Source organism: Streptomyces vulcanius (assembly GCF_042653945.1).
GTDB lineage: Bacteria > Actinomycetota > Actinomycetes > Streptomycetales > Streptomycetaceae > Streptomyces > Streptomyces mangrovi.
This window is the reverse complement of the sequence record NZ_JBHSFK010000064.1, coordinates 1-54,411: the sequence shown is the minus strand read 5'-3', so window position 1 is coordinate 54,411 and position 54,411 is coordinate 1. Positions and strand designations below refer to the sequence as shown.

The window sequence follows — 54,411 nt, the reverse complement described above, 5'->3', positions numbered from 1 at the left end:
GGCGGGGCAGGGGGACCAGCGGCCTGAGCCATCGAGGGCAGCCAGCATGAAAGCCATCCCTGCCCCACCCGCGCAGTCCCAGAGTCGCGAACTCTCGGGACGCACTCAAGAAGGTAGGGCCGCGTGACCTCCGAGACCCTCTGGTACGCCAACCGTGCCACCGGCGCCGTCTGCCTGGTCCTCTTCACGGTCGTCGTCCTGCTCGGCATCGCCGTACGGCTGCGCGCCCGCATCCCCGGTCTGCCCCGGTTCGGCACGATGAGCTTGCACCGCACGCTCTCCCTCTCCGCCACCGCCTTCCTGGCCCTGCACATCACCACGGCGATCGTCGACAGCTACGTGAACATCACGCCGGTGGACGCGGTGATCCCCTTCGTCTCCGACTACCAGCCCCTCTGGCTCGGCCTCGGCACGGTCGCCCTCGACCTGATGCTCGCCGTCCTCGTCACCAGCCTGCTGCGCGAGCGCCTCGGCCACCGCGCCTGGCGGGCCGTCCACTGGCTGGCGTACGCCTCCTGGCCGGTCGCCCTTCTGCACGGCATCGGCATCGGCACGGACACCGGCGCCGACTGGATGACCTGGCTGACCGTCGCCTGTGTGGCCACGGTGATCGCCGCCTTCGCCGCCCGCCTCGCCCACGCGGCCCGCGCCGCCCGCCACACCCCCGCCGCCCTCCTGCGCACCGCCGAAGGAGTCCGTCCGTGACCGCCACCTTCCCCGACCTCTACATGTCCCCCCGCCTGCTCGCCCCCGGCACCACCCCGGCCGACCTCCCCACCCACCACCAGCGCTACGGCCCGCTCCCGTACGGCGACCCGGAGAGCGTCCTGCGCGCCGTGGCCGAATCCGGACTCACCGGGCACGGCGGGGCCGCCTTCCCGACATACCGCAAGCTTGTGGCGGTCGCCGAGGCCGGCCGGCGCGGCGGACGGGCCCCCGTGGTCGTCGCCAACGGCGCGGAGGGCGAGCCCGCCAGCCGCAAGGACCGCACCCTGCTCCACCGCTCCCCGCACCTCGTCCTGGACGGACTCCAGGCCGCCGCACACGCGGTCGGCGCGGGGGAGGCGTACATCGCCGTGGAGGACGGCGCGACCTGGCTGGAATCCGCCCTCGCCCAGCGTCCCGCCGACCCCCTGCCGGTCAAGGTGGTCCGGCTGCCGAAGTCCTTCCTCTCCGGCCAGGCGTCGGCCCTCGCCCAGTACGTCTCCGGCGGCGCCGCCCGCCCCACCCACCAGCGCCCACCGGTGCGCGAGCGGGGCGTGCACCGCGCACCCACCCTCGTCCAGAACGTCGAGACCCTCGCCCACCTCGCCCTGGTCGCCCGCTACGGCGCCGACTGGTACCGCACCGCCGGCACCTCGACCCAGCCCGGCAGCGCCCTCTGCACCCTCCACGTCGCCGGCCACGAACCCCGGGTCGTCGAGGCCCCCTACGGCCTCCCGATCGCGCGCCTGCTCCCCCTGGAGGGCGCCTCGGCGGTCCTGGTGGGCGGCTACCACGGCACCTGGATCCCGGCCCCCGAAGCGGCCCAACTCACCGTCGACGCAACCTACTTGGGTGCCGGAGTCCTGGCGGCCCTCCCCGCCGACCGCTGCGGGCTCACGGAAACGGGCCGAGTCCTCCGCTACCTCGCCCTGCAGTCGGCCGGCCAGTGCGGCCCCTGCCTCAACGGCCTGCCCCGCATCGCCACCGCGTTCCACACCCTGGCCACGCCCGGCCCCCAGGGAACCGTCCGCACCGACCTCGCCCGCTGGTCCGGCCTGGTCGAGGGCCGGGGCGCCTGCCACCATCCCGACGGCACGGTCCGCCTGGTCCGCAGCGCCCTGACCACCTTCGCGGCGGAGGCCGACGCCCACGCCCACGGCCACTGCACGGCCACCGACCACACCCCCCTGCTGCCCGTCCCCCAGGAGGCCTGACATGGACCAGCACCTGGCCATAGACATCGACTGGACCACCTGCCGCGCCCACGGCCTGTGCGCGGAACTCCTGCCCGAGCACATAACGCTCGACGAATGGGGCTACCCGATCGTGGACGGGACGCCTGTCCCGACGAGGACGGTAAAACGAGCCCGCAGAGCAGCCTCAGACTGTCCTGCCCTGGCCCTCAAGCTGACGGCAAGGCCGGCCCCCACGCACCCGCAGACAAAACACAACCCCTAAAGCCACCCGGCAAACTCCAGCAACAACTCCGCATCCCGAGGCCGCCCCACCCGAAGCGCCCGGACCCCGGACTCCACAGCCCGAAAGAGCGTCCACCCCCGCACCCGCTCCTGATCCAGCTCCAACGACTCCGCCAACTTCCGCACCCGCCGCCGCGCACTGGCCGCCCCCGACGGGGAGGCGACCAGATCCTCCACCCGATCCCGCACCAGCCGCGCCAGATCGAACGCACACTCACCCACCACCGGATCCGGCCCCACGGCCAGCCACGGCACCCGTTCACCCGCCAGCACCTTGCTCTGCCGAAACGTTCCGTGCAGCAACCGCGCCTCGGGTGCCGCCCGCACCAACTCCTCCCGGGCGGAGAGAGCTGCGGACACCAGCACACCCACCTCCGAGCCGACGGCAGTCGCCCGCATCGCCGCGGCCTGCCTCCCGGTCCGCTCGGCGACGGTCTCGAACACAGGCCCGGCCGGCGGCTCCACCCAGAGCCGGCGCAACGTCCCCGCCGCCTCAAGGAGCGCCTTGGCCTCCGGCAGCGACCGTACCGAGACATCCGGATGCAGCCGCTCCAGCAGCAGCACCCCGTCCGTCACCGGCCCGTCCAGCAGCTGTACGGCGCCCAGCCCGCCCCAGTGCGCCAGCGCGGCCCGCTCGGCCTCCGGCCGGAACCGCGGCGGGGCCAGCTTCAGCACGGCGGGCGTCCCGTCCGCGCGCCGCACCAGCACCACGAGGCTGCTCCGGCCACCCGGCACCTGCACCCGCTCAACAGTCAACTCGCGTAGATCAACAGCCTGTTGGACCGCCGAGGGCAGATTCTCCAGCCAGGCGTCACCGTCCGGTGCGGTCTCGTCGAGCGCCCGCGCCAGACGCCGCGGCGGTTCGAATGCCATGCGCGAGCCGTTCCCTTCCGTCTCCCCGTCATGCCGTGGGCGTCGCCGCCGAGGGCGACTCCACGGCCGTACCGGCCCGCTCGGCGAGCCCAGGGAAGGCTACGCTCCCGCCACGCCAGCGCACCGCCCGCACCGCCGCCTCCCGCAGCGCGCCCGCCGCCTCCCGGCGCTGCTTCCCCCCGGTCGCCCGCACGAGGTCGGAGTACACCCCGGCCACGCGGTCCTCCAGCTCGGCGGCGAGCCGGACGGCCGCGGCGGAGTCCGCTACCGGGAACGGCAGGGCGTACGCGGCGCTCGCCGCGACCGGCTCGGCGGCGAGGTCGCGCACCTCGCGCGCCAGCGCGTCCCGGCGAGCCCGGTGCGCGTCGTACGCCGCCTGTGCCTCCGCGCGCCGTGCCGCGGCGATCCGGCCGCCGACGACGCCGTACCCGTACACGGCGGCGTGCTCGGCGGCCAGCGTCGCCTGCAGAGCGGTCAGTGCCGCGCGCTCCGCCTCGCTCATCGTGTCGTCGTCCCCTCCGTCAGCAGATACGCGTGGGCCGCGCCGGCCGCCGCCACCGAGGCCAGCAGCCGGGCCAGCTCGCCCGGAACCTCCAGCAGCGCGCCGGCCCTGCGGTCGGCCAGCGCCCGCTCGGCGACGGCGAGGGAGGCGAGGGCGTCCTTGTCGGTCCCGGGGGAAGCCGACACCGAGGGTGCGGCAGAAGCAGGCACGGAAGGTGATGCCTTGGGAGGTACTGTCTCCGTCCCCCCGAACGCCTCCACGTGCCGGACCACCTCCGCCCGCAGCGGCGCGAGCCGTCCCGCGAGTGTGGGACGGGCGGCGAGGACGGCGTCGTACCGCTCCAGCAGTGCGTTGCTCTCCTGGGCCGCACGCGTGCGTGCCCGCTCGGTGACCGACGGGGTGGCACCGACGTTCTCCTCGGTCTCCTCCGGGGTGTCGGCGGAGCAGCCCGCGAGGAGCGTGGCTCCGGCGGCCGAGGCGAGCAGGGTTCTTCTGCGCGGCCCGGGGGCGATGCGCGGTGGGAGCGGCAACGGCACGTCAGACGTCCTCGGGGAACTCGTACGAAAGATGACGATCACCGTACCCGGGGACCCGCCTCCGCCAGGTCTCCGCCACCCTCCGTGAACGGTCCGTCCACAGGGTGGACGGCAACACTCCCCGCGACCGGATACCCTTTGACCAGACACGCGACCATCCCACAACAGCACACGCGGCCGAGGAGTCACCCGGATGAGCACCACCCAGAGCGAGAGGCTGCGAGAGCTCCTGGAACCGCTCGTCACCTCCCAGGGCCTGGATCTCGAGGAGATCGCCGTGGACTCCGTCGGGCGCAAGCGCGTGCTGCGTGTCGTCGTCGACTCCGACACCGGGGCGGACCTGGACCAGATCGCCGATGTGAGCCGTGCGCTCTCGGCGACGCTCGACGAGAGCGACGCGATGGGCGAGGGGGAGTACACCCTCGAGGTCGGCACCCCGGGCGCGGAGCGCGCCCTCACCGAACAGCGGCACTACGCGCGCGCCACGGGCCGGCTGGTGAGGTTCCAGCTGGCCGGGGACGGCGGCGAGCTGGTCGCGCGGATCCTGACGGCCGACGACGACGGCCTCGACCTCGAGGTGCCCGGTGTGAAGGGCCGCAAGGCCACGGCCCGCAGGGTCGCCTACCCGGAGATCGAGAAGGCGCGCGTGCAGGTCGAGTTCAACCGCAAGGACCAGAGCGACCCGAACGACACTGACGAGAAGGAAGAGGAGGCGTAGCCGTGGACATCGACATGAGCGCCCTGCGGGGCTTGGTACGGGAGAAGGAGATCTCCTTCCCCCTGCTGGTCGAGGCGATCGAGTCGGCCCTCCTCATCGCCTACCACCGCACCGAGGGAAGCCGCCGGCACGCGCGCGTGGAGCTCAACCGGGAGACCGGACATGTGACCGTGTGGGCGAAGGAGGACCCCGAGGACCTCGAAGAGGGCCAGGAGCCCCGCGAGTTCGACGACACCCCGTCCGGATTCGGCCGTATCGCCGCCACCACCGCCAAGCAGGTGATCCTGCAGCGGCTGCGCGACGCCGAGGACGACGCGACGCTCGGCGAGTACGCGGGACGTGAGGGCGACATCGTCAACGGCGTGGTCCAGCAGGGCCGCGACCCGAAGAACGTGCTCGTGGACATCGGCAGGCTGGAGGCCATCCTGCCGGTGCAGGAGCAGGTCCCCGGAGAGACGTATCCGCACGGCATGCGGCTGCGGTCGTACGTCGTTCGGGTGGCGAAGGGGGTCCGGGGTCCCTCGGTCACGCTTTCGCGCACTCATCCCAATCTGGTGAAGAAACTGTTCGCCCTGGAGGTGCCGGAGATCGCCGACGGGTCCGTCGAGATCGCCGCCATCGCCCGGGAGGCCGGCCACCGCACCAAGATCGCGGTACGGTCCACCCGTTCGGGTCTGAACGCCAAGGGCGCCTGTATCGGCCCCATGGGCGGCCGGGTGCGCAACGTGATGGGCGAGCTGAACGGCGAGAAGATCGACATCGTCGACTGGTCGGACGACCCGGCCGAGATGGTGGCGAACGCGCTGTCCCCGGCCCGGGTCTCGAAGGTCGAGGTCGTGGACCTGGCGGCCCGCTCCGCGCGCGTGACGGTGCCGGACTACCAGCTGTCGCTGGCCATCGGCAAGGAAGGGCAGAACGCCCGTCTCGCCGCCCGGCTGACCGGCTGGCGGATCGACATCCGGCCGGACATCGAGCAGCCGTCCGAGCAGCCGTCCGAGTGACCTTCGCGGGGGCCGGGGAATAGATCCAAGCCGGGGCCCGCTCAGATCACGTCAGATATATCGCGGCGAGTGTTCGAGTCCTGCCCCGAAGGGGTGAGGTGGCCGCGGGGAGGTAGACTTAAGAGTGTCTGGCCGGACGCACGCCGGAGCATGCCCTGAACGCACCTGTGTGGGGTGCCGGGAGCGGGCGGCCAAGACGGATCTGCTGCGCACCGTGGCGGTCGAGGGCGTTTGCGTCCCCGATCCACGCGGTACGCTGCCCGGCCGGGGTGCGTACGTACACCCCGCACTCGTCTGTCTGGACCAGGCGGTGCGCCGCCGGGCGTTCACGAGGGCGTTGCGCGCCCCGGGAGCGCTCGACACAAAGGCGTTGCGCCAGTACGTCGAGCAGACGACAGTTGCCGATCAGGTGACACCGTAAGAAGCGTCGCGCGGAATGTCCGTGCGGCTCAGGTACCCCGCGAGTTGGAAGTAGGTCGAGATTGCGATGAGCACTCGATGAGCACGCGATGAGTACGCCCATGAAGTAGCGACGGTCCGGACGCAACCCGGACCTAAAAGGAGCGAAGTGGCTAAGGTCCGGGTATACGAACTCGCCAAGGAGTTCGGCGTGGAGAGCAAGGTCGTCATGGCCAAGCTCCAAGAACTCGGTGAATTCGTCCGTTCGGCGTCTTCGACCATCGAGGCGCCCGTAGTCCGCAAGTTGACTGATGCCTTCCAGGGCGGCGGCAAGTCCGCCCCGCGCAAGGCTGCCCCCAAGCCCGGTGCGCCTTCTCCGGCGCAGTCGGCACGTCCGGCTGCCCCGCGGCCGGCCGCCCCCAGGCCTCCCGCGGCACAGACCCCCGCGGCTCCCGCGGCTCCCGCGGCCCCTGCGGCTTCCGCGGCTCCGGTCACCCCGGCGGCGCCCGCCGCCCCGGCCTCCGGTCCGCGTCCCGGCCCCAAGCCGGCGCCGCGTCCGGCCCCGGCCGCCCCGGAGTTCACCGCTCCGCCGTCGGCCCCGGCCGCACCGTCCACCCCGTCCGCACCCCGTCCCGCCGCCGCCCAGGGACCGCGCCCCGGCGCGCCCCGGCCCGGCGCCCGTCCGGGTGGGCCCGGTCAGGGTCAGCACGGTCAGGGTCAGGGTCAGGGCCAGCGTCCGGCCGGCGGTCAGGGCCAGCGTCCCGGTGGCGGTGCGCCGCGTCCGGGTGCCCGTCCGTCCGGTCCGCGTCCGGGCAACAACCCCTTCACGTCCGGCGGCAACGCCGGTATGGCCCGCCCGCAGGCCCCCCGTCCGCAGGGCGCCCCGCGCCCCGGCGGTCCGGGTGCTCCCGGCGGCGGTCCGCGTCCCCAGGCGGCCGGCGCCCAGGGCGGCGGTCCCCGTCCGCAGGCTCCGGGCGGACACGACCGTCCCGGCGGCCGTCCCTCGCCGTCGGGCATGCCCCGTCCGCAGGGTGCGGGTCCCGGCGGTCCGCGTCCCGGCGGCCCGCGTCCCAACCCCGGCATGATGCCGCAGCGTCCCGCTGCCGGCCCGCGTCCCGGCGGTGGTCCGGGTGGCGGCGGCGGTCGGGGCCCGGCCGGTGCCGGTCGTCCCGGTGGCGGCGGCGGTCGTCCGGGCGGCGGCGGCGGTTTCGCCGGTCGTCCGAGCGGTCCCGGTGGCGGCGGCGGAGCCCGTCCGGGTGGCGGCGGCGGTTTCGCCGGTCGTCCCGGTGGCGGTGGCCCCGGCGGTGGCGGCGGCTTCGGCGGTGGCGGCGGTGGCCGTCCCGGCTTCGGCGGTCGTCCCGGTGGTCCCGGTGGCCGTGGTGGCACGCAGGGCGCCTTCGGTCGTCCCGGCGGTCCGGCCCGGCGTGGCCGCAAGTCGAAGCGTCAGCGTCGCCAGGAGTACGAGGCCATGCAGGCCCCGTCGGTCGGCGGTGTGATGCTGCCGCGCGGCAACGGCGAGACGATCCGTCTCTCCCGCGGCGCGTCGCTCACCGACTTCGCGGAGAAGATCAACGCCAACCCGGCGTCGCTCGTCGCGGTCATGATGAACCTCGGCGAGATGGTCACCGCGACCCAGTCCGTCTCCGACGAGACCCTCCACCTGCTCGCCGGCGAGATGAACTACGAGGTTCAGGTCGTCAGCCCGGAGGAGGAGGACCGCGAGCTGCTCGAGTCCTTCGACATCGAGTTCGGCGAGGACGAGGGCGACGAGGACGACCTGGTGGTCCGTCCCCCGGTCGTCACCGTCATGGGTCACGTCGACCACGGTAAGACCCGACTCCTCGACGCCATCCGCAAGACGAACGTCATCGCGGGCGAGGCCGGCGGCATCACCCAGCACATCGGTGCCTACCAGGTCTCGACCCAGGTCAACGAGGAAGACCGCGCGATCACCTTCATCGACACCCCGGGTCACGAGGCGTTCACCGCCATGCGTGCCCGTGGTGCCCGGTCGACGGACATCGCGATCCTGGTCGTCGCGGCCAACGACGGCGTCATGCCGCAGACGGTCGAGGCGCTCAACCACGCCAAGGCGGCCGACGTCCCGATCGTCGTCGCGGTCAACAAGATCGACGTCGAGGGTGCCGACCCGACCAAGGTGCGCGGTCAGCTGACCGAGTTCGGTCTGGTGGCCGAGGAGTACGGCGGCGACACCATGTTCGTCGACATCTCCGCCAAGCAGGGTCTGAACATCGACTCGCTGCTGGAGGCCGTGATCCTCACGGCCGACGCCTCGCTCGACCTGCGGGCCAACCCGAACCAGGACGCGCAGGGCATCTCGATCGAGTCCCGCCTCGACCGCGGCCGCGGTGCCGTGGCGACGGTCCTCGTCCAACGAGGCACGCTGCGGGTCGGCGACACGATGGTCGTGGGCGACGCCTACGGCCGGGTGCGCGCCATGCTCGACGACAACGGCAACAACGTCGCCGAGGCCGGTCCGTCGACGCCGGTCCAGGTCCTGGGTCTGACCAACGTCCCGGGCGCCGGCGACAACTTCCTCGTGGTCGAGGAGGACCGTACGGCCCGCCAGATCGCCGAGAAGCGTGCGGCCCGTGAGCGCAACGCGGCCTTCGCGAAGCGCACGCGCAGGTTCTCCCTGGAGAACCTGGACGCGGCTCTGAAGGCCGGCGAGGTCCAGCAGCTGAACCTGATCATCAAGGGTGACGCGTCTGGTTCCGTCGAGGCCCTCGAGTCCTCGCTGCTCCAGCTGGACGTCGGCGAAGAGGTCGACATCCGCGTCCTGCACCGCGGCGTCGGTGCGGTCACGGAGTCGGACATCGACCTGGCCATGGGCTCGGACGCGATCGTCATCGGCTTCAACGTCCGGGCAGCCGGGCGTGCGCAGCAGATGGCGGAGCGCGAGGGCGTGGACGTCCGGTACTACTCGGTCATCTACCAGGCGATCGAGGAGATCGAGGCGGCCCTGAAGGGTCTCCTCAAGCCGGAGTACGAGGAGTTCGAGCTCGGTACGGCGGAGATCCGCGAGGTCTTCAAGTCGTCCAAGCTGGGCAACATCGCCGGTGTCCTCATCCGCTCGGGCGAGGTCAAGCGCAACACCAAGGCGCGCCTCATCCGCGACGGCAAGGTCATCGCGGAGAGCCTCAACATCGAGGGTCTGCGCCGCTTCAAGGACGACGTCACCGAGATCCGCGAAGGGTTCGAGGGCGGTATCAACCTCGGCAACTTCAACGACATCAAGATCGACGACGTCATCGCGACGTACGAGATGCGCGAGAAGCCGCGGGTGTAACACCCACGGCCCGGTGCCGGGCCAGGGACAGCCGTCCCTGGCCCGGCACCGCCGTGTCCCGCCACATACGGCTGGACAAACTCCGTCGAGACGCCGCCGGGATCGGGGTACCGTTCTTGGAGCCCCTGTCCCACAGGGCGGCAGGGTCATCGATCCCGGACCGGCGGGTGAACCGGCTACCTACATGTACGTGGGGACTCTGTCCTTCGACCTCCTCCTCGGCGACGTACGGTCGCTGAAGGAGAAGCGCTCCGTCGTCCGCCCCATCGTCGCCGAGCTCCAGCGCAGGTTCGCGGTGAGTGCGGCCGAGGTCGACCACCAGGACCTCCACCGCCGGACCCGGATCGGCCTGGCCGTGGTCGCCGGTGACGCCGAGCACGTGACCGACGTACTGGACCGGTGCGAACGGCTGGTCGCAGGCCGCCCCGAGGTGGAACTCCTGTCGGCCAGACGCCGCTTCCACGGCGAGAACGACGAGTGACGGCGCCTCACGGCGACCACCGAACAACTTCAGACAGCACAAACGAGCAGGCAAGAAAGAACGGGAGACGGACCAGTGGCCGACAACGCGCGCGCCAAGAGGCTGGCGGACCTCATCCGAGAGGTGGTGGCGCAGAAGCTGCAGCGCGGGATCAAGGACCCGCGGCTCGGCTCCCACGTCACCATCACGGACACCAGGGTCACGGGCGACCTCAGGGAGGCGACCGTCTTCTACACCGTGTACGGGGACGACGAGGAGCGCGCGGCAGCCGCCGCCGGACTGGAGAGCGCCAAGGGCATCCTCCGCTCCGAGGTCGGCCGCGCCGCGGGCGTGAAGTTCACGCCGACCCTCGCCTTCGTGGCCGACGCCCTTCCGGACAACGCCCGCACCATCGAGGACCTCCTCGACCGTGCGCGCCAGTCCGACGAGAAGGTGCGCGAGGCGTCCGCGGGCGCCGGCTACGCGGGCGGCGCCGACCCGTACCGCAAGCCCGATGACGACGAGACGGACGACACCGCCGAATGAACCGGAAGACCTCCGCGCCCGACGGCCTCGTCATCGTCGACAAGCCGTCGGGCTTCACCTCCCACGACGTCGTGGCCAAGATGCGGGGGATCGCGAAGACCCGCCGCGTCGGCCACGCCGGCACGCTCGACCCGATGGCGACCGGCGTCCTCGTCCTCGGCGTGGAAAGGGCGACCAAGCTCCTCGGGCACCTCGCCCTCACCGAGAAGGAGTACCTCGGCACGGTCCGGCTGGGCCAGACGACCCTGACGGACGACGCGGAGGGCGAGATCACCGCCTCCGTCGACGCCTCCAAGGTCACCCGGGACGCCGTGGACGCCGGCATCGCCAAGCTGACCGGCGACATCATGCAGGTGCCGTCCAAGGTCAGCGCCATCAAGATCGACGGCGTACGGTCCTACAAGCGGGCCAGGGACGGCGAGGAGTTCGAGATCCCGGCCCGCCCGGTGACCATCTCCTCCTTCACCGTGTACGACGTCCGGGACGCCGTTGCCGAGGACGGCACCCCCGTCGTCGACCTGGTGGTCTCGGTCGTCTGCTCCTCCGGCACCTACATCCGTGCCCTCGCCCGCGACCTGGGCGCGGACCTCGGTGTCGGCGGCCACCTCACCGCGCTGCGCCGCACGCGCGTCGGGCCGTACAAGCTGGACGGGGCGAAGACACTCGACCAGCTCCAGCAGGAGCTGACCGTGATGCCGGTCGCCGAGGCCGCCGCCGCCGCGTTCCGCCGCTGGGACGTGGACGCCAAGCGGGCCCGGCTGCTCATGAACGGCGTCCGCCTGGAGATGCCCGAGGAGTACGCGGGCGCGGGCCCCGTCGCCGTCTTCGACCCCGAAGGCCGCTTCCTGGCCCTCGTCGAGGAGCAGAAGGGCAAGGCCAAGAGCCTGGCCGTGCTGAGCTGAACGCCCTCGCCCATGGGCGATTGCCCGTGGAGCGGCGAACACGGGGTGTTCACTGCCGCCGCTCCACGGTCCCCCCTCGGTTCCCCCACCCCTAGGTGTATCCAGCGGCCCCCCTTCATTCACCCGTCCGGGCAGGCGCTCGGAGTGAACCGAGGGAGCGCAGAGGGGCGTGTTCACCTCGCCCTCTCTCCCCTTGATCACCGCGCGCATACCGTCGAACGAAGAAGCGGGCGAGAACAGGTGATATCGGGCGGGCGCGGTGGGGAGGGGTGGCACCATGACGGGACACCCCGACCCCTCCCTCATCCGCATCCGCGACCTCGCCGGACGCCCCCGTGGCACCGGCTTCCTCGCCGACCACCACGGCACGGTGATCACCAGCCACGAGGCCGTCGCGGGCCTGCCCCGCCTCCTCCTGTACGGCGCCGGCGACCGCTGCTGCGCGGTGTCCGCCGACGCGGTCACCCCGCTGCCGGAGCTGGACCTGGCGCTCGTCCGCACCGAGGGCCTGGACGGTGGCCCGGATGCCCACCCGCTGCCGTTGACGGTGCGGGACCGGGTCGGGACCGGCACGTACGTCCGGCTGGCCGCGGGCTGCTGGCGCGAGGCGCGGGTGCTGGCCGAGACCCCGGTGGCGTACAGCGCCGCGGACCGGCTGCACCTCTTCGACGGCGCCCTGGAACTGGCCATCGGCACGGCGGGGCGGGACGCGCTGCGGCCCGGCGGGGGCGCGGCCGGCGGACCGGTGCTCGATGTCACCACCGGCGCGGTCGTCGCCGTGGTGGCCACCGCCCTGCGGTCCGGCTCGCGCGACGCCTGCTTCGCCGTCCCGCTCCGCCCGCCCGGCCCTGTCCCCGGTCCGCTGGCCGACCTGCTCGCCCGCAACGCGGCCACCGTGCCCGCCCACGGCGCCGACCTCAACCTGGCCGGCGTCCTGGAACTGACCGCCACCTCGCTCGGCTCGGACGGCCCGCCCGGCGGCGTCGGCTCCGGGGGCCCGCAGCCGGTCGAACGCGCCGCTCCGGCACGGGAGTTCGCCGCCTTCGCGACCGGTCCGGCGGCCGTCCTCGGCCTCGTCGGGGCTCCGGGCAGCGGCCGTACGACCGAACTGGCCGCCCTCGCCGCCCGCCGCACCCGGGGTGCCGAACCGGCCCCCACACTGTGGCTGCGCGGCGCCGACCTCGGCGGCGGGGACGGCTCGATCGCCGACGCGGTCCGCCGGGCGCTTGCCCGGGCGGCCCGGATCGTGTCGGCCTCGGTCCCGGCGTGCGCCGTTCCCGGCGACCTCACCCCCGAACGCGTCGCCCGGCTCGCCGACGGCGCGGGCCGCCCCCTGCTCCTGGTCCTCGACGGCCCCGAGGAGATGCCCGCCGTCCTCGCCCACCGCCTGACCGACTGGACCGACGGCACCGCGAGCTGGCTCCGGGACACGGGAGCACGGCTGGTGATCGCCTGCCGGGCCGAGTACTGGGAGCGGGCCGGGGCACGGTTCCCGCCGCAGATGCTCCACGGGAGCGCGGGGCAGGGGACGGCGGCCGCGGAGATGCTCCACGGCGGGGCCGGCCAGGGGACGGCGGCCGGGACGCTGCCACCCTGCGTCCCGCTCGGCGATCTCACCCCCGACGAGGCCCGCGAGGCCCGGGCCCGCCACGCCGTCCCCGACAGCGCGCTCGCCGCCCCCGACGCCCGGCACCCCCTCGCCCTCCGCCTCCTCGGCGAGCTGCGCGCCGCCCTTCCCGACGCGCCGCCCGCCCCGCCCGTCGACCGACACGACGTCCTCTCCGCCCACCTGGACCTGATGTGCCTGCGGATCGCGGTCCGCCTCGCCGCCGAGAACGGCCTGCGCGGCACCGCCGTACGCCGTCTCGCGGCCAGGGTCTCCGGACAGGTGCACGAGGCCGCCCGCCGCTGTCTCGGGCCTGGGCAGGGCGAGTTGGACCGGGCCTCGTTCGAAGCGGTGTTCCCCTGGGGACCGGCGCCCGCCCGCCTCGGCGGCGGCACCGGCTGGGCGTCCGCCGTGCTCACCGAGGGACTCCTGGTACCGGCCGGCGACGGCTACCGCTTCGCCCACGAGGAACTCGCCGACTGGATCCAGGGCGTCCACCTCGACCTGGACGAGGCCCTGCACGCCCTGGTCCACCGCCACCGCATCCCCGACGGCGAGCCCCCGCGCCCCGTCCCGCGCCACCGGATCGGCCCCGTCGTGCAGGCCCTGCTGCTTCTCGGACGCCGGTGCGGTGCCGATCGGCTCGGGCTGCGGCTCCAGGAGTTGACCCGGGCTCTGGGCGTCGCCGACCCGGCGGCCGACTGGTGGGCTGCCCGGCTGCTCGCCGGGACCCTGCTGCGCGTCCCGGACGCGACGCCGTACGCCGGAGTCCTGCGGCTGCTTGCCGACCGCGTCGTGGCCGGGGGCGAGGAGGCCGTCCGGCGGCCGGAGTTCGGCCCCGGCTTCTGGGCCGGGCTCACGCTGCCGCCCGACCTCCGTCTCGACCTCCTGCGCCGCCTCGTCCTCGTCGACGGCGCCCCGGACGACCGGAGCGGCGCGCCCCGCCACCTCGACACCGTCGCCCGGCTCCTCGCCGCCGACGCCACCGCCGTACAGCCGTGTCTCACCGGCTGGTTCGAGGACGAGCGGCCGTTGCCCGCGACCCCGCACGCCACCGTGGCGACCGCCGCACAGGCGCTGCTGCACACCCACCGGCACCGGGCACCGGACGACCTCACCGAGGCGCTGGTCGGATGTGCGCACCGGCGGGCCGAGGAACTGCTCGCCGTCCTCGCGCAGGAGGAGCCGTCAGCCGTGTGCCGGGCCGTCGACCGGTGGGCGCACGACGAGCGTCCCGCCCGGCGGCTCGCGGCGGTGGCGTACGGCCTGCGCGCCGCCCCGCACGTGACCACGGACGCCGGCCGCCTGCTGCTGCGCAACGCCGCCCTCGCCCTGCTCGCCCGCCCCGCCGACCGCACCCTGCACGGCGGCGCGCTCGCGCTCCTCGTCCGCGACCCCGAGACCCGGGCCCGGCACCTCCCGCAGGCGCTGGAGCGGTTCGCGGCAGGAGATCCGCAGCTCCCGCCGAGTGCCCTGCTCACCGCGCTGACCACGCACCCGGAGCCGGTCCTGGACGCCGTCCGGACCCGGCTCGCCCGCCCCGACGTGCGCGCTTGGCGGACGCTGCGGGCGCTCGCCGACGTCACCACACCCGCGCTCGCCCGCCGGGTCGCCGCCCTCGTCCGGGAGACGGCGGCGTGGTGCCCGGAGACCGCGGGCGACCTGGCCGCGTACGTCGACCGGCGCCTCGATCACGGCCCCGCCGCCCGCGCCGTACTGTTCCCGCTGGTCACGGGGCTGCTGGACGGCAGCGGGCCGGAGCGGACGCGGGCCGCCCTGGCCGCCGTGCTGGTCGCCCCCGGCACCCCGGACTCCCGTCCCCTGCGGCGCGAACTGCTGGAGTTCCTGCTGGCGCACGAGCGGGACTGGGCCGTCCTGGACGCCGTACTGCACGCGACCGCGCAGTGTGGTGGGGAGCGTGGTGGGGAGGAGTTGCGTGGGCTGGTTCACCGGATCGGGGTGCTCCTCGTCCGCACGCCGGACGGCGCGGCCCGCTTCGACCGCGGCCTGGTCGACCTGGGGCGCCATGTGCCGGGCTTCGCCGCCCGGGTGGCGGGCTGGCTCGCCGACGCGCCGGGGGAGTGGGCCGGGGTGGTGGGCCCCGCCGCGCGCCGCATGATCGAGAACCTGGCGGGGGTACGGGTGCCCGCGTGAGGCCGACGGGGCGTGGGGCGAGTCACAGCGCCGATGCCGATGCGAGCCGGGGGCACCCGGCATGGCACCCTTAGACCTGCGCAAGAGGCAACGAAACATACGGACACGGGTTCGAGGAGCGGTCACAGTGCAGCGCTGGCGTGGCTTGGAGGACATCCCCGAGGACTGGGGACGCAGTGTCGTCACCATCGGTTCTTACGACGGGGTCCACCGCGGGCACCAGCTGATCATCCGGCATGCCGTGGAGCGCGCCCGCGAGCTGGGCGTCCCCTCGGTCGTGGTCACCTTCGACCCGCACCCCAGCGAGGTCGTCCGGCCCGGCAGCCACCCGCCGCTGCTCGCCCCGCACCACCGGCGCGCCGAGCTGATGACCGAGCTGGGCGTCGACGCGGTGCTCATCCTTCCCTTCACGACCGAGTTCTCGAAGCTCTCGCCCGCCGAGTTCGTGGTGAAGGTCCTCGTCGACAGGCTGCACGCCAAGGCCGTCGTCGAGGGCCCCAACTTCCGCTTCGGCCACAAGGCCGCCGGGAACGTCGAGTTCCTGACCGCGCAGGGCAAGGTGTACGACTTCGAGGTCGAGGTCGTCGACCTGGTCGTGCGCGGTGAGGCGGGCGGCGGCGAGCCGTTCTCCTCGACCCTGACCCGTCGGCTGGTCGGAGCGGGCGATGTCGCGGGCGCGGCGGAGATCCTCGGCCGTCCGCACCGGGTGGAGGGCGTGGTCGTGCGCGGCGCCCAGCGAGGGCGGGAGCTCGGCTTCCCCACCGCCAACGTCGAGACCCTGCCGCACACCGCGATCCCGGCCGACGGCGTCTACGCGGGCTGGCTGCACGCCGCCGGCGAGGCGATGCCGGCCGCGATCTCCGTCGGCACCAACCCGCAGTTCGACGGCACCGAGCGCACGGTGGAGGCGTACGCCATCGACCGCGTCGGCCTCGACCTGTACGGGTTGCACGTCGCCGTCGACTTCCTCGCCTTCGTGCGCGGCCAGGCCAAGTTCGACTCGCTGGAGGGACTCCTCGAGCAGATGGCGCAGGACGTCAAGCGCTGTCGGGAACTGGTCGCGGCGGCGGAGTAGCCGAACGGGTCCGTGAAACGGCCGGTGTCCTCACCACTCGGACACCGGCCGTTCCGCGTTCACTGCTGAGGGGGCGGCCCGGGAGGCGCCTGGGGGTGTTGCGGGTAGCCGTAGCCCTGCTGGGGATACGGCGGCTGTCCGGGCTGCTGCTGCGGGTAGGGCTGACCCGGATACGGCTGGCCCGGGTACGGCTGACCCGGATATGGCTGGCCGGGATACGGCTGTGCCGGCGCCTGGTGTCCCGGCATGGGCGGAGCCGCGACCGGGGGCGGGTTGCCGTCGCTGGTCCACAGGCCGTGCATCTGCTGGTGGCGTACGAAGTCCTCCGCGACCAGTGCCGAGAGGTTGAAGTACGCCTCCCGCACCTTCGGCCGCATCATGTCGAGGTCGACCTCTGCGCCGGCGGCGAGATGCTCGTCGAAGGGGACGACGACCACACCCCGGCAGCGCGTCTCGAAGTGCGACACGATGTCCTCGACCTTGATCATCTTGCCGGTCTCGCGCACCCCCGAGATGACGGTGATGGACCGCGCGACCAGCTCCGCGTACCCGTGTGCCGACAGCCAGTCCAGAGTCGTACTGGCGCTGCTCGCACCGTCGACCGACGGGGTCGAGACGATGATGAGCTGGTCGGCGAGGTCGAGCACCCCGCGCATCGCGCTGTACAGCAGACCCGTGCCGGAGTCGGTGAGGATCACCGGGTACTGCTTGCCGAGCACGTCGATCGCGCGCCGGTAGTCCTCGTCGTTGAAGGCCGTGGAGACGGCCGGGTCGACGTCGTTGGCGATGATCTCCAGGCCGGAGGGCGCCTGGGAGGTGAACCGCCGGATGTCCATGTACGAGTTGAGGTACGGGATCGCCTGGACGAGGTCGCGGATGGTGGCCCCGGTCTCGCGGCGCACCCGGCGGCCGAGCGTGCCGGCGTCCGGGTTGGCGTCGATCGCGAGGATCTTGTCCTGGCGCTCGCTGGCGAGGGTCGAGCCGAGCGCGGTGGTCGTGGTCGTCTTGCCGACGCCGCCCTTGAGGCTGATGACCGCGATCCGGTAGCAGGACAGCACCGGCGTACGGATCAGCTCCAGCTTGCGCTGCCGCTCGGCCTCCTCCTTCTTGCCGCCGAACTTGAAACGGGAGGGCGCCGCGGTCGGGCGGCTGCTCTTCGCCTTCTGCTTCTTGTTGTTGAGCAGCCGGTCGGAGGACAGCTCCACGGCGGCGGTGTAACCCAGCGGCGCGGCACCGGGGTTGACCGGCTGACGCTGATCGTGCTGGATCGGCTGCGGCCAGGCGGCCCCGAGCCGGGGGTCGGCGGGCGGTTGCTGGGGGGCCTGCGGGACCTGAGGTGCCTGAGGTGCCTGCGGTGGCTGATATGCCTCGGGTGCCTGGGCTGCCTGAGGCGGCCCGGCCTGCGCTGCGTCGGGGAAGGCGGGCTGCGGGGCGCGCGGGTCGACTCCCAGCGGGGGCTGCCCGGGGAAGTTCTGCGGGACGGGCCCCTGGCTGCCGCCCGGGTGCTGACCGTCGGCCTGCTGCGGGATGTTCGGGTACGGCTGCGGGGACGCCGGCGCCTGTGGTGCCGGGGGCTGGGGGAAGCCGTAGCCGCCGGGGGAGTTGGGCGCGGGCGGTTGCGGGAAGCCGTACCCCGCCTGGGCGTTGGGGGCCGGCTGCTGCGGGAAGCCGTGGCCGTCAGGGGTGTTGGGGGCGGGCTGCTGCGGGAAGCCGTAGCCACCGGCGGTGTCGGGCGCGGGCGGTTGCGGGAAGCCGTAGCCGGCCTGGGCGTCGGCTGCGGGGGGCTGGGGGAAGCCGTAGCCCGGCTGCTGCTGCGGGGCCGTCGGCGGCTGAGCGGGCGGCTGCGGGAAGCCGTAGGCGGGCTGCGGCGGGGTGGGGGCCGCCTCGGGGCCCTGTGCGCTCCAGTCGGCCGACGCGGGCGGCTGCGCGGGTACGGGCGGCTGGGCCGACTGCTGCTGCGCCGCTTGCTGCTGCGGCAGCGGCTGGGCCGGCCACTCGGCCGCCGGTGCGGGGGCCGCCGGCTGGTACGACGGCGGCAGCGGGGGCAGCCCGCCCTGCGGGACCGGCGGGGGAGCCCAGGCGGGCGGTGCGCCTTCCTCCGGCGCGCCGTCCTGCGACGCGGCGACGGGTTCGGGTACGTCGGTGGCGGCGGCGTCCGCGGCCTCCTCGCCCTCGGCGGGGGCGTCCTGAGCGGCCGACGGCTCGTCCGCGACGGCGCCCTCGGACTCCGACTCCGCCTGTGTGTCGGGCACCGCGTCCGGGGCGCTGTCGGCCTCGGCGTTCTCCGCCGTCCCGTCAGTCGTCCCGTCGGGCACCTGCTCGGGCTGGCCGGCCTGTTCCGCCAGTTGCTGCTTGAGGGCGACCGGTGAGAAGCGCATCGTGGCGCCGCTCTCCAGGTCCCCGCTCTCGGGACCGCCGTCCTCGGCGACCGGTGCCTCGGCCTGCGCCGGTGCCTGCGTCTGTCCCGGAGCCGGCTGCTGTTCCGGCTGCTGCAACTCGAACCCGCTGTCCGCCGCAGGAGCGGGCGGCGCGAACGGCGCCACAGGCACCCCGCTCGCCGGGGGCTGGGCGGCATGCGGAGGCTGGGCGGCCTGCGCTGCCGGGGCCGGTACCTGCGGAGCCTGCGGGCTCTGCGGAGCTTGAGGCGCCTGGGCAGGCTGGGCAGGCTGTGACGACCGAGGATCCTGCGGGGCCTGCGGGTTCTGCAGAGCCTCAGGACTCTGCACGCCCTGAGGCGGCGTCCCCAGTGCCTGAGGAACCTGCGGTGCGGCCGGTACCGGCGGGGCAGCCGGTGCCGCGGGCGCGGCCGGCCCCGGCACTACCGGCGCACCGACCGGCGGCGGGAAGCCACCCTCCTGAACCCCCGGTACCCCTGGCACCCCGGGAGGCCCCTGAACCCCCGGCATCCCCGGCATCCCCGCAACCCCCTGAACCGCCGGAGGCCCGGGCATGCTCGGGCCAGGTGAAGCCGGAGCCGGCGGAGCCGGCGGGCTCGGCTCCAGCGGCGAGCCCGCGCCCGCGTTCTGCGTGTACCAGGCGGGCGGCGCGTAGTCGATGGTGAACTCGCCCGTCGTCTCGATGGCGGACTCCGCGTCGGGCTGGTCATCGCCGGGCGTGGCCCAGCCCCCGCGCATCCCGTCCCGATCGCTGCTCACAGTTCCTCCTGGTGTGGTCGAGCACCCTCATGCCGTGCCGGGGCGACCATATGTCGTCGTACGCAGTGGTATTGAGGCCGTCCGAGGTCGTCGGAGGCACCGGCCCTCCCCGAGGGCGCCGACACCCGCCCCACGGACTTCCGGCGTCGCGCCCCGTACCAGCCTAATCATCAGATGCCCCGCCCCGGCAGGCCCGCCCACTCTCAGAGGTTGCGAAGAAGTCGCGATGAGGTCCCGGGGCGGACTCCCGAAGCCCCGGAGTCAGCCTCCCGAAGCCCCGCAGGCAGCCCCCCGATGCCCCGAGGTGACGTCCCGAAGCCCTGGAGGCGCACCCTCAGTCCATCCGGCGAGGGGTTCCCAGCAGCCCGATCTCCGCGTCCGTCGGCTGCGTCATGACGTACTGCCGGTCGCGGTCGGCGCACCACAGGGTGAAGCCGTCGACGAGGGTGGGCAGCGCCTCCACGTTCTCCCGGGGCAGCGTCAGCGCGCGGCCCACCTCCAGCGCCTCGTCGGGCGAGATCCGCTGTACACCGACGAGCCGGGCCTGTCGTATCAGCCGGGGCGCGACCGGGCTGAGGTAGGGCAGCAGGGTCAGCACGGCCTGCCAGGGGCCGGACGCGACCCGCCCGCGCGGGGGGCGCATGCCGCAGTCCCGCACCACCAGCACCGGTGTGCCCGCCGAGGCGCCCTGCGGGGGCACCCGGCCGACCTCGTACACCGCGAGACCGTTCTGTCCGCCGCCCATGGCGTGCACCATCTGTACCCAGGCCTGCGGACGGCCCGTCTCCACGGCCACGCGCGCGCCCGTCGCCGCCGCCCTGAGGGCGAGAACCTGCGCGGTCCACAGACCGCCGATGAGGACGACGTCGTACGGCGTGGGCCGGTTGAGGCCCAGTACGGCGGGGCGGCCCTCGGTGTCGACGCCGATGACGACCCCGTCGTCCCCGATGGGCAGCGCGAGCGAGGCCAGTTGCTCCACGGTCACCGCATGCCGGCCGTGCCGGGGGCCGAGCAGCCCGAAGCCGCTGCGCAGTGAGCGGACGGGCACGGCGGCCCCCGCACCGGACACCCCTGTTGTCGTCATCGTCATCGCGCACCTCCGAGGGGCAGTGTGGCCAGGAGGCCGGGGACCTGTTCCCGGTCGAGCCGGGCGAGCCCCGCGCCGGCGTGCCGGGCCGCGCTCTGCACCGCCCGCCGGGCCGCCACGAGTTCGTCGTCGCTGCGGCCCGTCACCCGCAGATGCGCGGCGAGGGACACGTCCTGCCGCTCACCGCGCGCGAGGGTGACGCTGAACGTCGTCGCCAGCGCGGGGACCGCCGTGACCAGGGCGATGAACTGGGGCAGCGAGGGCGCGTTGGCGCCGCCCAGCGAGGGCCAGCGGCGCAGCCAGTACGTCGTGTGCCGCCGGTTGTCGCACCGCCACATACGGCCGGACTCCTCGGTCCGCCGCTCCAGCGCCCCGGTCCGCCCCGCCTCCGCCGTCACCAGCGGGTTGGCGCAGGCCGAGGTGGCGAGGGCGGCCGTCAGCTGCTCCTCGTCCAGGAGCGTCGTACTGAACCCGGCGCCGGTCAGCCGGCTCGCGAGATGGTCGGCGGCGCGTACGACGCACTTCTGCGCGCCGACGAGACCGCCGCCGCGCGCGGCCACGGCCTCCGGGCACAGCTCCGGGTCCAGCTTCAGCGCGATCCAGGTGATGCGGACCGCCGGGGCGCCCGTCTGCTCCTGCAGCGGCGCGTAGTTGGTGACGGCCACGGACTGAGGGGGCAGGTGCAGGGCGGGCGCGGGCTGGGTGTGCAGCACGATCTGCGCGGACTCCAGCCGGATGCCGTCCACGTCGAGGGCGTCCTGGACCAGGGCGAGCGGCAGCGGCTGCCGGTTGCGCTCGGCGCGCAGCGCGGTCGCGTCCGCCTCCACCTGGAGGACCGCGGTGACGAACGTGCCGTCCCCGACGATCCCGACGGGTCTGCGGTCCCGGCCGCCGTACGTGTACGTCCGCAGACTCGGGTCGCACTCGAGGGCCGGTCCGAAGCCCGGCTCGGTGCCCGGCGGTATCTCCAGCTTCTCGGCCAGCCGCTGCCGCGTCTTCAGCGCACGCGCGGTCGCCAGCCACTCCGGCAGGGAACGGCCGCGGCGGCGGGCGACGGAGAGCACCACGAGCGCGACCGCGACGACCCCGGCGACCACCAGGGCGACCGGGCCGATCACCCAGCCCACGAGCAGGACTGCGGCGGCGATCTCCCACAGTACGAGGCGTTGCAGCCGGAATGCCCCGCCCTGCCCCGAACGTGCCCTGAGATGGAGCGCACCCGATGTCGGGGGCCGCTGCGGCGCCCCCGGCCGGGGCGCCGAGGAGCCCCGCGTCCGCGACCGTCCGCCGGTGCGTTCGCGCGTTCCCGAAGCCATCACTCCATCCCCCCGGTTCTCCCCGTTTCGCTCACGACTCGCCCGCATTTCAGCACCGCACAGGGCACTTGACGGGACCTGACGGCCCAGGAACCCTACCCGCTCCCCAAGCCACCGCGGATACCAGGCATAGTAGGGGGCCGCTCTGACATCGGGCGCGGGGGACCGTGGCCCCGCGGGTGCGGCCAGGACGGAAAACGGGGAGAGACAGAGACAGATGGCATCCCGGCGCGATCAGCTCAACGCCTACACCTTCGCGAAGCGCCGTATGCTCGCGGCCTTTCTGCAGTCGTCGCCCGACGGTTCGGAGGAGGGTGCGCCGCGACCGCTGCGCGCGATCCTGCCCGGCGTGATCGTCGGAGTGATCGTGATGGCGGTCTTCGGGGCGTGGGGCATGTTCAAACCCACCGCGCCCAAGGGCTGGGACGAACCCAACGCCAAGGTGATCGTCGCCAGCAAGTCGACCACCCGGTACGTCGTGCTGAAGACCGACGGGCAGGTCCAGCTGCACCCGGTCCTCAACATGGCCTCCGCGAAGCTCCTCCTCAACGCCGGGGAGGGAGCCGTCGTCACCGTCGCCGAGTCCGTCCTCGACAACGGCAAGATCCCGCACGGCGTCACCATCGGCATCCCGTACGCCCCCGACCGGCTGCCCTCGGCCGACGAGGCGGGCAGCACCAAGCGCTGGGCGGTGTGCGAGCGCCCCAGCGCGGGCGGCGGCTCCGTCCAGAAGGCCGCGCTGGTCCTCTCCGCCAAGGACATGAAGGTCACCGACGGCACGGGCCGTCTCCAGGGCGGCCAGCTCCTCTACGTGGCCGACCCCGACGACCAGCGCTATGTCGTGGACGCGACCGGCCGGGCGTACCCGATCGACAAGGGCGACGAACTGCTGCTCCGCGCGGTGGTCGGCTCCAACCGGCAGCCCCAGAAGGTGTCCGCGGAGTGGCTGGCCACCCTGCACCTGGGCGATCCGATCACCTTCCCCGACATCACCGAAGGGCAGCCCGGCGACCCGGCCGACGCGCCGGGCCAGCTGGACGACGCGACCAACAAGGTCGGCATGGTGCTCAAGGGGCGCGACAGCAACACCGACCAGTACTACGTCGTCCTGCCCGGCCGAGTGGCCCCCGTCTCGGCGTTCGTCGCCCAGCTTCTCCTGTTCAGCGAGGAGCTCGCCCCGCTCGGCCAGGCAGGTCAGGCCGCCGAGGTCAGCCCGGGCGCGATCGTGCCGGGCAAGGCGTTCGGCACCGAGCACCGCTGGCCGACCGAGGACCCGGAGCCCGTCAACGACCCGTCCACGGCCAAGGGCAGCCGCAGTACGGTCTGCAACGTCCTGCGCGGCGTGAACGCGAACTCCGGCGCCACGACCCTCAGCACCTGGGTGGGCACCGACTTCCCACAGAAACTCCCCACCGGCTCCTCGAGTGCCTACGTCACCCCCGGCTCCGGCCAGCTCTACCGCCAGTTCCAGGGCGAGGAGCCCCAGGCGGGCCCGGTGTTCCTGGTCACCGACACGGGCCTGCGCTACGTGCTCCAGTCCAACGGCGACAGCGCCACGGACGACGCGGGCATCGGCACCACCCCCAAGCAGCGCGAACAGCAACAGCAGGAGGAGAAGCAGGCGCAGACCCTGCTCGGCTACAAGGACGTGGACCCGGCGCCGATCCCGGCCGCCTGGTCGGAGTTCCTGCCCACCGGCCCCCGCCTGTCCACGGCGGCGGCCCGCCAGCCGCAGGGCTCGTGAGGGGGACCGCGACAGTGATCCGCAAGACGACGCTGGTGGCCGCCGCAGCCCTGCTGACGACGGCCACGGCCCTCGCACCGCCCGCAACCGCCGCGGACAACACGCTGAAGTACTCCGACCAGTGCCAGTTCCCCAACGGCCTCTATCCGGGCCGCCCCTGGTCCCTGCAACGCGTCCAGCTCGACGAACTGTGGAGCCAGTCGAAGGGCAAGGGCGTCCGGGTCGCGGTCATCGACACCGGCGTGGACGTCAAGAACCCGCAGCTGACCGCGGCCGTGGACGCGAAGGCGGGCCGCAACTACCTCCCCAAGGGCCTCAAGGACGACAACGGCGACCCCGTGGAGCGCGGCAAGGAGAACGGCACCACCGACACGGTCGGCCACGGCACCAAGGTCGCCGGCATCATCGCGGCCCGCCCGATCGGCGGCACCGGCTTCGTGGGCCTCGCCCCCGAGGCGACGATCATCCCGATCCAGCAGAACGACGCGGAGGGCCACGGCACCACCGAGACCCTGGCCACCGCGATCCGGTACGCCATCGACGCCAAGGCCGACGTCATCAACATCTCCCAGGACACGTCGAACGCGGTCAGGCCGACCTCCGACCTGGAGCAGGTGATCGACACGGCGCTGGACGCCGGGATCGTGGTCGTGGCCTCGGCCGGAAACGACGGCCTCGGCGGCAACGTCAAGGAGACCTACCCCGCCTCCTACAAGGGCGTGCTCGCCGTCGCCGCCTCCGACCGCAACAACGAACGCGCGTCCTTCTCCCAGTCCGGCGACTTCGTCGGCGTCGCGGCCCCCGGCGTCGACATGATCTCCACGGTCCCCCAGGGCGGCAACTGCTCCGACAACGGTACGAGCTTCTCCGCGCCGTACGTCGCGGGCGTCGCCGCGCTGATCAAGGCCAAGCACCCCGACTGGACGGCCCGCGAGGTCGTCGCCCAGATCGAGCAGACCGCCGAGCGCACCATCGCCGGGCACGACCGCCTCGTCGGCTGGGGCGTCGTCGACCCGGTCCGCGCCCTCACCGAGGACGACCACCCGATCGAGTCCCCGAGCCCCCAGGACGGCCTGGCCAGGGCGGAGGCCCCGGCCGCAGCGGCGTTCCGGACGGGCGAGACCCCCGACGAACGCAACGCCCGCCTCGCCACCTACGTGGCCGTGGCCGCGGCGGTCCTCGTCGCCGGCCTCGGCGGCACGGCGGTGGCCATCCGGGACGCGCGACGGAGGGCGCGGAGGGTCACCGGGAGCTGAGGGCTGCCGTACGGGGTCATCCCCTGGTCAAGCGTCGGCCTCGTCCCGCCCAAACACGTGTATGAGTTCCGCATACACCCCCTCAGGCAATCCGATATAGCCGGATTTGCCGGACTGTTCGCTGGCTACGGTGGTGCCGCGACATCGTCCACGGGGAGGAGACGGCGATGGGCGGACCGCAGCGTTCGCGGCTTCTCGACTACATCGGCGTACCGGCGCCCACGCACGCGGAGCCGGCCGTCCCGGCGTACCACACCCCGGTGTTCGTCCCGGCCCACCCGCGTTATGTCGTCACTCCCATCCACGTCCCCTATGTGACGTACGAACTCTTCGAGCATCCCACCGACGGAACCGTGGCCCTGGCCTTCACCACGCTGGGAGGGCTGGTGGCCGCGCTCGGCGAGGCACAGCCCTGGGTGGTCACCTCCCTGGGCCCGCTCGCCGAGGGAGTGCGCGAGCGCGGCGTGAGGGTCGTGCTGGACCCGCGCGTCGACCGACCGGACCGCCCCAGCTGGCAATGGGCCGATCTCGCCGCCTACGCACGGGAGGTGGGCTGATGCCCGTCGACTTCAAGGCCGTGCTGAGCGACCTCTCCGCCATGTCCAGGACCTTCCACGACGAGGCCGTCAACTACCGCGGGCTGCACCCCGACGTCGCCCCGCCGGTGGTGGACGCCGGCGACGCGGGACTCGACCACGCCCTCAAGGAGGTCGCCGACCTCATCGTCGCCCTGCACACCGGCTTCGCCGACCGGCTGGACGACCGCGGCGACAAGGTGACGTACGCCCGCGACTCCTTCCAACGGCACGACATCGACGTACACGGACTGTTCGAGGACCTGATGGCGGGGGACGGCTGAGATGGCGGACAGCTGGGTCGGCGGCGACCTCGGCGGACTGCGCACGATGGCGGAGACGTACAAGAACGCCAAGGGGAAGCTGGAGGAGGTCGTCCACCCGCTCGGCCAGGCCGTCGAACGGCTGGTCGGCGACACGACCTGGAAGGGCGAGGCGGCCGAGACCTTCCGCGCCACCTGGAGCGACGACGCGCTGACGGCGGGCGCCTTCGCCACGCTCGTCCACTCCGCGGGCGACATCCTCACCACACTCGCCGACGCGCTGTCCGCCTGCGAGACGGCCCTGCAGAACGCCGAGTACATCGCGACCCGCAAGGGCGTCGCCACGGGCCCCAAGGGCGTCCCGCTGGACATCCTGACCGCGAACCCGCCGACCGCGGACGACCGCACGACCATCGCGGCCCTAGACGAGTACGGCAAGGTGCGCGACGAGATCCTGCACACCGCCCAGCACGCCCGCCTGGTCGCGGCGGACGGACTGCGCGGCCTCTACGCACAGGTGACGGCCCCGGTCTCCACCGGCGACAGGATCACCATCGCCGACGCCCTGCGCGGCCTGTACGCGTACGACGCCGAGGACGCCCGCGCCGGCGGCCGAAAGGCCCGGGGCCTCATCGACAACGCGAAGGCCGAGGAACGAGCGGCCAAGAAGGACCTGCGGGCCGAGCGCAAGGCGTACCAGAAGGCGGGCCGCAAACTGCCCGCCGACCTCCCCGCCAAGGGCGCCTACCGGGAGGCGACGACGCAGGTCGACGCGTTGGAGGACGCCATCGCCCGCGCCGACCACGGCAGCACGGCGCTCCCATACGACCGCGCCCTCAACGTCAAACTCGCCGACGCGGCGGACGCGCTGCGCCTGGGCCGAGGGGTCGCCGAACTCCCCGAATTCCTCAGGGAGATCCCGGTCCTGGACGTCGCCGCAGCCGCTGCCTGCGGACTGGTCGAGGCCAAGGACGACCACGACAAGGGCTGGTCCTGGCAGCACTCCGTGGTGGTCGACGGCGGCGTGGCTCTCGGCGGCGTGGCCGTCGCCGCGGGCGTGGTGGCGGCCCTGCCCGTGGAGGGGGCGGTGGCGGTGGCCGCGGTCGGCGTCGGGGCCGCGGTCGTCGCGACGGACGTCCTCGACCACACCTTCCACGAGCACTGGAGCGAGGACATCCACGACCACGGGGTGGTCGGCGGGGTGCTCCACGGCGCCGGGAACGTCGCCTCGGAGACCGGGGACGACATCGCACGGCTAGGGAAGGACATCTGGCATGGCGTCACGAGCATCTTCTGAGGCGCCCCCGTCCGTCGCCGTCCCACGACTGCCGAAACTGGGCACGACCTGGTACGAACGCGGCACGCGCTACTGGCTGTGCCGCGCCCGCACGACGCTGTTCGTGGTCGCAGTCCTGGCCTTCTTCTGCTTCTTCGCCCTGAGCCTCTACCAGGGCTTCACCGACGAGTGGCCGCGGACCGCGCGCACCGTGTCCGACTGGGTCCAGGCGATCGCGTCCGTACCGGCCTTCCTCTGGGGCTGGACTCGTCAACGACGCGGCCACCGGGCAGCCCTCCTCAACCCGCCCACCCCCCAGCAGACCCGTCTCGCCAAACAGGCCCACAACGGCGCCGCCCCCGGCCGGGCCGCCGCCGCCCGCCCTCTGCTCCTCCTGGCGGCCCCCGTCCTACCGGCCTTCGCCGGGTACGCCGTCGGCTGGCTGACGGCGTGGCTCACGGTCCGGGAGTATCCGAGCGAGGTCGGCGCCCGACGCTGGCTGGAGGAGCAGGCGGGGGCATAGTTCCGCGCTGCAAACGGTGTGTCGCACCCACAGTCATGGCGGTTTCGTAACTGAGTCCACACAAAGTTCAGTTGGGCCCCGTTTACACATTGACTAGAGTGGATGCCGGGTACGTCGACATGAGTACGCCACCGGGGACAGGTCTCCGCCGCCGCTACGGCGTCGAAGGCTTCGCGATCGGGTAGCAGGTAACGGGGAAACGGGGAGGAAGGCATCGTGCTTCCTGCGGACATGGCAGGCTTCAAGGTCAGCCTGGAGGCGCTGGGGACCTTCAAGAAGCGTGTGGACGCCGTGCTGTCCAGCTTCGAAGGGTCGGCCGGCAGCGCGAAGAAGGTCGGCGCGCACAGTCTTTCGGCGGCGTCCTTCAGCGGCGCGGGCGACTTCGGCGAGGCCAAGGGCCTCCACACCCAGTACGAGCGCGTCCACGAACGCCTGACCGCGCTGTCCAAGAGCCTGGGACTCCAGATAGAGGCGATGCAGATCGCCGTCCTGGGCGCACACGGCGACTTCAGCAATCTCGACGAGGAACAGCGACGACGGTTCTGGGAGATCCAGACCGAGATCAGCCGGCAGGAGGCGGAGGCGGCCAAGGAGAAGAAGCCCGCCGAAGGCGACACCACTGCCGAGCCGAAGAAGCGCTCCGACAACGAGAACTACGGCGGGGGTTTCAAGTGAGCGACGAACAGAAGCAGCCGAACCCGCACGAGGCCGAGCAGAAGGATGTCGCCGCCCAGGCCGGCGCCATCAACATGATCAGCCGCGCCTCGGAGCTGCTCGATGGACTTCCCTTCGGCGGTAGTGTCCGCCTGCTCGGCAAGACGGACTTCGAGAACCATCAGCTCAACGACATGATCAACATGGTCGAGTCCGCGAACCCGGAGCACCTGGAGACCGCGGGCAAGGCCCTGTGGGACGCCCGCGACGCCATCAAGGCGGCCGCCGACGAACTCGAGGGTCATGTCGGCCGCGTCGAGTGGGAGGGCGAGTCCGGCACGGCCTTCCGCGAGTGGGGCGGCAAGCTGGTCAAGCACGCCATCGCGCTCTCCGACTTCGCCGAGGTCGCCGGCACCCAGATCACAGCTGCCGCCACGGGCCTCGCCTCCGTACGCAGCTCCATGCCGCCCCGCGACACCCGGATCAGCCCCAAGAAGGTCGAGCAGATCCCGGCGCCGGCGCAGGTCGAGGGCAACAAGGAGTACACGGCGGCCATCCAGGCGGAGAAGGACCGCCAGGAGGCGATCAACCAGATGAACCGGTTGGCGTCCTTCTACTCGGTGTCGGAGGAGACGCTGGCGGCCCAGGATCCTCCGGTTTTCGAGGCGATGCCTAATGTGGGGGTGCCCAAACCCGCTCCGACGGCGAAGAACCCCTTCAATGCCACCGAAGGGCAGAGCAGCAGTGAGCTGGGCAACGTTCACACGCCTGTCTCGACTGTGCGTGATTCCTCAGACGGAACGACCGGGCACTCGCGCTCGGTGGACACCCCGCCGAAGCTCAGCAACCTGGATGACACGGCCGTCTCGCCGGACAGCAATGTCGGCACAAAGATCGACAGTGTCGGGACCCTGACGCCGCAGGACACCGTGAAGTCTCCGGTCAACGCGCCGACGACGACCGGCTCGGGCGGGGGCAGCGGTTCGGTTTCGCCCATCCTTACCGGCGGAGCACCTCCGGCCTTCGGCGGAGTCGCCGGACGCAGCTCGGGCTTCGGCGGAACGCCCGCGAACAGGGCCCCGATCTCAGCGCAAGGTCGTGCCGGCACGACCGGCGGTACCACCGGCGCGCGCGGCAACACGGGGCCGGTGAGCCGCGCAGCTGCCACGGGACAGTCGGCGGCCGGCCGAGCCGGCGGTACGGCCGCAGGCAGGCCACTCATGGGGCGTGGAGTGTCCGGCGGTACGCCTCGCCCCGTGGGAGGTACACCCAACGCACGGGGCGGCGGAATCGGCTCGACAGGCGCGGCACGGGGCAACGGCGTGGTCGGAGGACGCCCCACGAATGGCACTACCTCGGGAACGACGGGTCCCAGGGTGCCTCGGGGCACGGTCGTCGGTGCCGAGGGCAACAACGGCTCCCGTACGCCCACGGGCAGGATCGCCCAGCGAGGCGTCATCGGCGCACCCAACACCAACAATCGTCCGGGCCCGACCGCCCGACCCACTGCGGGCAACTCCGACGGTGTTGTCGGTAAGCCCACCGGGCGCGCCCCAGCCGACAGGACCGGCAATGTGCCCGGAGGCGGTGCGGGAACTCGTAAGGGTCCGAAGGGGAGCCGGCGTAACAGGAATCGCGAAGACCGCGACGACGAGCGTCAGCGCGGGGCGCAGCCACGTAACGCACCACCGGCAACCGACGACTGAAGACGAGCGAGGATCTAGACAGGCATGACAGGGACCAGCCCGCGCGGCCGTATGACCGCGCATTTCGCGGGACGTGCCGGAAGACCGGTGATGACGGTCTGCGCCGCATTCGGTGCATTCGCCATCGTGTCTTCCGGGCTGGCCCCGAGCGCGGTAGCCGCCGACGTCCAGTCGAAGCAGTGGTACTTGGACGCGATGGACGCCGACGCGATGTGGAAGGTGAGCACCGGCAAGGGCATCAAGATTGCTGTGCTGGATACGGGCGTGAATCCCGACAGTCCTTCTCTCCAAGGGCAGGTTGTCGTCGATGACCCTTCAGCGGCCGTTTCGTACAACGCCACCAAGGACTACGAGGGGCATGGCACCAGCATGGCGGCGTTGATAGCCGGTACTGGTGCCGGCGGAGGTCTGAAGGGGCTGGCCCCTGGAGCGAAGATCGTTCCCTACCGGGTGCTCGCATCAGGGGTGAAGGACTCCGCGGACAAGGAGAAGACGCCCACTACCGCGGAAGCGATCAGGGCCGTCGCTGACAGTGATGCTCGGATCATCAACATGTCCTTCGGCGACGACATCATGTACCCGGAGGAGGCGGCGGCGGTCAAATACGCCCAGTCCAAGGGGAAGCTGATGTTCTCCGCCACCGGCAATGACGCCAAGACGAAGAATTTCATCGGCTATCCGGCCGCATACCCCTATGTCGTGGGCGTATCAGCGGCCGACGAGTCGGGGACGGTGGCCAAGTTCTCCGAACACGGCGACTACGTGGACCTCGGAGCCCCAGGAACTGACATCCCCGAGTGGTGCGACGCGACGTTTAAGTCGTACTGCACAGACAGCGGTACCAGCGCCGCCTCCGCCATCGCCTCCGCCTCCGCCGCCCTCATCTGGTCCGCCCACCCCGACTGGACGGCCAACCAAGTCCTCCGCACCTTGATCGACACGGCCGGCCGGGACTGGCCCAAGGACGAACCGAGCAACTACCTCGGCTACGGCCTGGTGCGCCCCCGGAGGGTCTTGGCCGACGCCGACATCAACCCGGGCTCCGCCGCCTCCGACCCCCTCAGCTACGAGAACGTCGGCACGGAAGAGTCCAGCACCTCGCCCTCCACCTCCGCATCAACCTCGTCACAAGCCCCCAAGGACACTTCAGGCGGCGCGACCGCGGCGGCAGGATCAAGCTCGGAGTCGTCCGACGACACCACGATGTGGGTGGCCCTCGGAGCCGCGGCGGCCGTGCTGGTGATCGGGGGCGGAGCCTTCGCGGTGATCCGTTCACGGCGACGCGCATGACGACGCACGCACAGCTCACTCACGACTGACCAGTACCACCACACCGCGCTGACGTGCGCAAATAAGAACCATAGCTCTCACGAAAGGGAGTGCCGAAATGGTCGACCGCAAACTCAACGACGGCGACGTCAAGAAGCTTCAGACGGAGGTCATCGACCGGTACGACAACATCCGGCAGTCGCTGGCGAAGCTGCAGGGCACGATCGACATGATCGAGAAGGCGTGGACCGGCCAGGGCGCCAACGCCTTCAACACGAAGCAGACCGAGATCAACGGCCACATGGTCTCGATCGGCAAGATGCTCGACGACTTCCTCGAGGGCATCAACATGACCAAGAACGACAAGACCAACCTCGAAGACCAGATCACCGGCGACATGAACAAGATCTCGGTGGACGACCTGGGCGGAAAGACTTCAGCGCTCAACAGCTACTGATGGTTCGTCGGCGGCACTGAGTCACAGTCAATCTTCGAAGAAACGAGGGAACAATGTCCGGAGTCCACTACGACGAGCTTGCCGTCACATACGGCACTATGGACGCGCTCGCCACCGAGCTTGGTAACCAGGCCACGAAGCTCGAGGAGGACCTCGAGGCCCTGCGCCAGGCCGTGCTGAACGTGTCCTCGGGCTGGGGCGGCGAGGCGTTCCAGGCGTTCCAGGGCAAGTCCGAGGAATGGAACAGGCACGCGCGCGGCATCCACGCGGCCCTGGTCCAGATCTCCCAGCGCGTCCACGCGGCCGGCGGCGACTACCGCGGCGGCGACCTGAAGGGCGCCAGCTACTTCCAGTAGCAGCACAAGAGCAGCAAAAAGGGTGGGCACGCACGGGAGGTGCCCACCCTTTTTGCATGCCGCGCTTGAAAGGCTCGGTTACTGCGCCCCTGCCGTGCATTCGGCTGATTCCTCGACGGACTCGGTGAAGGAGAGGATGAGACGCTTCATTGCTTCGGCGTCCCGATTCTTTGTGCCATCTGCTTGGATCACGGTGTACAGCTCCTGCTTGTACTTGGTGTCAACGCAGTCGAGAGTCTTGCCGAAAGCCTCATTTCCCGAATATACGAACCGCCCGTCCTCTGCCGACTTGTCGAGGGTGTCGAGGGACTGCCGGGCCGCCACGAAGGACGTCGTCCTGTTCTCTTCCATCCACATCTGAGAAGTGGTTACTATCAGCTTGTCGTCGACAATAACCTCGCACCCCCTGCTTCCTGAGTAGGACCTGTCCCTGACTGTGATCTTGTTCCCTCCAGGAAGGAAAGGGGCGAGAGCCTCACTGTCGACAGCTGTCCCGCACAATGTGTCAGGAACCGTGTATTCACGCTTCTCTCCGTCATCGCTGCACCCTGTCACCAGAAAGACGAGAGTCGTGAGCGCGGCGGCGGAAACCGTGCTGGAATTCCTTGAAGTCGATCGGTGCGATTTCATTGGTGTCTTCCTGTGGGGGCGAGCGGGGTCAAAAGGCCGTAGTGCTGCCGGGGGCGCCTCCGTCGACGATTGCCTGTGCGTTCAAATAACCCTGCTTTGCGGCCTCGCGTGCAGTCATCCCGGCATCGCCGACATCCACCGACTTGTACTTTGCCGCTGCAGCTCGTGCCCCATCCTCTGCGATTGCCTGATTACGCATCTGGCCGTCTGCCCAGAACTGGCCGCCGGTTTTCTGTGCGTCCTTTGCGGCGTTTCCTTCGGCGTCCTGGAAAACTGATTCCAGGATGACGCTGGTCGCTGTTCCCGCAGCCCCGCCAGCCATTGCCCCGACCCACGGGGTCGCAATGAAGGATGTTCCGACACCGACAGCGGTCCCGACTCCGCCGGAGATCCAGTTCTTGCGTTGGGCCACTGAATGTTCGTACGCCTTGTCCTTGTCCGAGGCCTCGGAACCGATGGCTTCCCGGGCGCCGAGGTTGAGAGTGCCGGACACCTCGCCCGATCTCGATGCGACCTGCTCGATGATGAGTTTGTGATCGCTGGAGACCCTGTCGGCTTCGGGAAGTCCCGGGTCCAGGTGATAGTCCAGTAGTTTGCCCATGTACGCCTTCTGGCCGACCTCGACAGCGGCGTATCCTTCTTCGTTCTGGCCGACGGCGAAGAGGAGCTTGGTTACATCATTGTGCGCCAGCTTGGCCTCGGAGCCGGAGATCGGGAACAGTTTTTCGACGTCCTTCCATTTTTCTGTTGTCTGTCCACCCGAGTCGCTTCTCGGCACGTCGGTCATGGCCCGGTTGATGTCTGGCAGATACTCCGAAGTGATCTGGCCGACGCTGTCGGACATGTAGCCGTACTTCGTCAGTCGTTCAGGATCGTCCCCGATCGAGGAGACCAGGCTCTCCATCAACTTCGTCTGATCCGCGTTGTGCGGCGGCGTGTCCACAGTCGGCAACTCCCCCGCCGGATGCCCCGTAGCCCCCGCCTCCAGTGCCATCGCCAGGTAATTCCGCCCCGCCACGCTGTCGTCGCCCTTGGCGTCGGTGTCCTGGGGCCAGTCGCGTTCCTCGAAGAGGTAGTCGAAGTTGCTGAGGGTGCGCTTGCCCTCCTTGCCGTCTCCGTCCGTGTCCTGGGTGAAGTCGTGGTCCTCGTCGCGGGTGACGAAGGTGCCGTTGAGGAACTCCGTGGCCGCGTCGGGGCTGTTGGAGAGGGCCCTGAGGTAGCCGGTCATCGGGTCCCAGCCCGAGTCGGTGCCGGTGCGGTTGAGGAGCGGGTCCATGCCCGTGCGCTGCCACGCCCCGTGCCGGCCGTTGCCCGTGAACTTCTTCTCCGTCTCGATCAGCTTGTCGCCGTAGTCGACGAGGAACCGGTCGTCGTAGTCACCCCACCGCATCAGGTTGGACATGACCTGCCCGCCCAGCGGGAAGCCGCCGCCCCGGCCCACCGGCTTGTCGACCAGGTCGACCATCGACGACTTCCACGCCGTCATGTCGGCGCTGTCGCTCTGCGACGCCGCGGCGAGCGTGAGGGAGAGGTTCTTCTGCAGGTCGTCGTACTGGTCGACCCGCTCCTGCCCGACCCTCCACGCGCTGTGCGGGTCGTTGATGCCGGTCCAGAAGTCCAGCGTGCCCTGGGCGCCCAGGCGCGTGGCGAAGCGCTCGGCGAAGAGCTCGTCGCCGGAGTGTTCCTTGAGGCCCTTGTTGAGGCGGTCGAACTCCGCGACCGACAGGTCCTCCGGCTTCTGCTTCGCCAGGTCCGCCAGATCCTCCGCGTCCTTGAGCGCCTTCGCCGCGGAGTCCCGGTCCGCGTAGTCGACGTCCGAGAAGCCCAGCTTGCTCTGGTCGGCGATCGCCATCAGCACGGTGTTCGCCGAGGTGTCGCTCTCGGTGGCCCCGTCCAGAATTCCCTGGATCTCGTCGCGCAGCGCGACGATCTCGCCCGAGCGGTCCTTGTCCTGCTGGGCGCGCCCCTCCGGCGGGACGTTCGACGTGACCGAGAAGCCGCCCTCGTAGCCGATCACCGTCAGGTTCTGCTGACGGGCCCGCTCGACGGCGTCGGTCAGCTGTCCCTTGAACTTCTTCAGCTCGTCCCGGGTGTCCCGCAGGATGTTGTGGATGGACGCGGCCTGGCTGTGGGCGTCCGCGAACTCCCCGGAGGTCTTGCCGATGAACTCCTTGGAGACCGTGGCGTTGTAGCCCGCCCAGTTGGCCGCGTTGGCCGCACCGCGCAGCCCCTTCTCGGCCGAGTCCATCAGGGTTTCCAGGTCGGTGACCATGGTCGACCAGTCGTCGACGGCGTCGTCGAGGAGGCTGAAGTCGGCGGTGCGCAGCGCGTCGAGATCCATCAGCCCTTCGCGTCCTTCTTCTCGTCCGCCTTCGCGTCCTTCTTCTCGCCGTACACCGGGTTGGGCGCGCCCGGTTCGCCGACGCGTTCGTCGAAGCCCGCGTCCAGCAGGTCGATGCTGCTCATCTGGCGGCGGATGTAGTGGTCGTCGCCGGTGTGCAGCTTCGTCGTGACGGTCATGTGGTTCGAGATGTGCGCGCACGCGTCCCGGAGCGACCCCAGTTGTTCGTCCCAGCGCAGCGCCACATGCTGGAGCGCGCTTCCCAGGGCGAAGCCTCCCTTGGCGAAGGCGCCGGCGGCACTCTCGCTGCTGGGCACGGCTCTACGGCCCTTGTCCCACAGGTCGTTGTACAGCTTGAACGCGTTGGTGCCGATCTTCGACAGGTCGCCCTGACTCATCTTCAGATCGCCGTACGAGGCAGGATCCGGGGCGGCACGACCGGAGCCGGGGTCCAGCTGGTTCAGCCGCATCTGGGTTGAACTGTCGGCGGTGGCCCGCGATTTCAGCTGCTCCCACTCGTCCCATGCCATGCGCGAACCCCCCGTGAGCACCAACAGGCCATGCCCATGCGCTCAGTTCAAGCGAGTGCATGGACATGGCCAAGTTTTCCACAAGCCCTCGGGAAACCCGACAGGTCCTCAGGACAAGCCGTCGCCCGCCAACCCCACCTGGATCAAAGGCTTCCCCCGCCGCCGGGACACGAACACGCCCCGGCCCACGGGCATCGGACGAGGCCGGACCCCGCCGAGCACGTCGCCCTCCGCCGGGTCGCCGGCCAGGACCACGCCCTGCGCGCCGAGTTCCTTGACGCGCTGCATGAACGCCTCGTAACCGGCCCGGCCCGCGCCCGCCGTCGAGCGGGCGACGATGAAGCGGACGCCCACGTCCCGGGCGAACGGCAGCATCTCCGTCAGCCCCGCCAGCGGATTGCCGCTCGACGTGGCGACGAGGTCGTAGTCGTCGACGACGACGAACACCGTCGGCCCCTGCCACCAGCTGCGGTTGCGCAGCTGCTGCGCCGTCACGTCCGCCGTCGGCGTGCGCCGCTGCATCAGGTTGGCCAGGGCGGACATGTGGTGCTCCATGGCGTTGGACATCGGGATGTACTCGGCCAGGTGGGAGGACGGCGTGACATCCAGCAGGGAGCGGCGGTTGTCGACCACGAACAGCTTGCACTCGTCGCCCGAGTAGCGCTCCGTGAGCTGCTTGATCAGCAGCCGCAGCAGGTTCGACTTGCCGGACTCGCTCTCGCCGAAGACGAGGAAGAACGGGTCCTGCTCGAAGTCGACGAAGACCGGCTCCAGGTTGGTCTCGTCGAGCGCGAAGGCGACACCCTGCCGGGGGAAGCGGTCGCCCGGCGGGAGCTGCGTGGCCGGGAACTCACGCGGCAGCAGCCGTACTTCGGGCGCGGGCGCCGCCTGCCAGTGCCGGGTGACCTCGGCCGCCAGCGCCTGCGTGGCGTCGGAGAGGTCCGTGTCGGAGGCCAGCCCGTCGATGCGCGGCACCGCCCCCATGAAGTGCAGCTTCTGCGGGGACTGGCCACGGCCGGGAACGCCCGAGGGGACGTTCGCGGCGACCTTGCGGTCCAGCTCGGAGTCCATCGTGTCGCCGAGCCGCAGCTCCAGACGGTTCATCAGGTGGTCCTTGAGGGCCGCCCTGACCTCCATCGAGCGGGAGGCCGTCAGGACGAGGTGGATGCCGTAGCCGAGACCGCGCGCGGCGATCTCGTGCACGATCTGGTCCAGCGCCTCGTAGTCCGCCCGGAAGTTGCCCCAGCCGTCGATGACCAGGAAGACGTCTCCCCAGGGCTGGTCCGTGATCGAGATCTCGCCCCGCGCCCGCTTGGTGCGGAAGTCGGCGATCGAGGAGATGCCCGACGAGCGGAAGTACTCCTCGCGGCGCGTCATCACGCCGTACACCTCGGCCACCGTGCGCCGCACCCGCTCCGGGTCGAGGCGGGACGCCACACCGCCCACGTGCGGCAGCCCGGCCACCGCCGACATACCGCCACCGCCGAAGTCGAGGCCGTAGAACTGCACCTCGTGCGGGGTGTGGGTGAGTGCGAAGGAGCAGATCAGGGAGCGGAGGAGGGTGGACTTGCCGGACTGGGGGCCGCCCAGGATCTGCATATGGCCGGCCGCGCCGGAGAAGTCCGCCCACAGCGCGTCCCGGCGCTGCTCGTACGGCTTGTCCACCAGGCCGACCGGTACGACCAGCCGGCCCGCGCCCTCGTAGCCGGGCTGTGTGAGACCCCGGCCCTGCACCGCCGTCAGACCGGGCAGCAGCGTGTCCAGCGACGGCGGGCTGTCCAGCGGCGGCAGCCACACCTGGTGCGCCGCCGGGCCCTGCGCCTCCAGCCGCCGCACGATCACATCGAGAACCGTGTCCGCGAGCGCCTCGTCGACCTCCGGGCCCTCGTCCGAGGCACGCTGCGCGGGAAGCTGCACGTAGTGCACCGGCACCTCCGCCGCCGTGAACAGCACCGGCCGCCGGTCCAGCGGCAGCGGGCCGCCGCCCAGCGCCGCCCGCTGACCGCCCGAACGGTAGACACCGGAGACGTACGCCGCCTTGAACCGCACCATTTCGCCCGTGCCGAACTTCAGGAAGCCGGAACCCGGCACGTTCGGCAGCTCGTAGGCGTCCGGCACACCGAGCGCAGCCCGCGACTCGGCCGCCGAGAAGGTCCGCAGACCGATCCGGTACGACAGATACGTCTCCAGACCGCGCAGCCGGCCCTCCTCCAGACGCTGCGAGGCCAGCAGCAGATGCACGCCGAGCGAGCGGCCGATCCGGCCGATCTGCACGAACATCTCGATGAAGTCCGGCTTGGCGGTGAGGAGTTCACTGAACTCGTCGATGACCAGCACCAGAGACGGGATCGGCTGCAGCGGCGCACCGGCCGCCCGCGCCTTCTCGTAGTCGTGGATGTTGGCGTAGTTGCCCGCGTCCCGCAGCATCTCCTGACGGCGGTTGAGCTCACCGCGGATGGAGTCGCCCATGCGGTCGACGAGCGTCAGGTCGTCCGCGAGGTTGGTGATGACGGCCGCCACATGCGGCATCTGCGCCATACCCGCGAAGGTCGCGCCGCCCTTGAAGTCGGCGAGGACGAAGTTCAGGGTCTCGGAGGAGTGGGTGACCGCCAGGCCGAGGACCAGGGTGCGCAGCAGCTCGGACTTGCCGGAACCGGTCGCGCCCACGCACAGCCCGTGCGGGCCCATGCCCTCCTGCGCCGCCTCCTTGAGGTCCAGCATCACCGGACGGCCGTCCTCGCCGACCCCGATCGGCACCCGCAGCCGCTCCGCCAGCGACCGCGGCCGCCACGTGCGCCGCGGGTCGACGGACGCCGCGTCCCCCAGGTTCAGCAGGTCGGTGAACTCCAGGTTCGCCAGCAGCGGCTCGTCGTCGTCCCCGCCGGACGCCATCCGCAGCGGCGCCAGCTGTCGCGCCAGCACCTCCGCGGACTCCTGCGACAACGTGTCGGGCGTCCCCTCGTAGACGACCCCGTGCCCGGACTCCAGATGCAGCACACCGGGCTGTACGACGATGGAGAGATCGCCCCCCGCCCCGGTCGGATCACCCGGTACGACCTCCAGGACGGTGACGCCCTGCAGCCCCTCCGGGTTGGCCAGGAGCGAGTCCGGGGCCAGCGACAGACCGTCGAGGACGACGACGATGTGCGGCTCGTCCGGCAGCGGCGTGGCGTTGGGATGGAAACGCGGACGTCCGGTGAGCCGCGTGGTGAGCAGGTCCTCCAGCTCGCGCGCGTCGCCGCCGATCAGCCGCCGGCTCCCGGCGCCGTCCACCGCGTTCGGCGCCTGCGCGTGCGGCAGCCACTTCGTCCACTCCCAGTGCACCAGCTCCTCCCGGCCCGCAGCGACGACCAGGAGCAGGTCCTCGGGGGAGTGCAGCGCGGCCAGCGAACCCGCCATCGCGCGCGCGGAGGACCGTACGGACAGCGGGTCGCCGCTGACCGTCACGTGGTAGAAGGCCCGCAGCGAGACGGCCATCGGCAGGTCGTCCAGAGTGGAGTGGACGGCGAGGAAGCGCTGCAGCGCGCCCGCCGTCAACGGCTCCAGCTGCTCCACAGGGCCGGTCTCCGGGGCGAGCAGCGGAGTGGCCAGCCCCTGGGCGCCCAGCCCGATACGGACCTGGGCGAAGTCCTCGTCGCCCGGCCGCCGTTCCCACACCCGGCTGCCCTCGGCGACCAGCGCCCACAGCTGCTCGGGGGAGGGGTGCAGGTAGTACTGCGCGTCACGCTGCGCCCTCGCCGTCTCCAGCGTGGTGTGCCGGGTCTGCCTGAGGTAGCTCAGGTAGTCGCGGCGCAGGTCCGCCAACTGCCCCTGGGAGCCGCGGCGGAAGCGGACCACCATCGCGATGGACATGGCCACCGTCGAGGCGATCATCACCATGCCCATGATCCGCATGAACGGCTGCCCGCTCGTGAAGAAGAACACCACCGAGCCGCCCATGCCGAGCGTCGGCAGGAGTTGCATCAGCACGCTCTCCTGATGCCCCCGCGGCAGCTCGGGCGGCGGCTGCACGGCGATCTCGCCCGTGGGCACTTCGGACGGCAGCGACCTCGGCGGCCGCTTCACGACGATGTGGCTCACTGCTCACCAATTCCCTCAACGGCCCCCGGAGGATCCGGGAAAGTACTGTCGAACTGTCGAAGTACCGTCCGCCACCCCGTGTCAGGCGGACGCAGGCCGCCGCGCGATCCTACTGACTTCCCCCGGCACGAGGGGGCGGTAGGGTGCCGGATGTTCGCGTGAGCACATGCGACGCGGCCCGGAATGCCGGAACAGCCCGTCCGCTGCGCAGGAACTTCACAGCACGAGCACGAACGACGCGGGAAACCACCACTGAGGGGGATCAGCAGGTGAGCATCACGGCCTCGACGGCAGCCACCGGAGGAGGACAGACCCTGGCGGTCACGGGCCTCGGCTTCTGCCGGGTCACGATCGTCGCGCCCGACAGCAGGATCGACGTGGCACTGCCCGACGACATCCCCGTCGTCGACATCTACCCGGAGATCCTCCGGCTCTCCCGGCAGAGCCCCGCCGAGGGCGCCCCCGTCGGCTACCACCTCGTACGGCGCGACGGCACCGTCCTCGACGGCTCGCGCTCGTTCGCCGCCCAGCACATCCTCGACGGCGAACTCCTCACCCTGCGCCCCTTCTCGGAGTCGCTGCCGCCGGCCGTCCACGACGACGTGTCCGAGGCGGTCGCCGCCGCCGTCACCCGCGAACGCGCCCTGTGGGGCACCGACCTGACCCGTGCCGCGGGCCTCGTCGGCGGCGGTGTCCTGCCCGCCCTGCTCGCCTTCGTGGCCTGGACCGGCGACCCACGCCACGACATGCACTCGCTGCCCGGCGTCCTCGCCGCCGTCACCGGCGTCCTGCTGGTCGCCCTCGCCTGTGTCCGGGCCCGCGTCTACGACGACCGCGCCTCGGCCGTCGCCCTGGGGCTCGGCGCCCTGCCGAACGTCGGGGTGGCCGGCTCCGGCCTCCTCCCGCTCACCGACGGCGAGGGGATCGGGAAGCTCCAGTTCCTGCTGGCCTGCGCGGCGGTGCTGGTGGCCGCCGTCCTCCTCACCCTGTGCTCGCCGGGCGGCGACGGCCCCTTCGTCGCCTGTGTCGTCGCCTCCGGCCTCGCCCTGGCCGCCGTGTTCGGGGGGATCCTCGCGCACTGGACGCCGTCCGAGATCGCCGCGCTGTGCGCCCCGCTCGGCGTGGGCGCCCTCGCCTTCCTGCCCGGCCTGTCCATGCGGTTCGCGCGGCTGCCGATCGGCTTCGACGCCCGCGACTCCGCCCCGCGCACCGCGTACGGCGCCGACCCTGCCCCCCAGGAGCCGGTCGACGTCGAGCGCATCACCGCGCAGGCCCGGCGCGGCCACGAACTCCTGGTCGGCCTGGTCGGCGGCTGCGCGACGCTCGCCGTCGGCTCCTGCGCGGTCCTCGGCTTCGCCGACAACCTCTGGGCCCAACTGCTCGCCCTCGCCGTCGGCGTCGCCCTGCTGATGCGCGCCCACCTCTTCCGCTACACCGCGCAGGTCGCCCCCGTCCTGGCGGCGGGCCTCGGCTCCCTGGTCCTGCTCGGACTCGGCCTCGCCCTGAACCCGCCCCTGTCGGCCGTCCGCGACGCCCTCACCGGCGACCGCGCCGACCTGGACCTCCGCACGATCTGGCTGATCGCGGCCATCGCCGCGGCGACGGCCATCGTCACCGCGACCGGCCTGACCGCCGCCCGCGGCGGCGCCACCCCGTTCTGGGGCCGCTTCAAGGAAATCGCCGAGGGCTTCGTCCTCCTCACCCTGGTCCCCCTCGCCCTGGCCGTCTTCGACGTCTATACGACGGCCCGCTCGATGACGAGCTGAACGGGGACGTCGGGCTTCGACGGGGGCTTCGACGAGCGGGGCCCCAGGGGCAGGGTCTCCGTGGGCCGGGCGTCTACGGGTCGGGCCCCACGGGCCGGGCGTCCGCGGGTCGGGCCCCACGGGCCGGGTCTCCGTGGGCCGGGCGTCCACGGGTCGGGCCCCACGGGCCGGGCGTCCGCGGGTCGGGCCCCACGGGCCGGGTCTCCGCGGGTCGGGCCCCACGGGCCGGGTCTCCGTGGGCCGGGCCCCCACGGGTGGGCTCCCACGGGCCGGGTCTCCGTGAGCCGGGCGTCCACGAGCGGGCGTCCACTAGCCGCCCACGCCCGGCCCTGGTGACCGACTGTTCCGGGATGGCGCAGGAGGTCGCCCGCGAGGGCACCGACGGCAGGTTGTCCCGGGGCCCGTCCTGGACGTCGTACAGGGATGGCACCGCCGGACGCCCCCGCCGATCCCGCCCCCGCCAATCCGCACCCCTGCCGGCACCGCACCCCGCGGTCACCGGCGAGAAGCCGCGGCAGCCGGAACGGTGGTGCCCGGCCCCGCGGCGGCGCCGGTGGGAAACTGCGGGAGTCGGAGAGGTGGGCCCGGCCCCTACTCCGCCACCGCCCCCCCGTTGTGCGGCGCCGGCTCCAGGTCGAACTCGCCGTCCCGCGCGCCCAGCACGAACGCCCGCCACTCCCCCTCCGTGTAGCGCAGCACAGTGTCCGGGTCGAGCGACGACCGCATCGCCACGGCGCCGTCGGGCAGCTCGGCGATCTCGACGCGCTCCTCGTGCTCCTCCGTGCCCGGCGCGCACTTCCACTCGACGCCCGAGATGTCGAGCGCGTACAGCTCGTCGCGCTCCCGCTCCTTGCGCGCCTTCATCTCCGCTTCCGTCTCCGCCATGCCGCAGCGACCCCTTCCAGACGTACGCCCATAGGGCACCTGGGCACCTACAGGCTTCACGAACGATCCGAGCGTCACCCTAGTGGCCGAGGCCCGGCCGTCCCCGTGGTTCGGGAACCGGGGCGAAGACGCCCGCCACCTCCTGGTACCCTGACTCTCGGCCGTTTGTGTACGCACCCCCGGAGCCCCTCAAGGGACGTCCCGGAGGCCGCGCCCAGCGGATCCCCGCCTTCCGAGTTACGGAAGCTCCCCCGAGAAAGAGACCGGGGGCACTCGGTGGCCATTCAAAGACTACGAGGAGTACGCGTGTCGCTCGACGCCGCTACGAAGAAGCAGATCATCGGTGAGTTCGGCCAGAAGGAGGGCGACACCGGCTCCCCCGAGGTCCAGGTCGCCATGCTGTCGCGTCGGATCTCCGACCTGACCGAGCACCTCAAGACCCACAAGCACGACCACCACTCCCGTCGTGGTCTGCTGATCCTGGTCGGCCAGCGTCGCCGTCTGCTGCAGTACCTGGCCAAGAAGGACATCCAGCGCTTCCGTGCGCTGGTCGACCGCCTCGGCATCCGCCGTGGTGCGGCCGGCGCCAAGTAACACGCCGTGGAGGGAGCGGTTCCCCTGATTGCCGGGGGCCGCTCCCTTTGCCGTATGTGCGGAAACATGCGGAGTGTCACCGACGCTTTGTAGTGTGGTAGCACAACGCAATATCACGAGGAGAAGCGCACCTCGCCGCCGCCGGTCCTCGGTAGTGGCCCCCGGGCAATGCGAACCCGGGTGCTTCGATCGAAGACCGGCCCGCACCAGGCGCTTCTCCGCAACGTCCTCCCGCCACACGGGCGGATCAGGACAAAAGACGAAACGTAGACGAAAAGTAACGGAGAAAACGCTAGTGGAGAACGAGACCCACTACGCCGAGGCCGTCATCGACAATGGCGCCTTCGGCACCCGCACCATCCGCTTCGAGACGGGCCGCCTGGCCAAGCAGGCCGCCGGCTCCGCCGTGGCGTACCTGGACGACGACACCATGGTGCTGTCGGCCACCACCGCCTCCAAGAACCCCAAGGACCAGCTCGACTTCTTCCCCCTGACGGTGGACGTCGAGGAGCGCATGTACGCGGCCGGGAAGATCCCCGGTTCCTTCTTCCGCCGTGAGGGCCGGCCGAGCGAGGACGCGATCCTCACCTGCCGTCTGATCGACCGCCCGCTGCGCCCGTCCTTCAGGAAGGGCCTGCGCAACGAGATCCAGGTCGTCGCCACCATCATGGCGCTCAACCCCGACCACCTGTACGACGTCGTGGCGATCAACGCCGCGTCCGCGTCCACGCAGCTGGCCGGTCTGCCCTTCTCCGGCCCGATCGGCGGCGTCCGCGTCGCGCTGATCAACGGCCAGTGGGTCGCCTTCCCGACGCACACCGAGCTCGAGGACGCCGTCTTCGACATGGTCGTCGCGGGCCGCGCCCTGGAGGACGGCGACGTCGCGATCATGATGGTCGAGGCCGAGGCCACCGACAAGACCATCCAGCTGGTCAAGGGCGGCGCCGAGGCGCCGACCGAGGAGGTCGTCGCCGCCGGTCTGGACGCCGCGAAGCCCTTCATCAAGGTGCTCTGCAAGGCCCAGGCCGACCTCGCCGCCAAGGCCGCGAAGCCGACCGGCGAGTTCCCGATCTTCCTCGACTACCAGGACGACGTCCTGGAGGCGCTGACCGGCGCCGTCAAGCCGGAGCTGGCCTCCGCGCTGACCATCGCGGGCAAGCAGGAGCGCGAGTCGGAGCTGGACCGCGTCAAGGGCCTGGCCGCCGAGAAGCTGCTCCCGGAGTTCGAGGGCCGCGAGAAGGAGATCTCCGCCGCGTACCGCTCGCTCACCAAGCAGCTGGTCCGCGAGCGCGTGATCAAGGAGAAGAAGCGCATCGACGGCCGTGGCGTCACGGACATCCGTACGCTCGCCGCCGAGGTCGAGGCCATTCCGCGTGTGCACGGTTCCGCCGTGTTCGAGCGTGGCGAGACCCAGATCCTGGGCGTCACCACCCTCAACATGCTCCGCATGGAGCAGCAGCTGGACACCCTCTCCCCGGTGACCCGCAAGCGCTACATGCACAACTACAACTTCCCGCCGTACTCCACCGGCGAGACCGGCCGCGTCGGCTCCCCGAAGCGTCGCGAGATCGGCCACGGCGCCCTCGCCGAGCGCGCCCTGGTCCCGGTCCTGCCGACCCGCGAGGAGTTCCCCTACGCGATCCGCCAGGTCTCCGAGGCGCTGAGCTCCAACGGCTCGACGTCCATGGGCTCGGTCTGCGCGTCCACCATGTCGCTGCTGAACGCCGGTGTGCCGCTGAAGGCCCCCGTCGCCGGTATCGCCATGGGCCTGATCTCCCAGGAGATCGACGGCGAGACGCACTACGTCACCCTCACCGACATCCTCGGTGCGGAGGACGCCTTCGGCGACATGGACTTCAAGGTCGCCGGCACCAAGGAGTTCGTCACCGCCCTCCAGCTCGACACCAAGCTGGACGGCATCCCGGCCTCCGTCCTGGCCGCGGCCCTCAAGCAGGCCCGTGACGCCCGCCTCCACATCCTCGACGTGATGATGGAAGCGATCGACACGCCTGACGAGATGTCCCCGAACGCCCCGCGGATCATCACCGTCAAGATCCCCGTGGACAAGATCGGTGAGGTCATCGGCCCCAAGGGCAAGATGATCAACCAGATCCAGGAGGACACCGGCGCCGAGATCACGATCGAGGACGACGGCACCATCTACATCGGTGCCTCCGACGGCCCGGCCGCCGAGGCCGCCCGTACGACGATCAACAGCATCGCCAACCCGACCATGCCGGAGGTCGGCGAGCGCTACCTGGGTACGGTCGTCAAGACCACCACCTTTGGTGCGTTCGTGTCGCTGCTCCCGGGCAAGGACGGTCTGCTGCACATCTCGCAGATCCGCAAGCTGGCCGGCGGCAAGCGCGTGGAGAACGTCGAGGACGTTCTCGGTGTGGGCCAGAAGGTCCAGGTCGAGATCGCCGAGATCGACTCCCGCGGCAAGCTCTCCCTGATCCCCGTGGTCGAGGGCGAAGAAGATTCTGCCGACGACAAGAAGGACGACGCCGACCAGTGACGTCCCGTAGCTCCAAGGCGACGGCCCGCACCTCTTCGGAGGCGCGGGCCGTCGCCCGTACCCAAACACTGATCCAGGGCCACAACGGCATCGGCACGGTCCGCAAGACCACCCTCCCGGGCGGCCTGCGCATCGTCACCGAGACCCTCCCCTCGGTCCGCTCCGCGACCTTCGGCATCTGGGCCCACGTCGGCTCCCGCGACGAGACCCCGTCCCTGAACGGCGCCACCCACTACCTGGAACACCTGCTCTTCAAGGGCACCACGCGCAGGTCCGCCCTGGACATCTCCTCCGCGATCGACGCGGTCGGCGGCGAGATGAACGCGTTCACGGCCAAGGAGTACACGTGCTACTACGCACGCGTGCTCGACGCCGACCTGCCGCTCGCCATAGACGTCGTCTGCGACATGCTGACCGGCTCACTGATCCTCGAGGACGACGTCAACGTCGAGCGCGGCGCGATCCTCGAAGAGATCGCCATGACCGAGGACGACCCCGGCGACTGCGTCCACGACCTGTTCGCGCAGACCATGTTCGGCGACAACCCCCTCGGCCGCCCGGTCCTGGGCACCGTCGACACGGTCAACGCCCTCACCGCCGACCGCATCCGCCGCTTCTACAAGAAGCACTACGACCCCACCCACCTGGTGGTCGCGGCGGCCGGCAACATCGACCACAACAAGGTCGTACGACAGGTCCGCGCGGCCTTCGAGAAGGCCGGCGCCCTCAAGAACACCGACGCCACCCCGATCGCCCCGCGCGACGGCCGCCGCACCCTGCGCACCGCGGGCCGCGTCGAACTCCTCGGCCGCAAGACCGAGCAGGCGCACGTCGTCCTCGGCATGCCGGGCCTGGCCCGCACCGACGACCGCCGCTGGGCCCTCGGCGTCCTGAACACCGCCCTCGGCGGCGGGATGTCCTCCCGGCTCTTCCAGGAGGTCCGCGAGAAGCGCGGCCTGGCCTACAGCGTGTACTCGTACACCTCCGGCTTCGCCGACTGCGGCCTCTTCGGCGTGTACGCCGGCTGCCGCCCGTCCCAGGTCCACGACGTGCTGAAGATCTGCCGCGACGAACTCGACCACGTCGCCGAGCACGGCCTGTCCGACGACGAGATCGGCCGCGCCATCGGCCAGCTCCGCGGCTCCACGGTCCTCGGACTGGAGGACACCGGCGCGCTCATGAACCGCATCGGCAAGAGCGAACTGTGCTGGGGCGAGCAGATGTCGGTCGACGACATGCTGACCCGGATAGCCGCCGTGACCCCGGACGAGGTGCGATCGGTGGCCCGCGAGATCCTGGGCCGGCGCCCCTCACTGTCGGTCATCGGCCCGCTCAAGGACAAGCAGGCCGCCCGGCTGAACGACGCGGTCGCCTGACCCCCTTCGGTCTCGGTGAGTCGGTTCGGCATTCGGATTCGGCATTCGGATTCGGCATTCGGTAAGGAAGCAGGACGATGAGCAAGCTGCGTGTGGCGGTCCTCGGCGCCAAGGGCCGGATCGGTTCCGAGGCGGTACGGGCGGTCGAGGCCGCCGAGGACATGGAACTGGTGGCCGCCCTGGGCCGCGGCGACACGCTGGAGGCCCTGGCGGCGACCGGCGCCCAGGTCGCCGTGGAACTCACCACGCCCGCCTCCGTGATGGAGAACCTCGAGTACTGCGTCGGGCACGGCATCCACGCCGTCGTCGGCACGACCGGCTGGACCGACGAGCGCCTCGCACAGTTGAACGGCTGGCTGGCCGCCTCCCCGGAGACCGGCGTGCTCATCGCGCCGAACTTCTCCATCGGCGCGGTCCTCACCATGAAGTTCGCGCAGATCGCGGCGCCGTACTTCGAGTCCGTCGAGGTCGTCGAGCTGCACCACCCGAACAAGGTGGACGCCCCCTCCGGCACCGCCACCCGCACCGCCCAGCTCATCGCCGAGGCCCGCCGCGCGGCCGGCTCCGCCCCGGCCCCCGACGCCACGACCACGGCCCTGGACGGCGCGCGCGGCGCCAGCGTGGACGGCGTCCCCGTGCACGCGATCCGCCTGCGCGGGCTCCTCGCCCACCAGGAGGTCCTGCTCGGCGGCGAGGGCGAGACCCTCACCGTCCGCCATGACTCGCTCCACCACAGCAGTTTCATGCCGGGCATCCTGCTGGGCGCGCGCCGGGTGGTGACGGCTCCGGGCCTCACCTTCGGTCTCGAACACTTCCTGGACCTGGGCTGAGGCTTTCGAGATGCGCGCCAAGCTGTCCTACGCCCTCACGGCCGCCGTCCTGGTCTTCTACTTCGTCCTGGTCGGCAGCCGTGGCGTGATGCTCATACAGGCCGGCACGGTCATCACCGTCACCTTCGGGGTCGCGGTGCTGATCCTGCCGGTCATCGGCGTCTGGTTCCTCTGGAAGAACACCCAGTTCGTCCGGCGGGCCAACGCCCTCGCCGCCGAACTCGACGCGGAGGGCGGCCTCCCCGTCGACGAACTCAAGCGCACCCCCGGCGGGCGCATCGACCGCGACTCGGCTGACGAGGTCTTCGCCCTCCGCAAGGCCGAGACCGAGGCGGCCCCCGACGACTGGCGCACCTGGTTCCGGCTGGCGGTCGCCTACCACGACGCCCGCGACACCCCCCGAGCCCGCAAGGCGATGCAACGCGCCATCGGCCTGCACCAGCCCCCGCACTGAGCCCGAACCCCCCGCCCGGCCGACCCCGCCCGCACGCAAAGGCGTCTGGCCCGAGTCCGCTCCGGTCCCGGCGACGGCCTACCTGAATTCCGCCCAGTCGCGGCGGCCGGCCTGGCTCGCGTCCGGCCCAGGCGGCGCCCGGTCTCAGCTCTGTCCAGCTTCAGTGGCGGCTGGCCCGAGTTCCGCCCCGTCCCGGCCGTGGTTCGCCTGAGCCCTGTCCGGCGTCAGCGGGTGCCTGGGTCTGAGTTCCGTCCGGTCCCGGCGGTGGTTCGCCTGAGACCTGCCTGGCCTCGGCGGGTGCCTGGGTCTGAGTTCCGTCCGTCTTCGACGGTGCCTGGTCTGAGCCTTCCGGCCTCGGCGGGTGCCCGGCCCGGTTCCGTCCGGCTTCGGCGGTGGCTGGGGCTGGATCCCGTCCGGCTTCGGCAGCGGCCGGTCTCAGTTCCGTCCGGTCCCAGCCGCGGTTGAGCCGAGGCTCAGCCGCGCCCGTGCTCCGCGGCCCACGCCTCGACCCTGTCCGCCGCCCGGTCGAACGCCTCGCCACGTGCCAGGAAGTCCGCCCCGTGCGTGGTCAGCAGCAGCATGGTCTCCTGCGCCGACCGGTCCCGCCGTACGACGGTGAGCGCCTGCCCCTGGACCGTCCGCGGCAGCCCCAGCCAGCGCACCGGCTGCTGCACGGTCCGCACGGCGGCGACCCGGCTCCACGGCACCGTCCGGGTGACGAGGAAGCGCACCTGGCGCAGCCCACGCGCGCTCACCCACGTACCCATGCGCAGCAGCCGCAGCGCGGCGGCGATCACCAGCAGCGAGAGACCGAACACGACACCGGCCTCGGACACCGAGCCGGTCAGCGCGATGACGACCGCCGCGAACAGCACATACGACGCGAGCAGCAGCGCCAGCGCGGCCACGCCGACCCGCCAGGGCCCGGGACGGTAGGGGCGCCGCCAGCGCTCACGGTCCTCGAAGGGCAGTGCGACGTCGTCCGCCGCCTCGAATGCGCGGTCGGCCGTCAGGAAGGGCAAGGGCACGGCTGGTCCTCACTCGTCTTTGCGTGTGCTGTGCCCGGTGAGGCTATCCGGCCGTGCCGGCGCCCACCACCATCGGGGGCCGGATGGAGGCGCGGCGTGAACTCCGCGCGGCGTCCGTCAACGCCCTTCGGAGGCCTGGGGCTGCTGCGTCTGCGCGGAATGGCTCAGGGTCAGCGCCGGCATCCCGATGACGAGCGAACCCACGAGCCCGGCGACGATCGTGAGCCCGAGGAGCCAGCGCCCGGCTATCTGACTCACGGTGGACCGCTCACGGGGCGGGGGAGCGACATTGCTTCGGAACCTGTCAGCCTCCGCAAGGAAGGCGAACGGAACTGGTTCACGCCGGCGGAACATCAGGGGTACCGCACCTCTCTGGGCTCGAACGAATCACTGTCACCAAGACAGACGAACGAGTGCCGCAAAAGGTGCCTTCCTGCCCCGAATCCGAACGTCCTGATGTCAGTGGCGGGCCGTAGAGTGGGCGCCGCCCAGAGAAGTGATGGAAGGGACCCTCCGACCCGTGACCGACACCCCCGCCGACGACCTCAAGCCCAGCTTCCGCGGTGATGTCACCGTCGAACTGGTCAAGCACACCGCGTCCGACGCCGACGTGCTCTTCGCCGCCCGTGTCTCGACCGCCGGCGAGCAGTCCCTGGACGAGCTGGACAAGGACCCGGAGCGTTCCAAGGGCCTGATCAACTACCTGATGCGGGACCGGCACGGCAGCCCCTTCGAGCACAACTCGATGACCTTCTTCATCAGCGCCCCGATCTTCGTCTTCCGCGAGTTCATGCGGCACAGGGTGGGCTGGTGCATCGCGGGAGACACCGAGATCACCCTGGAGAGCGAGGCAGGCAATCTCCGTCGGCGCACCATCGCCGAACTGCACGAACTCTGGCATCTGGGAGTGGAGGACCGCCTCCCGCACTCCGCCGGCGGGGTGACCTGGCACAGCCGCGCGGGTCAGTGGATGGCTCAGGTGCGTCGCGGCGAAACCAATCACTACCTCGGCCTGTACGAGAACCGGGAGGCGGCCGAGTCCGCCGTCGCCGAGTTCCGGGAGGAGCATCCGAGTACGCGCCTGCGGAAGCTCGAATCGGTCCGGCGCAGCCACGTGCGCTGTTACGACGAGGAGACTCTGCTCGCCCAGCGGGCCAGGATCGTCGACGTGATCGAATCGGGCGTCAAGCCGCTGATCAAGATCACCACCGCTTCCGGGAAGACGCTCCGCTGCACGGTCGACCACGCCGTGTTCACCCCCGAAGGCTGGGTCAAGGCGGGCGAACTCACCCTCGGTGACGCCGTCATGGTGGCGGGGACCGTTCCCAGGCCCTCCCAGGCTCTGATCCCGCCGAGTCTGGGCCGTGGCATCGGAGTATGGACGTCCATGCAGCGGCAGCGGCTGATCAAGGATGTCGACGCCTGCCACCTGTGCGGACAGGAATTCCCGCGTGATCAACTCGCGCTCGACCACGTCGTCCCGGTGGCGGGCGATCTGGCCAGGGCGCTGGACGAGAAGAACCTCGCCCCGGCCTGCGAGCCCTGCCATACCGCCAAGAGCGGCGGCGAGCAGGCCCTGACCCAGCGTGACGGCAAGACGGCCGAGGCGGTTCCGGATCCCGTCGTCGCCATCGAGGCGGACGGCGAGGAGATGACCTACGACCTCTCCGTGGAAGGTCCCTGGCACAACTTCCTGGCCAATGGAATCGTCGTCCACAATTCGTACAACGAGGAGTCCGGGCGCTATCGCGAGCTGCAGCCCGTCTTCTACGTCCCTGACGAGGCGCGCAAGCTCGTCCAGAAGGGCCGGCCCGGCAAGTACGTCTTCGAGGAGGGCACCCAGGCCCAGCAGGAGCTGGTCGGCCGAGCCATGGAGGACTCCTACGTACAGGCGTACGAGGCGTACCAGGAAATGCTCGCAGCCGGCGTCGCCCGCGAGGTGGCCCGCTCGGTCCTCCCCGTCGGCCTGTTCTCCTCGATGTACGCCACCTGCAACGCCCGCTCGCTGATGCACTTCCTCGGCCTGCGTACCCAGCACGAGCTGGCCAAGGTCCCGTCCTTCCCGCAGCGGGAGATCGAGATGGTGGGGGAGAGGATGGAGGCGGAGTGGGAGAAGCTCATGCCCCTCACACACGCCGCCTTCAACGCCAACGGTCGCGTCGCCCCTTAACGAAGGCTTGTTCTCCCACCCGGCACACATGTGCGGGTCATCCGGGCGAAGTGTCCGTATTGCGGCATTTAGAGAAGTTCATCTAGCCTGATCAAACGGACCCGGTACTGCTTGAACCCCCGAGCAGGCAGTACCGGGATCCGCATTTGTCCTTACTTTTCCGAACCCCCCGAGGGCAGACCAGAGGGGGAGCAACGAGTAGCGTGTAAGCATGGCTCCGACCTCCACTCCGCAGACCCCCTTCGGGCGGGTCCTCACCGCCATGGTCACGCCCTTCACGGCGGACGGCGGACTCGACCTCGACGGCGCACAGCGGCTCGCCACCCACCTGGTGGACGCAGGCAACGACGGCCTGATCATCAACGGCACCACCGGCGAGTCGCCCACCACCACGGACGCGGAGAAATCGGATCTGGTACGAGCCGTCCTGGAGGCCGTCGGCGACCGGGCCCACATCGTGGCCGGGGTCGGCACCAACGACACCCACCACAGCGTCGAACTCGCCAAGGCCGCCGAGAAGACGGGCGCACACGGCCTCCTGGTCGTCACCCCGTACTACAACAAGCCCCCGCAAGAGGGCCTCTACCGCCACTTCACCGCTGTCGCCGACGCCACCGAGCTGCCGGCCATGCTCTACGACATCCCCGGCCGCAGCGGCGTCCCGATCAGCACCGAGACGCTCGTCCGCCTCGCCGAGCACCCCCGGATCGTCGCCAACAAGGACGCCAAGGGCGACCTCGGCCGCGCCAGCTGGGCCATCGCGCGCTCCCGCCTCGCCTGGTACTCCGGCGACGACATGCTGAACCTGCCGCTGCTCTCCGTGGGCGCGGTCGGCTTCGTCTCGGTCGTCGGCCACCTGGTCACGCCCGATCTGCGCGCCCTCGTCGACGCGTTCGTCGCCGGTGACGTACAGAAGGCCACCGAGATCCACCAGAAGCTGCTCCCGGTCTACACCGGCGTCTTCCGCACCCAGGGCGTCATGACGACCAAGGCCGCGCTCGCCCTCCAGGGCCTGCCCGCGGGCCCGCTGCGCTCGCCCATGGTCGAATGCTCTCCCGAGGAGATCGAACAGCTCAAGATCGATCTTGCCGCCGGCGGGGTACAGCTCTGACAACAGACTTCACAACTGAATACCTCTAACTGAATACGCAGGCCACCGGTGCCTGCCATCCACAACGACAACTGCTTCTAGCACGAACGTCATGCGCGCCACGTGCCCCACCGGTACGTGGCGCGCGTGTTTGAGGAGAGTCTTTTGAGTCATCCGCATCCCGAACTGGCCCCGCCTCAGCCGCTCCCCAAGGGCGGTCTGCGGGTCACCCCGCTCGGCGGCCTCGGCGAGATCGGCCGCAACATGACGGTCTTCGAGTACGGCGGCCGTCTCCTGATCGTCGACTGCGGAGTGCTCTTCCCCGAGGAGGAGCAGCCCGGAATCGACCTGATCCTGCCCGACTTCTCGTCGATCCGGGACCGCCTCGACGACATCGAGGGCATCGTCCTCACCCACGGTCACGAGGACCACATCGGCGGCGTCCCCTTCCTTCTGCGGGAGAAGCCGGACATCCCGCTGATCGGCTCCAAGCTGACCCTCGCCCTCATCGAGGCGAAGCTCCAGGAGCACCGCATCCGTCCGTACACCCTGGAGGTGGCGGAGGGGAACCGGGAGCGCATCGGACCCTTCGACTGCGAGTTCATCGCGGTCAACCACTCCATCCCGGACGCCCTCGCGGTGGCGATCCGTACGCCCGCCGGCATGGTGGTCCACACGGGCGACTTCAAGATGGACCAGCTCCCGCTGGACAACCGTCTGACCGACCTGCACGCGTTCGCACGGCTGAGCGAGGAAGGCATCGACCTCCTCCTCTCCGACTCCACGAACGCCGAGGTCCCGGGCTTCGTGCCACCCGAGCGCGACATCTCCAACGTCCTGCGCCAGGTCTTCGGCAACGCCCGCAAGCGGATCATCGTGGCGAGCTTCGCCAGCCACGTCCACCGCATCCAGCAGATCCTGGACGCGGCGCACGAGTACGGCCGCCGGGTCGCCTTCGTGGGCCGCTCGATGGTCCGCAACATGGGCATCGCGCGCGACCTCGGCTATCTGAAGGTCCCACCAGGCCTGGTCGTGGACGTCAAGACCCTCGACGACCTCCCCGACCACGAGGTGGTCCTGGTCTGCACGGGCTCCCAGGGCGAACCGATGGCCGCCCTGTCCCGCATGGCCAACCGCGACCACCAGATCCGCATCGTCCCCGGCGACACGGTGATCCTGGCGTCGTCCCTGATCCCCGGCAACGAGAACGCGGTCTACCGCGTCATCAACGGCCTGACCCGCTGGGGCGCGAACGTCATCCACAAGGGCAACGCCAAGGTGCATGTCTCGGGCCACGCGTCGGCCGGCGAGTTGCTGTACTTCTACAACATCTGCCGCCCGAGGAACCTGATGCCGGTCCACGGCGAATGGCGCCACCTGAGGGCCAACGCCGAGCTGGGTGCGTTGACGGGTGTCCCGCACGACCGGATCGTCATCGCCGAGGACGGCGTCGTCGTCGACCTCGTCGAGGGCAAGGCGAAGATCGTCGGCAAGGTCCAGGCGGGTTACGTCTACGTCGACGGACTCTCGGTCGGCGATGTCGGCGAACCGGCCCTGAAGGACCGGAAGATCCTCGGCGACGAAGGCATCATCTCGGTCTTCGTCGTGGTGGACTCCTCCACCGGCAAGATCACCGGCGGTCCGCACATCCAGGCCCGCGGCTCCGGCATCGAGGACTCCGCCTTCGCGGACGTCGCCCCGAGGATCACCGAAGTCCTGGAACGCTCGGCCCAGGACGGCGTGGTCGAGCCCCACCAGCTGCAGCAACTCATCCGCCGCACCCTGGGCAAGTGGGTCTCGGACAACTATCGCCGCAGGCCGATGATCCTCCCGGTGGTCGTGGAGGTCTGAGCGACGTACGCCCCGCCGTACGAGCGGAGTTGGAGCGGGGCTCCTCGATTTGCATCGAGGAGCCCCGCTCCAGTACGTTTACGGCTCCGCCAGAACGGGAACCCGGCCGCCACGTGCGTGCCCGGAGCACTCCCGGGAGGGGCGGGAAACCGACTCAGAACTTCTGATAAAGTCGGAACCGCCGGAAAGGGAAACCGCGCAGCGAATAGCGCGGGAACCTGGAAAGCGCCGAGGAAATCGGATCGGGAAACGGTCTGATAGAGTCGGAAACGCAAGACCGAAGGGAAGCGCCCGGAGGAAAGCCTGAGAGTGTCTTGGGTGAGTACAAAGGAAGCGTCCGTTCCTTGAGAACTCAACAGCGTGCCA

The 54,411-nt window shown here is 71.1% G+C and carries 44 protein-coding genes and 3 pseudogenes; 34 read left to right on the top strand and 13 right to left on the bottom strand.

The features are described from left to right. The first annotated feature begins 123 nt into the window (after positions 1–123). From ACFPIH_RS52725 to ACFPIH_RS52715, 3 genes are read left to right on the top strand one after another with little or no spacing between them, the layout of a single operon-like run. On the top strand, positions 124–705 hold the full coding sequence (locus tag ACFPIH_RS52725; protein WP_381186936.1) for a ferric reductase-like transmembrane domain-containing protein: 582 nt from the start codon (positions 124–126) through the stop codon (positions 703–705). After that, positions 702–1,919, top strand: coding sequence for an NADH-ubiquinone oxidoreductase-F iron-sulfur binding region domain-containing protein (locus ACFPIH_RS52720; protein ID WP_381186938.1), 1,218 nt, complete (start codon positions 702–704; stop codon positions 1,917–1,919). Before ACFPIH_RS52725 ends, ACFPIH_RS52720 begins: the two co-directional genes overlap by 4 nt. 1 nt (position 1,920) lies before the next feature. Next, complete coding sequence (locus ACFPIH_RS52715; protein WP_381186941.1) at positions 1,921–2,163, top strand: ferredoxin; 243 nt, start codon at positions 1,921–1,923, stop codon at positions 2,161–2,163. On the opposite strand, the gene ACFPIH_RS52710 is transcribed toward ACFPIH_RS52715, so the two are convergent. The 3 genes from ACFPIH_RS52710 to ACFPIH_RS52700 are packed head-to-tail and all read right to left on the bottom strand — an operon-like array spanning position 2,160 to position 4,094. Then, on the bottom strand, positions 2,160–3,056 hold the full coding sequence (locus tag ACFPIH_RS52710) for an aminoglycoside phosphotransferase family protein (RefSeq protein WP_381186944.1): 897 nt from the start codon (positions 3,054–3,056) through the stop codon (positions 2,160–2,162). The genes ACFPIH_RS52715 and ACFPIH_RS52710 overlap by 4 nt on opposite strands. Positions 3,057–3,084: 28 nt before the next feature. Next, positions 3,085–3,558 (bottom strand): ferritin-like domain-containing protein, encoded by a 474-nt coding sequence (locus ACFPIH_RS52705; RefSeq protein ID WP_381186947.1) that lies wholly within the window; start codon positions 3,556–3,558, stop codon positions 3,085–3,087. Beyond that, entirely contained in the window at positions 3,555–4,094 is a 540-nt protein-coding gene (locus ACFPIH_RS52700; protein WP_381186949.1) for a hypothetical protein, read from the bottom strand. Before ACFPIH_RS52700 ends, ACFPIH_RS52705 begins: the two co-directional genes overlap by 4 nt. 193 nt (positions 4,095–4,287) lie before the next feature. Here ACFPIH_RS52700 and rimP point away from each other — a divergent pair, with 193 nt between their 5' ends. The 9 genes from rimP (at position 4,288) to ACFPIH_RS52655 (ending at position 16,265) form a co-directional block, all read left to right on the top strand. Beyond that, entirely contained in the window at positions 4,288–4,812 is a 525-nt protein-coding gene (gene rimP / locus ACFPIH_RS52695; protein WP_381186951.1) for a ribosome maturation factor RimP, read from the top strand. Positions 4,813–4,814: 2 nt separating this feature from the next. Then, positions 4,815–5,813, top strand: coding sequence for a transcription termination factor NusA (gene nusA / locus ACFPIH_RS52690; protein ID WP_381186953.1), 999 nt, complete (start codon positions 4,815–4,817; stop codon positions 5,811–5,813). A gap of 124 nt (positions 5,814–5,937) precedes the next feature. Continuing rightward, the gene (locus ACFPIH_RS52685; protein WP_381186955.1) at positions 5,938–6,234 is read left to right on the top strand and encodes a YlxR family protein; all 297 of its coding nucleotides are present in this window, start codon (positions 5,938–5,940) and stop codon (positions 6,232–6,234) included. Between the two features lie 147 nt (positions 6,235–6,381). Next, entirely contained in the window at positions 6,382–9,522 is a 3,141-nt protein-coding gene (gene infB / locus ACFPIH_RS52680) for a translation initiation factor IF-2 (protein WP_381186958.1), read from the top strand. A gap of 184 nt (positions 9,523–9,706) precedes the next feature. Further along, positions 9,707–10,003: a DUF503 domain-containing protein gene (locus ACFPIH_RS52675; RefSeq protein ID WP_381186960.1), complete on the top strand. Its 297-nt coding sequence runs from the start codon at positions 9,707–9,709 to the stop codon at positions 10,001–10,003. A 75-nt stretch (positions 10,004–10,078) separates the two neighbouring features. After that, the gene (gene rbfA, locus ACFPIH_RS52670) at positions 10,079–10,528 is read left to right on the top strand and encodes a 30S ribosome-binding factor RbfA (protein WP_381186963.1); all 450 of its coding nucleotides are present in this window, start codon (positions 10,079–10,081) and stop codon (positions 10,526–10,528) included. Beyond that, positions 10,525–11,430, top strand: coding sequence for a tRNA pseudouridine(55) synthase TruB (gene truB, locus ACFPIH_RS52665; protein WP_381186965.1), 906 nt, complete (start codon positions 10,525–10,527; stop codon positions 11,428–11,430). Before rbfA ends, truB begins: the two co-directional genes overlap by 4 nt. Positions 11,431–11,707: 277 nt before the next feature. Then, entirely contained in the window at positions 11,708–15,190 is a 3,483-nt protein-coding gene (locus ACFPIH_RS52660) for a trypsin-like peptidase domain-containing protein (RefSeq protein ID WP_381186968.1), read from the top strand. 127 nt (positions 15,191–15,317) lie between these two features. Further along, on the top strand, positions 15,318–16,265 hold the full coding sequence (locus tag ACFPIH_RS52655; protein ID WP_381186971.1) for a bifunctional riboflavin kinase/FAD synthetase: 948 nt from the start codon (positions 15,318–15,320) through the stop codon (positions 16,263–16,265). 59 nt (positions 16,266–16,324) lie between these two features. Here ACFPIH_RS52655 and ACFPIH_RS52650 read toward each other — a convergent pair whose 3' ends face one another. From ACFPIH_RS52650 to eccE, 3 genes are all read right to left on the bottom strand, one after another. Continuing rightward, entirely contained in the window at positions 16,325–19,399 is a 3,075-nt protein-coding gene (locus ACFPIH_RS52650) for an SCO5717 family growth-regulating ATPase (RefSeq protein WP_465270398.1), read from the bottom strand. 355 nt (positions 19,400–19,754) lie between these two features. Beyond that, positions 19,755–20,510 (bottom strand): hypothetical protein, encoded by a 756-nt coding sequence (locus ACFPIH_RS52645; RefSeq protein WP_381186974.1) that lies wholly within the window; start codon positions 20,508–20,510, stop codon positions 19,755–19,757. Further along, the gene (gene eccE / locus ACFPIH_RS52640; protein WP_381186977.1) at positions 20,507–21,823 is read right to left on the bottom strand and encodes a type VII secretion protein EccE; all 1,317 of its coding nucleotides are present in this window, start codon (positions 21,821–21,823) and stop codon (positions 20,507–20,509) included. The genes ACFPIH_RS52645 and eccE overlap by 4 nt, the downstream gene beginning before the upstream one ends. A gap of 217 nt (positions 21,824–22,040) precedes the next feature. Here eccE and eccB point away from each other — a divergent pair, with 217 nt between their 5' ends. From eccB to ACFPIH_RS52585, 11 genes are all read left to right on the top strand, one after another. Beyond that, a complete protein-coding gene (eccB, locus tag ACFPIH_RS52635) occupies positions 22,041–23,567 on the top strand; it encodes a type VII secretion protein EccB (RefSeq protein WP_381186980.1) in 1,527 nt (508 codons plus the stop codon). Between the two features lie 14 nt (positions 23,568–23,581). Then, complete coding sequence (gene mycP / locus ACFPIH_RS52630) at positions 23,582–24,823, top strand: type VII secretion-associated serine protease mycosin (protein ID WP_381186983.1); 1,242 nt, start codon at positions 23,582–23,584, stop codon at positions 24,821–24,823. Between the two features lie 167 nt (positions 24,824–24,990). Beyond that, complete coding sequence (locus ACFPIH_RS52625) at positions 24,991–25,380, top strand: SAV_915 family protein (protein ID WP_381186986.1); 390 nt, start codon at positions 24,991–24,993, stop codon at positions 25,378–25,380. Next, a complete protein-coding gene (locus tag ACFPIH_RS52620; RefSeq protein WP_381186989.1) occupies positions 25,380–25,682 on the top strand; it encodes a DUF6317 family protein in 303 nt (100 codons plus the stop codon). Before ACFPIH_RS52625 ends, ACFPIH_RS52620 begins: the two co-directional genes overlap by 1 nt. 1 nt (position 25,683) lies before the next feature. Further along, positions 25,684–26,958 carry a WXG100 family type VII secretion target gene (locus tag ACFPIH_RS52615; protein WP_381186992.1) on the top strand — a complete coding sequence of 425 codons (1,275 nt, stop codon included), beginning with the start codon at positions 25,684–25,686 and terminating at the stop codon, positions 26,956–26,958. Then, complete coding sequence (locus ACFPIH_RS52610; protein WP_381186995.1) at positions 26,936–27,460, top strand: hypothetical protein; 525 nt, start codon at positions 26,936–26,938, stop codon at positions 27,458–27,460. The genes ACFPIH_RS52615 and ACFPIH_RS52610 overlap by 23 nt, the downstream gene beginning before the upstream one ends. A 231-nt stretch (positions 27,461–27,691) precedes the next feature. Then, positions 27,692–28,135, top strand: coding sequence for a hypothetical protein (locus ACFPIH_RS52605; RefSeq protein WP_381186997.1), 444 nt, complete (start codon positions 27,692–27,694; stop codon positions 28,133–28,135). Next, on the top strand, positions 28,132–29,820 hold the full coding sequence (locus tag ACFPIH_RS52600; protein ID WP_381186999.1) for a WXG100 family type VII secretion target: 1,689 nt from the start codon (positions 28,132–28,134) through the stop codon (positions 29,818–29,820). The genes ACFPIH_RS52605 and ACFPIH_RS52600 overlap by 4 nt, the downstream gene beginning before the upstream one ends. Positions 29,821–29,844: 24 nt before the next feature. Further along, a complete protein-coding gene (locus tag ACFPIH_RS52595; protein WP_385879221.1) occupies positions 29,845–31,110 on the top strand; it encodes a S8 family serine peptidase in 1,266 nt (421 codons plus the stop codon). Between the two features lie 97 nt (positions 31,111–31,207). Further along, complete coding sequence (locus ACFPIH_RS52590) at positions 31,208–31,546, top strand: WXG100 family type VII secretion target (RefSeq protein ID WP_381187002.1); 339 nt, start codon at positions 31,208–31,210, stop codon at positions 31,544–31,546. Positions 31,547–31,599: 53 nt separating this feature from the next. Next, positions 31,600–31,902 carry a WXG100 family type VII secretion target gene (locus ACFPIH_RS52585; protein ID WP_381187005.1) on the top strand — a complete coding sequence of 101 codons (303 nt, stop codon included), beginning with the start codon at positions 31,600–31,602 and terminating at the stop codon, positions 31,900–31,902. 78 nt (positions 31,903–31,980) lie between these two features. Here ACFPIH_RS52585 and ACFPIH_RS52580 read toward each other — a convergent pair whose 3' ends face one another. The 4 genes from ACFPIH_RS52580 to eccCa form a co-directional block, all read right to left on the bottom strand. Continuing rightward, entirely contained in the window at positions 31,981–32,532 is a 552-nt protein-coding gene (locus ACFPIH_RS52580) for a hypothetical protein (protein ID WP_381187008.1), read from the bottom strand. A 28-nt stretch (positions 32,533–32,560) separates the two neighbouring features. After that, the gene (locus ACFPIH_RS52575; protein WP_381187011.1) at positions 32,561–34,873 is read right to left on the bottom strand and encodes a DUF6571 family protein; all 2,313 of its coding nucleotides are present in this window, start codon (positions 34,871–34,873) and stop codon (positions 32,561–32,563) included. Next, entirely contained in the window at positions 34,873–35,403 is a 531-nt protein-coding gene (locus ACFPIH_RS52570) for a hypothetical protein (RefSeq protein ID WP_381187013.1), read from the bottom strand. Before ACFPIH_RS52570 ends, ACFPIH_RS52575 begins: the two co-directional genes overlap by 1 nt. Before the next feature lie 108 nt (positions 35,404–35,511). Continuing rightward, complete coding sequence (gene eccCa / locus ACFPIH_RS52565; protein ID WP_381187016.1) at positions 35,512–39,483, bottom strand: type VII secretion protein EccCa; 3,972 nt, start codon at positions 39,481–39,483, stop codon at positions 35,512–35,514. 269 nt (positions 39,484–39,752) lie between these two features. Here eccCa and eccD point away from each other — a divergent pair, with 269 nt between their 5' ends. Beyond that, the gene (gene eccD / locus ACFPIH_RS52560) at positions 39,753–41,249 is read left to right on the top strand and encodes a type VII secretion integral membrane protein EccD (RefSeq protein ID WP_381187018.1); all 1,497 of its coding nucleotides are present in this window, start codon (positions 39,753–39,755) and stop codon (positions 41,247–41,249) included. A gap of 591 nt (positions 41,250–41,840) precedes the next feature. Here the strand turns inward: eccD and ACFPIH_RS52555 are convergent. Next, entirely contained in the window at positions 41,841–42,134 is a 294-nt protein-coding gene (locus ACFPIH_RS52555) for a DUF397 domain-containing protein (RefSeq protein ID WP_381187021.1), read from the bottom strand. Between the two features lie 306 nt (positions 42,135–42,440). On the opposite strand from ACFPIH_RS52555, the gene rpsO reads away from it, so the two are divergent. The 5 genes from rpsO to ACFPIH_RS52530 all read left to right on the top strand — a co-directional run bounded on the left by rpsO (position 42,441) and on the right by ACFPIH_RS52530 (position 47,906). Then, on the top strand, positions 42,441–42,728 hold the full coding sequence (rpsO, locus tag ACFPIH_RS52550) for a 30S ribosomal protein S15 (protein WP_073494901.1): 288 nt from the start codon (positions 42,441–42,443) through the stop codon (positions 42,726–42,728). A gap of 295 nt (positions 42,729–43,023) precedes the next feature. Then, positions 43,024–45,246, top strand: coding sequence for a polyribonucleotide nucleotidyltransferase (locus ACFPIH_RS52545; RefSeq protein WP_381187024.1), 2,223 nt, complete (start codon positions 43,024–43,026; stop codon positions 45,244–45,246). Beyond that, positions 45,243–46,622 carry a M16 family metallopeptidase gene (locus ACFPIH_RS52540; protein ID WP_381187026.1) on the top strand — a complete coding sequence of 460 codons (1,380 nt, stop codon included), beginning with the start codon at positions 45,243–45,245 and terminating at the stop codon, positions 46,620–46,622. Before ACFPIH_RS52545 ends, ACFPIH_RS52540 begins: the two co-directional genes overlap by 4 nt. 77 nt (positions 46,623–46,699) lie before the next feature. Further along, positions 46,700–47,452: a 4-hydroxy-tetrahydrodipicolinate reductase gene (gene dapB, locus ACFPIH_RS52535; protein WP_381187029.1), complete on the top strand. Its 753-nt coding sequence runs from the start codon at positions 46,700–46,702 to the stop codon at positions 47,450–47,452. A 10-nt stretch (positions 47,453–47,462) separates the two neighbouring features. Then, positions 47,463–47,906, top strand: coding sequence for a hypothetical protein (locus ACFPIH_RS52530; protein ID WP_381187032.1), 444 nt, complete (start codon positions 47,463–47,465; stop codon positions 47,904–47,906). Between the two features lie 473 nt (positions 47,907–48,379). Here the strand turns inward: ACFPIH_RS52530 and ACFPIH_RS52525 are convergent, their stop codons facing one another. Together ACFPIH_RS52525 and ACFPIH_RS52520 are read right to left on the bottom strand one after the other, a co-directional pair. After that, the gene (locus tag ACFPIH_RS52525) at positions 48,380–48,934 is read right to left on the bottom strand and encodes a hypothetical protein (protein WP_381187034.1); all 555 of its coding nucleotides are present in this window, start codon (positions 48,932–48,934) and stop codon (positions 48,380–48,382) included. Positions 48,935–49,051: 117 nt separating this feature from the next. Beyond that, positions 49,052–49,288: a hypothetical protein gene (locus ACFPIH_RS52520; RefSeq protein WP_381187037.1), complete on the bottom strand. Its 237-nt coding sequence runs from the start codon at positions 49,286–49,288 to the stop codon at positions 49,052–49,054. A 166-nt stretch (positions 49,289–49,454) separates the two neighbouring features. On the opposite strand from ACFPIH_RS52520, the pseudogene ACFPIH_RS52515 reads away from it, so the two are divergent. The 5 genes and pseudogenes from ACFPIH_RS52515 to ACFPIH_RS52495 all read left to right on the top strand — a co-directional run. Then, positions 49,455–49,745: pseudogene (locus ACFPIH_RS52515) on the top strand (FAD-dependent thymidylate synthase); the annotation flags it as partial. Next, a pseudogene (locus tag ACFPIH_RS52510) lies at positions 49,725–50,651 on the top strand (HNH endonuclease); the annotation flags it as partial. The pseudogenes ACFPIH_RS52515 and ACFPIH_RS52510, both read left to right, overlap by 21 nt. A gap of 3 nt (positions 50,652–50,654) precedes the next feature. After that, positions 50,655–51,104: pseudogene (gene thyX / locus ACFPIH_RS52505) on the top strand (FAD-dependent thymidylate synthase); the annotation flags it as partial. Positions 51,105–51,315: 211 nt separating this feature from the next. Continuing rightward, positions 51,316–52,215: a 4-hydroxy-tetrahydrodipicolinate synthase gene (dapA, locus tag ACFPIH_RS52500; RefSeq protein ID WP_381187039.1), complete on the top strand. Its 900-nt coding sequence runs from the start codon at positions 51,316–51,318 to the stop codon at positions 52,213–52,215. Between the two features lie 144 nt (positions 52,216–52,359). Next, positions 52,360–54,045 carry a ribonuclease J gene (locus ACFPIH_RS52495; RefSeq protein WP_381187041.1) on the top strand — a complete coding sequence of 562 codons (1,686 nt, stop codon included), beginning with the start codon at positions 52,360–52,362 and terminating at the stop codon, positions 54,043–54,045. Positions 54,046–54,411: the final 366 nt, after the last annotated feature.

What these genes read in the sequence shown, in the direction of transcription:
- ACFPIH_RS52650 (WP_465270398.1), bottom strand. Translation starts at nt 19,399, where the DNA reads ATGCGCGGGGGCTGGGCCACGCCCGGCGATGACCAGCCCGACGCGGAG.
- ACFPIH_RS52590 (WP_381187002.1), top strand. Translation starts at nt 31,208, where the DNA reads ATGGTCGACCGCAAACTCAACGACGGCGACGTCAAGAAGCTTCAGACG.
- rimP (WP_381186951.1), top strand. Translation starts at nt 4,288, where the DNA reads ATGAGCACCACCCAGAGCGAGAGGCTGCGAGAGCTCCTGGAACCGCTC.
- ACFPIH_RS52715 (WP_381186941.1), top strand. Translation starts at nt 1,921, where the DNA reads ATGGACCAGCACCTGGCCATAGACATCGACTGGACCACCTGCCGCGCC.
- ACFPIH_RS52675 (WP_381186960.1), top strand. Translation starts at nt 9,707, where the DNA reads ATGTACGTGGGGACTCTGTCCTTCGACCTCCTCCTCGGCGACGTACGG.
- dapB (WP_381187029.1), top strand. Translation starts at nt 46,700, where the DNA reads ATGAGCAAGCTGCGTGTGGCGGTCCTCGGCGCCAAGGGCCGGATCGGT.
- eccB (WP_381186980.1), top strand. Translation starts at nt 22,041, where the DNA reads ATGGCATCCCGGCGCGATCAGCTCAACGCCTACACCTTCGCGAAGCGC.
- ACFPIH_RS52625 (WP_381186986.1), top strand. Translation starts at nt 24,991, where the DNA reads ATGGGCGGACCGCAGCGTTCGCGGCTTCTCGACTACATCGGCGTACCG.
- ACFPIH_RS52530 (WP_381187032.1), top strand. Translation starts at nt 47,463, where the DNA reads ATGCGCGCCAAGCTGTCCTACGCCCTCACGGCCGCCGTCCTGGTCTTC.
- dapA (WP_381187039.1), top strand. Translation starts at nt 51,316, where the DNA reads ATGGCTCCGACCTCCACTCCGCAGACCCCCTTCGGGCGGGTCCTCACC.
- ACFPIH_RS52570 (WP_381187013.1), bottom strand. Translation starts at nt 35,403, where the DNA reads ATGGCATGGGACGAGTGGGAGCAGCTGAAATCGCGGGCCACCGCCGAC.
- ACFPIH_RS52595 (WP_385879221.1), top strand. Translation starts at nt 29,845, where the DNA reads ATGACAGGGACCAGCCCGCGCGGCCGTATGACCGCGCATTTCGCGGGA.
- ACFPIH_RS52520 (WP_381187037.1), bottom strand. Translation starts at nt 49,288, where the DNA reads ATGTTCCGCCGGCGTGAACCAGTTCCGTTCGCCTTCCTTGCGGAGGCT.
- ACFPIH_RS52710 (WP_381186944.1), bottom strand. Translation starts at nt 3,056, where the DNA reads ATGGCATTCGAACCGCCGCGGCGTCTGGCGCGGGCGCTCGACGAGACC.
- ACFPIH_RS52615 (WP_381186992.1), top strand. Translation starts at nt 25,684, where the DNA reads ATGGCGGACAGCTGGGTCGGCGGCGACCTCGGCGGACTGCGCACGATG.
- ACFPIH_RS52645 (WP_381186974.1), bottom strand. Translation starts at nt 20,510, where the DNA reads ATGACGATGACGACAACAGGGGTGTCCGGTGCGGGGGCCGCCGTGCCC.
- ACFPIH_RS52660 (WP_381186968.1), top strand. Translation starts at nt 11,708, where the DNA reads ATGACGGGACACCCCGACCCCTCCCTCATCCGCATCCGCGACCTCGCC.
- ACFPIH_RS52580 (WP_381187008.1), bottom strand. Translation starts at nt 32,532, where the DNA reads ATGAAATCGCACCGATCGACTTCAAGGAATTCCAGCACGGTTTCCGCC.
- eccE (WP_381186977.1), bottom strand. Translation starts at nt 21,823, where the DNA reads ATGGCTTCGGGAACGCGCGAACGCACCGGCGGACGGTCGCGGACGCGG.
- ACFPIH_RS52585 (WP_381187005.1), top strand. Translation starts at nt 31,600, where the DNA reads ATGTCCGGAGTCCACTACGACGAGCTTGCCGTCACATACGGCACTATG.
- ACFPIH_RS52555 (WP_381187021.1), bottom strand. Translation starts at nt 42,134, where the DNA reads ATGGCGGAGACGGAAGCGGAGATGAAGGCGCGCAAGGAGCGGGAGCGC.
- truB (WP_381186965.1), top strand. Translation starts at nt 10,525, where the DNA reads ATGAACCGGAAGACCTCCGCGCCCGACGGCCTCGTCATCGTCGACAAG.
- ACFPIH_RS52620 (WP_381186989.1), top strand. Translation starts at nt 25,380, where the DNA reads ATGCCCGTCGACTTCAAGGCCGTGCTGAGCGACCTCTCCGCCATGTCC.
- ACFPIH_RS52705 (WP_381186947.1), bottom strand. Translation starts at nt 3,558, where the DNA reads ATGAGCGAGGCGGAGCGCGCGGCACTGACCGCTCTGCAGGCGACGCTG.
- ACFPIH_RS52610 (WP_381186995.1), top strand. Translation starts at nt 26,936, where the DNA reads ATGGCGTCACGAGCATCTTCTGAGGCGCCCCCGTCCGTCGCCGTCCCA.
- ACFPIH_RS52575 (WP_381187011.1), bottom strand. Translation starts at nt 34,873, where the DNA reads ATGGATCTCGACGCGCTGCGCACCGCCGACTTCAGCCTCCTCGACGAC.
- ACFPIH_RS52605 (WP_381186997.1), top strand. Translation starts at nt 27,692, where the DNA reads ATGGCAGGCTTCAAGGTCAGCCTGGAGGCGCTGGGGACCTTCAAGAAG.